Genomic DNA, 52,601 nt, shown 5'->3' on the forward strand with positions numbered 1-52,601 from the left:
CGTTGTCCTCGACGTAGCGGACCACGTCGGTCTTTATCTGCTCGCGTACCTCGTCGGGGACGCCTTTCATGAAGCCGAAGCCGGGCAGGTCGGTCAGCACGAAGTCGGGGCCGGTCCAGTCGTAGTGGTTCGGGCTGCGGGTGACGCCGGGGCGTTGCCCGGTGTCGAAGGTGTGACCGGTCAGCTCCCGCATCAGCGTGGATTTCCCGACGTTGGAGCGGCCGACGAGGACGACTTCGGCGCTCCGGTTCGGGCGAGACTCGAACATAGCCGCGATACAGCGTCGACGGGGAAAAGCGCGTCAGTTTCCGGCTGAGACGGAGTCGCTCGTACCGGCACCGCCACTGGCCGGCAGTGGCGGGACACAGATACAGCGGTTCGTCCGTCCGACCACCCGGGTTTTTATCCACAGACGCCACACCGGTAGCCGTGCGGCTCGTACAGATTTCGGTCCCCGAGGGCAAGGTCGAGACGGTACTGGGCGTCCTCGACGAGGAGAGCATCGACTACGTCGTAAGCGAGGAGTCGAGCGGGCGAGACATCGGGGCCATCGTGACGTTTCCCCTGCCGACGAACGCCGTCGAGCCGGTGCTGGAGTCGCTGCGCGACGTGGGGCTGAACGACGACACGTACACGGTCATCACCGAGGCCAACACCGTCCTCTCCAGTAAGTTCGAGTCGCTTGAGGACCGATACGCCGAGGAGAAAGACGAGGACCGCATCGCCCGGGAGGAGCTGACCTCGAAGGCCGAGGACCTCGCCCCGTCGCTGCAGACGTACGCTCTCATGACCGTCATCAGCGCGGTCATCGCGACGGCGGGACTGCTGCTCAACTCGCCGGCGGTCGTGGTCGGGTCGATGGTTATCGCGCCGCTTATCGGCCCGGCGATGACGGCCAACGTCGGCACCGTCGTCGACGACCACGAGCTGTTCGTCCGGGGCGTCAAGCTCCAGGCCTTTGGCCTCCTGCTTGCCATCGCGAGCGCGACCGTCTTCGCCTTCCTGGTGCGGACGGCAAACGTCGTCCCGCCGATCGCGGACGTGACGAGCGTCCAGCAGGTCCGCGAGCGGGTCGCGCCCGACTTCCTCTCGCTCGTGGTGGCACTGGGTGCCGGTGCGGCCGGCGTGTTGAGCCTCACCTCCGGGGTCTCGACGGCGCTGGTGGGCGTGATGATCGCCGTCGCACTCATCCCGCCGGCGGCGGCGGTCGGTATCGGCATCGCGTGGGGCCAGCCGCTGGTCTCGCTGGGCTCGGGCGTCCTGGTGCTGGTGAACATCCTCTCTATCAACCTCGCCGTGCTTGTCGGGCTGTGGTACCAGGGCTACCGGCCGGAGTACTGGTTCCGCGAGAGCGACGCCCGCGCGGCGACGCTGAAACGCATCGGCGTCCTGGCCGTCTCCATCCTCGTCCTCTCGGCGTTTCTCGGGGGCGTGACCCTGGACACCTACCAGCGAGCGACCACAGAGGAGGCGATACAGGAACGCGTCGAGGGAGCCGTCGAGCCGCCGGGACAGGTCATAAGCGTCGAGGTCCAACACAGCAACGCCGTCATCTTCCAGGAGCCCCGCCACGTCATCGTCACCGTCGGTATCCCGCCGAGGGCCGACCCGCCCGGGCTGGCGAGCCAGCTAGACGACGTGGTCGACGACGCGGCCGGGCAGGACGTCGAAACCTCCGTCCGCTACATCACCGTCGAGCGGGGATAACACGCTCAAACCCGGATTTGACCGTCCGATGCGGTAAATACCTCTGGGTGCGTCCGGCCCGTATGGACACACAACCACTCGCAGTCATCGGCGTCGCGGCGCTCGTGCTGGCCGGCGGGGTCGGCTTCGTTCTCGCGGACACCGGCGGCACAGCGGCGGAGTCACCCGACCGACCGACGGCGACGAACGCCACTGTCAGCGTCAGCGCCGACGCGACGGTCGAGCGGGCACCCGACGAGGCGACGGTGACCGTCGCTGCCGTCGGCCGGGGCGAGACGGCGGCCGCGGCCCGGAACAACCTGAGCGGTGACGCAGACGCCATCAGGGACGCACTCGAAGGCGAAGGCGCGACCGTCACGTCCGCGCGCTTCACCGTCAGCCCGGAGTACGAATACAGTGAGAGCGGCCGCGAACTGGTCGGCTACGTCGCCGTCCACACCGTCGAGGCCGAGACGGGCGCCGTCGACTCGGTGGGGTCGCTCGTCGACACCGCCGTCGACAACGGCGCCGACCGCGTCGAGGGTATCAGCTACAGCCTCAGCGGCGACACGCGGGCCGGGGCTCGCGAGGAAGCCCTGACGACGGCGATGGAACAGGCCCGCGGCGACGCGACCACGCTCGCGGCTTCGGAGGACCGGAGTGTCGGAGACGCAGTGACCATACAGACGAGCGACGGCGGTCAGCCGGTGGTCCGGGCGGAGTCCGCGGCCGCTGACGCCGGCGGCGAGACGGACGTCTCACCGGAACCGGTCACCGTCGAGGTGAGCGTGCAGGTCACCTACGAGTTAGCGTAACGCGGCGGGGAACAAACGGCCGTGTCTTGCTGCATCAACGACGCCGGAGACCGCCCTATTCCTCGTCAAACGGAAGCTCTATCTCCCAGTCGACGGCCTCGATAGCCGCCTGCAACACTTCCTCGACGTTGTCGCCCTCGGTGACGCTCATGAAGTGGTCGGCCTCGACGTCGGTCGAACGGTCGCTCTTGTTGCCGATGGTCAACACCGGCGCGTCGAACAGCGACTCGATGTCGTCGCGGAGTTCGAGTTGCTGTGCCAGCGGGTAGCCACACTCGCCGCTGGGGTCGACAAGTACCAGCACGGCGTCGGCGAGGTGTTCCAGCGCGCTGATGGCCTGTGATTCGATATCGTTGCGCTCCTCCGGCGGCCGGTCGAGCAGTCCGGGGGTGTCGACGAGCTGGTAGCGGATGCGGTCGGCCTCGACGTGGCCGACGCGAATCTGTGTCGTCGTGAAGGGGTAGGAGGCGATCTCGTTGTCGGCGCGGGTCACCGTGTTGACGAACGAGGACTTCCCGACGTTGGGGTAGCCGGCGACGACGATGACGGGCTCGTCCGGGCGGATGTCGGGCAGCCCCTTCAGCGCGTCGCGGGCCTTCGAGACCGCTTCGAGGTCCTCAGCGACCTGCTCGGTGATGTCGGCCATGCGGGCGAAGGCCTGCTTGCGCAGTTTGCGGGACGTGTCGATGTCGCTTCGGACCACGCGGCCCTCGTACTCCTGGCGTATCTCCTTGGCTTTCCGGCCGGCCCAGGAGATGTTCGAGAGGTGCTGTTTCAGCGCGTCGACGCCGGGGTCGTCGTCGGCCGGGGCGGTCTCGCTGATGACGGCACCGGCCAGCTCCACGTAGAATGGGTCCAGCTCGTCGATTGTCGGCCACTGCGTCGCGACGTTTTCGAGGTTGTCGGAGATGATGTTCGAGGCGGTCATCAGCATCGACTGCTGGGCCTCGATGCCGGTCTTGGAACCGGAGGCCCGCGTCGCCCGCGAAAACGCTTTGTCCAGTATCTCCTCGGCCCGGGGCGTGGTCGGGAGATTCTCGAAGGGATGGCTCATTGCCTCGTTGTTGACCGTCACCGGGTAAAAGGTCGTTCAATCGGAATTCGCGGGGCATATTCTCGGAGCGGGTCCCCGGGCCACGCTTTTGCCCGTTGCGTCCCCAGACATCGTATGGCACACATCGACGCCGACGAGATTCTCCCCAACGGCCACGTCCAGCAGATGGCCGCCGAGGGCGAAATTACGCAGATGCACCGGGGCCACGAGTACGCCGACGAGGGCGACACCTTCGACATCGACGGCGAGACCTTCGAGGTGACCGACGTGACCCACCGGACGCTGGGCGACCTCACCGACGAGGACGCAAAGCGGGAAGGGTCCGAAGACCTCGACGCGTACCGCGAGCGACTCGCTGCAGTCCACGACGAGTTCGAGTGGGACGACGATAGCGACGTAGTGCGACACAGATTCCGGCCCGTAAGCGAGTAGGCGACGCTACGGATACTCGTCCGCAGGACCCGTTGCCCTCGGGGCTCTCCACTCCACGTCGAGGTGCGCGCAGGCCTCGGCTCCGGTCTCTCGGACGGTGGCCCCGGCTCGCGGAGCCGTTCGACCGTCGGCGGAGCGGTCGACGGTGGCCGAGTCCAGCGTGTCCGGCGGTCCCCGTCGGGGGCGGCCACTCAGAAGTCAGGCAGTGCCAGCGGAGACAGCCACCAACGGGGAAACAGGTTGTCGGCCCGATGGCTGGCTCGGTTCAGAAGCCGCCGTAGCGGAGGTACACCATATCGGCGATCAGGACGAGCTGGACGAGCCCCTGCAGGCCGCCGAGCTTGGCGTTTTGCTGGCCAATAGCGGAGATGACACCGGCGTCGGGCGCGGCCGAGACCATCTGTTTGTAGATGCGTATCTCGCCGGGCATCAGGAAGCCAAAGCCCTGGACCGACAGCACGGTCACCAGCGCGAGCGCGACGACGAGGGCGGGTTCGGTCATCCGGAATGCGCCAATAGTGGTGGCGACCCAGGCCAGCGAGCCGACGGTGCCGACGGCGAACGGGAGCTGCCAGCGCCAGTCCCCGAAGGCGTCGAGCCGCCAGCCCAGCAGGAGGAGAATGGGGACGACGTTGAAGAAGGTAAACAGCGCGAGCCACGGGCCGGCGTTCGGGAACACGCCCAGCCGCAGGGCCAGCGGGATGCCCGACGCGATGGTCAAAAACGCCATCGACGGCAGGAAGAAGGCGGTCTTGGGGGTGAGACGCTCGAACACCGCGGCGCTTTCGTCCTCGTCTAACCCGCCGATGACCGGCCCCAGGATGGCGCCGATAAAGAGGTCGGTCCCGGTCCAGAGGACGCCTGACATGACGTGGACGTAGGTGTGGTGTCGTATCGACGCCATCGTCGTCGCGTAGGCCAGGGCCGCCAGCGCGACGGCGACGACGCCGACGGCAAAGGCCGGGTTCGCGCGCTGTCCCAGCCCCGCTATCGTACCACGTACCGTTGTCGTGCTCATGAGCGTGGTAACAACTGTCGAAGGTAATAAATCCACACGACGGCACCGCGTGCTCGAAGCGAGTACGGGCGATGAGCGTGGGCGTCCCATCCGTGTCTCGCCCTCTCAGGGAAGGGTTATACGCGGCGGTTACGTCTAGTAACTGGAATGGAGCAGATGACCCGGCAGTCCGAGACGAAATCGAAGGCGGACGACGAGGAGAGAGCGCACCTGCAGGACGTCGAGGACGGCTGTGGCTGTACCGAAATCTGGGAACACATGAGCGAGAGTCGCGACGAGGAGTAAGGTAGCTCTACAGCCGTTTTATCGGCGTTCTTTCAGTTCCGCCCGCAGGTCCCCCAGGTCCATCTCCTTCATCGAGAGCAAGACGAGCAGGTGGTAGACGATGTCGGCGGACTCGTGGGCCAGCTCCTCGCGGTCGTCGTCTTTGGCGGCCAGAATCAGCTCCGTCGTCTCCTCGCCCAGTTTCTCCAGGACGGCGTTCTCGCCTTTCTCGTGGGTGAACAGCGAGGCGGTGTAGGAGTCCTCGGGGAGGGTCTCCTTGCGGTCCTCGATGACCGCGAACACGTCGTCGATAACGTCGTCGGTGTCGTCCATACTCCGAGATCGGCGCCGCCGCCCTTCAGCGCGTCGCTACGCTGGCGGCTACGACTCCACGCTGTCGAAGAAGGCCAGGTCGTGGATGCGTGGGTCCTCGGTCAGTTCGGGGTGGAAGGCGGTGCCGACGACGGGGCCGTCCCGGACTGCGACGGGACGGTCGTCCCAGGTGGCCAGCACCTCGACGTCGGGGCCGACGTAGTCGATGACCGGCGCGCGGATGAACACAGCCGGGAAAGACTCATCGAGGCCAGCGACATCGAGGGGCGCCTCGAAACTGTCCTTCTGGCGGCCGAAGGCGTTGCGCTCGACGGTGGCGTCGACGACGTTCAGCGTGTCGACGCGGTCGTCGTGGGCGTCGCTGGCGGCGACGATGAGCCCGGCACACGTCGCCAGAACGGGGTTGCCGTCGGCGACGTGTGCCTCTATCTCGCCCGCGATGCCCTCCCGCTGGATGAGCCGGGAGATGGTCGTCGACTCGCCGCCGGGCAGTAGCAGTACGTCACAGTCTGGAACGAGGCCCGACTCGCGGATCTCGACGACCTCGGCCGACTCGTCGTGGGCCGCCGCGGCCCGCTCGATTGCCCTCGCGTGTTCGGAGACATCGCCCTGTACGGCGAGGACACCCGCCCGTATACTCATACTTCCGCTACGTCCGTGTCCCCCAAAACACTCTCGCCTCGGCGAAATATTGTCACAGCCGGGCGGGAGTGTGGCCAAACCGTTAGGTGGCGGGGCCCCGACCGTCACGGTATGGCCGAACGACCGCGGGACCCGGTGAAGCGAGACGCCGACCGGTCGGCGGACCTCTACGAGATCGCCGACTGGGAGATCCGGTCGGTGTTCGACCGACTGGTGTATTTCCTGTACTACGCCGGTCAGTGGGCGCTGCGCGGGCTGGTCATCCTGTTGGCCCTCGCCATCCTGGGCGTCCAGATCGCCTTCGGGAGCCTCGGCGCGCTCGGGGCACAGCCGCTGTTTGCCGCGCTCGCGGCGCTATCTGCCCTCCCGGCGCTAGTGCTTGCGGGGTACATCTACTACGCCGACGTGACGACCCAGGAGCCGCTGACGCTGCTGGTCGGAACCTTCATGCTCGGTGTGCTGTTTGCCGGCTTCGCTGCCATCCTGAACACGGTGTTGCGGGGCCCCGTCCAGTTCCTCGGCTCCGGCTTCGGACTGGTGCCGTTCCTGGGGCAGATCGCCTTCTTCTTCCTCATCGTCGGGCCCGTAGAGGAGAGTGTCAAGCTGCTCGCGGTGCGGCTGTACGCGTTCCGCGACGACCGGTTCGACGCCGTCATCGACGGCGCCGTCTACGGTGCGATGGCCGGGCTGGGCTTTGCCACCATCGAGAACGCTCTCTACATCGTCCAGAACACCGAGATGGTCACCGGGACCTTCCAGGCCATCAGCGAGGGGAGCGGCATCGCGGCGGTGCGGGCGCTGGCCGGGCCGGGCCACGTCATCTACTCGGCCTTTGCGGGCTATTACCTCGGGCTGGCGAAGTTCAACCCCGACGACGCCGGCCCCATCGTGTTGAAGGGGCTGCTCATCGCGGCGGTCATCCACGCGGGGTACAACACGCTTTCGGGCCCCGTCACCGGGGTTCTGTCGGCGGTGTACGGCGTCAACCAGTTCGTCGCGTTCATCGGGTTCGTCGTGGTCTACGACGGCGTCTTCATACTGGTCCTGTTGCGGAAACTCGACGCCTACCGCCAGGCGTACAACCAGGCACAGGCCGGTGAGAAGCCAAATAGCGAGCCCGGCGTCCCCGATTTCGAGTCCTAGCAGAGCTGTTCGACGTACTTCGCCACCACGTCGACCTCCAGGTGGACGGGGTCGCCGACCGATTTCTCCGAGAGGGTCGTCTCCTCGTAGGTCGTCGGGATGATGGCCACGTCGAACCGGTCGTCGTGTCGGGCCGCGACGGTGAGGCTGATGCCGTCGACCGTGATGGAGCCTTTCTCGACGAGGTAGTCGCGCTGGCTGTCTGGCAGTGCGAACGTGAACGTCCAGTCGTCCCCTTCTTGCTCGATACCGACCACCTCGGCCGTCGCGTCGACGTGGCCCTGGACGATGTGGCCGTCGAAACGGCTATCGGCGGGCATCGCCCGCTCCAGGTTGACCCGGCCGCCCACGTCGAGGGCGTCGAAGAAGGTCCGGTCGAGCGTCTCCCGGGCCAGGAAGAACTCCATCCACTCGCCGTCCGAGAACTCCTCGACGGTCAGGCAGGCCCCGCTGAGGCTTATCGACTGCCCGTGTTCGAGGTCCGCGAACGGCGCCCCCACGCGGATGCGCCGGCCGCCCTCGTCGTCCGTCACTGCCAGTACCTCGCCCGTCGCCTCGACGATACCGGTGAACATACCCCTCGTTAGGAACTGCCGGCCATAGGGGTTTGGCTCTCCGGCGGTGAGGGAGCTAACTCCGGGCGCCACCAGCGACAGTTCGGACAAACCGGCCCGAGTCAGGCCTCAACGGCGTTCGGTTCGACGGCTGCGTCCGTCCCGAGCGCGAGTCGCACACTCTCCTCGAAGCCGGTCAGGTCGGGCCGGACGTGCTGGTCGATGCTGTCGTCGGTGACGACGACCCGGTTGCTGAGCCCGTCGACCAGGGGCACGGCGACGCTGACTGGCACGTCGGTCACCAGCCCGAGCCAGCGGGCCGACAGTCCCGGCGAGAGGACGGGGACGGGGATGATGAGCGGCCGCCGGCCGACCAGAATCCGGGCCGTCTCCGACAGTATCTCCTGGTAGGTCAACACGTCCGGGCCGCCGACGTCGTAGGTCTCGCCGGCCGTCTCGGGCGTTTCGAGGACGCCCACGAGATACGCCACCACGTCGTCGACGTAGATGGGCTGGCACTCGGTGCGGACCCACGACGGGGTCACCATCACCGGCAGTCGGGCGGCGAGCTGGCGGATGATCTGGAAACTGGCCGACCCCTCGCCGATGACGATAGCGGCCCGCAGGGCGGTCAGGTCGGCCTCGCCATCGCCGAGCAGCCGCTCGACCTCCCGGCGGGACCGGAGATGCTCGGAGAGTCCCTCGTCCTCGCTGCCCAGCCCGCCGAGATAGACGATGCGCTCGATGCCCGCTGCGTCGACCGCCTCGCGGAAGTTCCGGGCTGCCCGTCGGTCCCGCTCCTCGAAGTCCGCGCCGGCCTCCATCGAGTGGACGAGATAGTAGGCCGCGTCGGCCGCGGGAAGCGACAGCTCGGGGTCGAGCACGTCGCCCTCGACCACCTCGACACCGGCGGGTGCGGCGTAGCTCGCCGGCTCGCGCGTCAGCGCGACGACGTCGTGGCCCCGGTCGACGAGCTCGGGGACGAGGTGGCTCCCGACGAACCCGGAGGCACCGGTGACGAGGACTCGCATACCCGTAGATTGGACTCCAGTGGCTTAAAACAGGCCACAGGCAGGGCCGCTACTGGGGACGAGGGACGCCTCGGAGAGCCACAGCGGCCCTCGTCAGTTAATCGTCAGCATCCGTCTGCGCTCGGCGCCGCATCGCCCGCTGGACGAACTCCTCGGGCAGTTCGTCGATTTCGCCGGCCTGGACCGCCCAGAGGTTGGCATAGAGGCCGTCCGCCGAGAGCAGTTCGTCGTGGCTCCCCCGCTCGACGATGCGACCGTCCTCCAGCACGAGGATGGTGTCGGCGTCCCTGACAGTCGAGAGGCGGTGGGCGATGGCGAAGGTCGTCCGGTCGGCGGTCAGCTCGTCGAGCGAGCGCTGGATGAGCATCTCCGTCTCCGTGTCGACATCGCTGGTGGCCTCGTCGAGTACGAGGACCTCGGGGTCTTTCAGCATCGCGCGGGCGATGGCGATGCGCTGGCGCTGCCCGCCCGACAGTTTGACGCCGCGCTCGCCGACCATCGTCTCGTAGCCCTCCGGCAGGTTCCGGATGAACTGGTGGGCCTCCGCGGCCTCGGCGGCGGCGCGGATCTCGTCGTCGGTGGCGTCGAAGGTACCGTAGGCGATGTTCTCACGCACCGTCCCGTAAAACAGGAACGTCTCCTGGCTGACGTAGCCGATAGCACGCCGGACGGAGGGTATCTGTACGTCCCGGAGGTCCTGGTCGTCGATGCGGACCGCGCCCTCGTCGGGGTCGTACATCCGCAGGAGTAGCTTCATCACCGTCGACTTGCCCGCGCCGGTGGGGCCGACCAAGGCGACGGTGTCGCCGCCCTCGACCTCGAAGGAGACGTCGTCCAGCACCGGTTCGTCCTCGCCGTAGCCGAAGGTCACGTCGTCGTACGCGACCGCGCCGTCGGTGACCGACAGGGGCGGGGCCTCGTCGACCTCGTCGAGTCGTCCGGGCGTCTCCATCAGCCCGAACACCCGCTCGGCGGAGGCGTAGGCCCGCTGGTACATGTTGATGACCTGGCCGAACTGCGCCATCGGCCAGACGAACCGCTGGGTGTAGATGATGAACGCGACGAACCCGCCCGTCGTCAGTTCCAGCGTGAAGAAGCCGGGCGCCTGCCCGATGACGATGAGCCCGCCCAGTACGAACGTGACGACGAAGCCGAGCCCGGAGACCAGCCGCAGTCCCGGGAAGAAGGTGATGCGGGTCTCGATTGCGTCCCAGTTGGCGTCGAGGTAGTCCTGTGAGCTGTCCTCGACGCGGTCGGCCTCGTAGGACTCCGTGTTTGCGGTCTTGATTATCTGGATGCCGCTCAGGTTGTTCTCCAGCCGGGAGTTCAGCGAGCCCACGGAGGCCCGAACGTCGGCGTATTTCGGCTGGATAGTCTCGATGAACCACTTCGTGAACACGGCGATAATCGGCACCGGCAACAGCGCCACCAGGGCGAGCTGCCAGTTGATGTAAAAGAGGTAGGCGGCGATACCCAGCACCATGATAATCAGCCGCGAGGAGGAGTTCAACCCGTCGTTGAGGAACTTCTCCAGCCGGTTGACGTCGTTGGACAGCACCGACATCATCTCGCCGGTCTGCTTGTCGGCGAAGAACTCCATGTTCAACCGCTGCATCGTCCCGTAGGTGTCCGTTCGCACCGCGTGCTGGACGTGCTGGGCGAACTTGTTCCACCCCCAGTTTCGCGTGTAGTGAAAGACGGCACCGAAGCCAAAGGAGGCCGCGATGAGCCCCGCCGTCAGCCAGAGCTGGCCGGTCGTCCCGCCGGGAATCCACGCGTCGGGGACGAAAAGGAGGTTGTAACTCGTGTTCCCCTCGATGACGGCGTCGATGGCCAGCGCCAGCAACAGCGGCGGCAGCAGGTCCAGCATCCGGGCGAAAACAGAGCTTATGAGCCCGACGACGAAGGCGAGCCGTTGGCCGCCCCCGTACTCCGTGAACAGTCGCCACATCGGTCGATCGACCCGCTCGCGGGCGTCCTCGAAGGCGTCCTCGTCGGACGCCGCCTCGATATCCATTAACTGAGGTAGCGGGTCGAGACTCAAATACGCGTCGGGGGGCTGCTACTGCAGTCGTCGTCTGGTGTTCAGCGAGTGACGATGTGGACAGCCAGAAAGCCCCCGGACGCTCGGCTACTGCGGCTCGCTGCGCGCGCTACGCGTGCTTGCTTCGCCTCGAACGCCGAGCGTCCGGCCCCTTTCAGTCCCACCCAGCGCTGTTTGACCAGCCGGCATGGGTGGGACCAAAAGGGCGGGCGCGTGGCGGCTTTGCCGCCACGTTTTCCGAGGTCGGCGCAGCCGACCTCGCTTGCTACACGAAGGCAGGCGACGTAAGCACCGCAGGAACGAACGCAGTGAGTGACGAGGGGCGCAACGAGCCTCCCGAGTGTAGCAGGCCGGGGCTTTCTGGCTGTTTGCGGTCCTGTGTTGCGCGCTACCCCCAGCAGTCGTTCAGTCGACCCCAGCAGGCAGCTCCACGGTGTCGCCGACGCTCACGCCGGTCCGGTTGGTCCAGCCGCGGTTCACTTCGAGGACGTACTTGGCGCGTCCGGAGTAGCGCTCGCTGTAGCTCTCGCCCTCGGGCGGCGGGGGCGCGTGGTGGATTGTCGTAATCGTCCTGTTGGCGTCGATGTAGATGATGTCCAGCGCGAAGTCCATATCCCGCATCACGTAGGTCTGTACGGCCTCCTCGCCGTGGACGAACAGCATCCCCTCGTCGGGGCCGAGCGACTCGGTGTCGCTGAGGCCGAGTCTGCGCTGTTCGACGGTATCCGAGATTCGTACGTCTACCGTTCCCAGCGTCCGCGGGCCGTCACACGCCGCGACCGCGGTCCGGTTCGGCGGCGCGGTACACGGCGTCGTGGTGTTGCTGTCGGTGACGGTCACCGTCCCCTGTTCGTACTCGCCGACGCCGACGATATCGACCCACAGCCCGGTCTGGAGGGCGAGGACGGCGACGGCGAGTGCGACGACGACCCCGACGAGCGCGACGACTCCACGACGTGCCATACGTGTCTCGTGGGCCAGGCGATGCCTAAGCGTTCCGCCCCAGAGAGAAAGGGTTATTCCTGCCGGTCGAAAACTCGGTACTGCGGGTCCGTGGTCTAGTCGGTTATGACGTGGCCTTTACAAGGCCGAGGTCGGTGGTTCGAATCCGCCCGGACCCATTCTTCTCCCGCGAACGAAACGTGAGCGGTGAATCTATCCTCTGGGCGGATTCGAATCAGGGAACGAAGCGAAGCGGAGTGACCGTGGTTCGAATCCGCCCGGACCCATTCTTCTCCCGCGAACGGTGACTCCCCTCCCCGAGTGGTTCGACTCCACCGGCCCGCCGAAAGGCACTTACCCGGAGTCGCGGTACCAACACCCATGATAGACGGGTCGACGTGCCCCCGCTGTAACGGACGCGTCTCAACGGAGAACGGGACGGAGTACACCTGTGACGACTGCGGGGCGGCCTTCGACAGTTCGGACCTCTTTCTCCCCTAGGGCAGGCGGGTATCGAAATCCTTTTTTCTACCGTCGTCCTCGCTCGATATGCGCCGCCTTAGCTCAGACTGGGAGAGCACTCGACTGAAGATCGAGCTGTCCCCGGTTCAAATCCGGGAGGCGGCATTTCTCCGAACCACAATCGCCGAGCGAAGCGGGTGTGCCAGTCAGTTGCCGATATCGACACCCCGTCGCGGTGGGGTGTCCGCAGGACGTAGTAATCACTCGTTTCGGAAGACGAGGATGTTCTGGTGGACCATCGAGGGGACAAAAGAGAAGGGGTAGCCGTAGACGTGGAGGTCCTTCGAGGGGTCGTACCAGACGAGATTGGCCTTCAGCGTGTAGCCGGCGGCCTCGATTCGGTCGGCGAGGTCGGCCGAGAGCATGTTGTAGGACTGCTCGCGGTACATATCGCCGATGAAGACCGCGACGTAGCCGCCCTCGCGGACGACGCGGCGAAACTGCGCGAATTTGGCTTCCATCCCGTCGAGCCAGTCGGCTTTCGTCTGGCGGTCGTCGCCGTCGAAGTCGTCGAGTTTGCTGTCCCGTGTCGCGGCTTCGTTGCGGGTCTGTTCGACCTTGTCCATGTCCCAGTAGGGCACGTCGGTCAGCAGGAAATCGACAGCGTCGGTCTCGACGTCCTCGACGAGGTCGGTACAGTCCCCGTGGCGAAGCTCCTGGGCGGCCAGGGGCCCCTCACCGCGGGCCGCGCGCTCGGTGTTCTCCCGTTCGAGGACCGTCTCGTAGATATCTATCCAGCGGTCGTTGCGCTCGAAGCCGATGGCGTCGCGGTGACCGGTCCCCTCGTACGCGGCGAGTGAGGCCCCGAGCAGGGTGCCGCCGACGCCGGCGAAGGGGTCGAGCACGAGGTCGCCGGCCTTGCTGAACCGCTGGACGAGGGCGAGACAGAGCCGGGGTGGCTTCTGACCGCCGTGTTCGCTCCGCAGGTCGTGCTGGAAAGCCGGGGGGAACTGCTCGGGGATGACGGACTTGGTCGCAAACTTCCACTCCCGGCCGGTGAGGTCGTTGACCCGGTTGCGTTCGTCGTAGATACCGCGGTACTCGACGTAGCGCTGGTGGTCCGCCAGCTCGCCGGTGTCGACGACCTCGCCGTCCTCGACGGGGAGGGCATCGTCTTTCGCCCGGGCTTCGTCGAAGTCGCCGTCGTCGGTGGTGAACAGACGGCTTTGCTTATAGTCGGGCGACTCGTCGCTCATACAGTCCCGTTGTGTCCACGCCGGGGTTAAGTGTAGTCACTGGACAGGGGTCGAACGGCGTGTCGGCCCGGGCAGTGGGGAGCTACCGATGGCTGGGTTCGTTTCTGTATCGTTCCGATGGGAAAATTTATTCACTGGAGTTGAGACTGCTACGTCGTAATGAAGCGACGGCAGACACTGAAAGTCGTGGGTGCTGCGGGTGTCAGCGCATCGGTCGCGGGGTGTAGCGGCATACTCGGTGGCGGCTGTGGGCCGGGTGAAGACGAGATCGGGACGCTAGCCGAGGAGGTCGACGCGAGCGAGGCGACCTCGACCGCGGCGGAGGCCTCGACGGAAGACAGAGAGAGCGCGAGCATCACGGGCGAGATCCAGTCTATCGGGGACAGCGAGGTCGTCATCGACGACGGGACCGGGACGGCGAAGCTGACGACGCTGTTTGGCGGGTTCACCGCCGAAAACGTCGGCGAAGGCGACTGCGCACAGGCGACCGGAATCCCCTTCGCGCCCGAGGAGAGCAGCGACAACGACATCCGGCTCCTCGTCGAGGACGTCGGGGTGGCAAACGACTAAGTCGCCGTCAGCGTCCCCGGGGAGGTGTCTCAGGTTCGGGCTTCCGACCGACGATGAACGTCCACCACTTGACACACTGTGTCCGCCGGTACAGCGGGAACAGCGACGCGGCGAGGGGGCTCCGGGCGATGCTTGCGAGCATGAGCGGCGAGCCGAGCGTCCGTTTGGTAACCACGTCGAACGTGTCTCGGACGAGGTCGGTGACCGCCGTCTCCGACAGGTGGCCGTAGCGGTCGTTGTCCGCCTCCAGCAGTCCCAGGCGAAAGGCCGTCCGCTTCGTCAGCCGTCGGTACAGCCCCGGCGTCCCCTCCACGAGGATGACCCGCCCGCCTGGTTTCAGCACCCGGTTGGCCTCCCGCAGAATGTCGGGCCGGTCGGCCTCGGGGACGTGATGGAGGAACCGGCGGCCGATGACGGCCTCGAACACGCCGTCGTCGAAGGGCAACGATCGGGCGTCCCCGAGCACGGCCGGCCGCTCGACGCCGACGGCGTTGGACCGCCACGCCTCCGTTCCGACGTCGGCCTGCGGGTGGAGATGCTGGCCGAAAGCGAGTTCGAGCGTCTCGCCCCCGGGCAGGTGGTCCGTGATGAGCGCGTCATGTCGGTCGTAAATCGCCGCCAGCAGCGGGTGCCGCTGGATATCGCGGGGCTGCTCGACGACGGCGCCGTCCTGTACCGCCCAGTCCGCGTGTGACATCGGCCGATCTACTGCGATCGGCGGTATTGTTATGCGATTCCTACGCCCAGATATCGCTACACGCCACGATGTCTCCCACGCCACGCGACGGCCACCACCCCGGGCCGCCCCGGTTTCTGCAGGTCGGCCAGCGCATCGTCGACCCGGTCTTCGTCGACGCCGACCACGGGTTCGACCGGGACAACCTCGCGCCCACGATAGCGGGCGAACCCGAGCACGACCCGGAGAACTACGCCGGCGACGCGTTCTCGTGGTCGATTGTCGCCCGGCCGGCCGGGAGTGAGGCGACAGTCCAGTACGCGCCGACGCCCCACGACGACCGCGACCGGTACGACCACGGGCTCGACAACACCGTCGAGTTCGAGCCCGACGCGCCCGGAACCTACGTCCTGGAACTCGACGCTCCCGACGGGACCCACGAGCTAACGGTTCGTGCGTTCGGCGGGGACGAGAGCGACACGGCGCCGGCCGACGGCATCGGCGCCGCCGGACAGGCCGACGGCGGGGGGCCGCCCCGTATCGAACTCGACGGGTGGTACGATGGGGCTACCGACGAGTTCGTCGTCGAGTCGAACCCCGAGCTCGCGTCCGACAGCCACGCCGTCGACGCCGACCTGGCCGTGGAGTATCTCCCCCACGACGCAAGCGGCCTCGACGCGGGCGACATCACGGTCGAGGGGACGACAGCCCGGGTGCCCACTGCCGCGCTTGACGGCCCGACGAGCCTCTACGGAGCCCCCTTCGACGGGCGGCGCGTCGGCGTGCGCGACGAGATCGTACTGGACCCCGATTCCGAGACTGTCTCCCTGCCCAACCGGCCACCCGACTGGCTCGACGACGCCGTCGTCTACGAGATATTCACACGCTCGTTCGCGGGCGAGCCCGGCGGGACCACCTTCGAGACACTCATCGACCGCGTCGGCTATCTCGACGACCTGGGCGTCGACGTGGTGTGGTTGACACCCGTCGTGCCTGCCTGGAGCCCCACCGTCGAGACGGCCCCGGGCGGGCCACACGGCTACAGCACGGCGGACTACTTCGACGTGGCCCCGGACCTCGGCACGCTCGCCGACTTCGAGGCGTTCGTCGAGGCGTGTCACGACCGCGACATCCGCGTGTGTTTCGACCTCGTCGCCAACCACTGTGGCTGGACCCACCCGTTCTTCCAGGACACCGTCGCCGAACTCGGACCCGAGCCCGAGGACCCCTATCAGTTCCCGGCCATCGAGTCCTGGGACCTGTCTTCGGAGTACTTCGACTGGTTCGACCGCCAACTCGGTGCGAGCCGCCACGACGCTGCGCCGGCCCAGACGGGCTTTTTCGGCGTGCGGTTCCAGCCGAACCTCAACCACGGCAACGTCGCCCTGCGGGAGCACCTGCTTGCCGCCGTCGAGTTCTGGGCCGAGCGGGTCGACGGCTTCCGCTGTGACATCGCCTGGGGAGTGCCCCACAGCTTCTGGTCGGAGGTCCGCGAGCGCGTGCGGGCCATAGACTCCGAGTTTCTCCTGCTCGACGAGGCCATCCCTCGGACGCCCGCCTTCGCCGCCTCGGAGTTCGACTGCCACTTCGACACGACCGGGTTCACCGAGACGGCCCACGCCGTCGCCCGCGGCGAGCGCCCGCCAAGCGACCTGCTCGACGCCGTCGAGGCCCGCGACCGCGACGGGTTTCCCCGCTACACGCGGCTGCTGAACGCCACGGAGAACCACGACGAGGCGCGTCTGGCCCACGAAGCCGCAGTCGGCCACCGCGAGGAACCGGCGGCGGTCGCGCGGGCGGCGGCCGCGGCCGCGTTTACCCTCCCCGGCGTCCCGATGCTGTACTACGGCCAGGAGCGGCGCATCACCGAGTACGGCGAGCGCCGCGCGTTCCCCTACGCCGACGACCCCGGGAAAGCCGACGATATCGAACGGGACCCCTACAAGCGCGCGTTCGTCAACTGGGACGAGTACCCCGAGGAACACCTCGACTTCTACCGGGCGCTCGTGACCTTGTACCACGACTCGCCCGTCCTCGGGCCGTCGGCCGACCTCGTCCGCGCGGCCCACCGGACCGAACGGCCCGAGGACGTGCTCGTCTTCGGCCGCGACGCCGGCGAGGAAAAGCGGGTCGTCGTCGTCAACTTCGCCGCCGACCCCTGCAGGGTCGACCTCCGCCCGGTCGTCGACACGACCGACCTGTTCACGGGAAACGACGTGGCCGTCGCCCGCAGCGAGGGCGCCGTCACCGTCGAAGTCGACCGGCTGGCGGTTCTCGACACGCCGTCGCTGTTCGACCGGTGAGGACGGCTGCCGGACCGCCGCTTCGGTCCCGCTTGGCATCTCAGCTGCCGCCCTGGACGCGCTCGCCGTCGGTCGCCGTCTCGGCGACGAGCAGGTCAAACCCCGGGGGCTCCCCAGTAGCCGGCGTCCCCGTCGGCGAGCCGTCCGTCGGGGTGCCCGGGGTCGAGCCATCGGTCGGCGTCGCCTCGGCCGCGGCCTCCGGGTCCGCGTAGCCGACCGCGAAGGCGCTGTAGACGGTCCCCGCCTCCAGCGTGACATCCGCACTGAGGGGCGGCGCCTGTGGCTGACTGCCGTTCCGGCCCTGTCCGTCGTCCTGACTGCTGTCCTGTGGCATGGCGACGATGTTCACCGGTCCGATGTCCGGCACCGCGTGGAACACGCTGAGTCGAGCCTCGCCCTCGGGCGGGCTGGCGGGGTCGTCTTCGAGGAGCGTGACCTGGAGCGTGCCGGTGTCCGCGGGCGTGCCCGGTTCTGCCGGCGTCGAACCGCCCTCGGGAGTCGGCGTCGCGCCGTCCTCGGGGGTCGGCGTCATATCGCTCCCGGGCGTCGGCTCCTCGTCCACCGGACGAATCAGGAGGCGGTAGTCGCCCTCGGGAACGGTCGCGGTCGCGCTCTCGCCGAATGCCAGCCCCTGAACGAGCGGGTCGGTCTGATCGGTGCCCATCTGGGGTTGCTGGGGCGTGGCCGTCCCTGCCGGCGTAATCGGCGTCATATTGCCGTCGGGTGTGGCACTGACTTCCGCCGTTGGGGTGCTGTCGGTCGGTGTTTCGCCAGCCCCCTGTCCGACCTCGCCGTAGGCGGCGGCGGTGTATGTCGTCCCCTCCTCGACGGTTATCTCAGCGTCGTAGAGGACCGTCCCGCCGTCCTGGTTCGAATCGAGGACGCCGTCCAGTAGCCCACCGAGGAATCCGCCGCCGCCCTCGGCCGCGACGACTCGGAGCCGGTAGGCGTCCGGCGCCACGGTCTGGTAGTCGGTGACGGTGCCGAATTCGAGGCTCTCGACGATGGTCTCGTCGTCGAGGCGTACGCTCACCGGCGGCGCGTCCGGCGACGCGTGGGCGACCCGCAGCGCCGTCGCGCCTTCCGTGGGAGTCGGTGATTCCTGTGCTGCGCCAGCGCCGCCGACGATACCTGTGATACCGACGATGCCCGCACCCTGAATGACCCGTCTGCGTGTTGTCTCGTCTGTCATCGAGTCGGACCTGTGCGAACATCGACTTTGTTATCGACCTGTCACTGAGAGAAAGGCGACCGTATCCGCACCCGACCCGCCGTCGCGGACTCTCGGGTGTCGGTAACGGTTCCGAAACGACCGGATAGAGGTCGGTTCCTGCCGAAGCCAGAGGTTACCGCCACCGGCACCATGGCGTGGCAGGCCGGCGAGAGCCCGCCTCGCCGGCGCCGGAGCGTGACCGGGCTCAGCGCCACAGCAAACGGTCGGTCCGGGACGGAACCGCCGGTCGGTGGTGAACGAGCACTAAACCCGCCTGCACCTGCAGGCACCACGGGCAGGCATTTCCTCCGCGTTGTGCGAACGCAATGTCATCACTCCAACAGGACGACTCGAACGCGAAAGCGAAGATAGACGAGGTGGCGGATTCGGCTCCGATGTCCGCGGGCGACCCCATCGCGGCCGCCGCCGCCGCCTCGGTGCTATTCTCCTGGTATAACTTCTACATCAGGGGCGAGAAACAGACCGGCATCTTCGTCGGGCTCTGGGCACCGACGATGCTCGCGGCCGCGAGCTACCTCCAGCAGAAAGACATCATCCGGAAGTTCAAGCAGGGCCTGTCCTCGTTCTGAGTCGCGCGGCTAGTAATCGTAGACGGCAGCGACGATACCGGCCGTCTGTCCGACGTTTGTGACAGTCAGTCCAACGAGGACAAGCGCCGAGGTGGGTCCCAACACCCCGCCGACGTAGATGACAGCCCCGACGGCGCTCAGCGCGCCGCCACCCGTGTAAGCCCGCGGGCGGCGGTCGATCCGCCGGCCGGTCGCGACGAGGCCGGCCGCGGGGACGAGCATCCACCCGACGACGGTCGCCGACAGGAGCAGGTCGACCGGCGGTTTGGCCAGCAAGGCGGCGGTTCCGACGAGCGTGATACCGAGTCCGACCACCAGGACGCGCCGCCACACCAGCAGGACGCCGTCGCGCATCTCCCCCCAGGAGAGGACGGTAAAGGCCGCGATGATAGCGTCCATCACCAGGTGAGCGATGAGCACGGTCCGGAGAGCGAGCAGGTCGAGGTGTGCGGCGGTCGCGAAGGTCCACGCCAGCGGGACGAGCACGACTGGACCGTTCTCGCGCAGTCGATGCAACATACGGACAGTGTCACCCCCGAGTCCCAAGAACGGTGGGGATCCGGGAGTGGGCCGTGGGGGTGCGTATCACTCGCCACACGGCTGTAGTCTTGCGGTTATCGTGGTTTCGGGGGGAATACCGTACCGACACTGTTATCCGTTGGCCCGGCCTCTCTTTAGTTGCAATGGCGAAAGGAACGGTTGATTTCTTCAACGACACTGGCGGTTACGGTTTCATCGATACTGAGGACGCGGACGAGGACGTCTTCTTCCACATGGAAGACATCGGCGGCCCGGACCTCGAGGAAGGACAGGAGCTCGAATTCGACATCGAGCAGGCGGACAAGGGTCCGCGCGCCAACAACGTGGAGCGGCTCTAACGATGGCGAAAGGCAAAGTCGATTTCTTCAACGACACCGGCGGCTACGGCTTCATCGACACCGACGAGGAAGACGAGGACGTCTTCTTCCACATGGAGGATGTCGGCGGCCCTGACCTCGAAGAGGGGCAGGAAGTCGAGTTCGACATCGAGCAGGCGGACAAGGGTCCACGAGCGACCAACCTGGAGCGTCTCTAACGATGGCGAAAGGCAAAGTCGATTTCTTCAACGACACCGGCGGCTACGGCTTCATCGACACTGAGGACGCGGACGAAGACGTCTTCTTCCACATGGAAGACGTCGGCGGTCCGGACCTCGAAGAAGGGCAGGAAGTCGAGTTCGACATCGAGCAGGCGGACAAGGGTCCGCGAGCGACCAACCTGGAGCGGCTCTAACGATGGCGAAAGGCAAAGTCGATTTCTTCAACGACACCGGCGGCTACGGCTTCATCGACACCGACGAGGAAGACGAGGACGTCTTCTTCCACATGGAAGATGTCGGCGGCCCTGACCTCGAAGAGGGGCAGGAAGTCGAGTTCGACATCGAGCAGGCGGACAAGGGTCCGCGCGCGACGAACCTCGAGCGACTGTAAGGCTGTCTGCAGTCCCGTACTATTATCACTGACCGCAAGCGGCGGCGTCGTCGCGGCGGTCGTTCACGACTCGACCAGCGGCGCGGCCGCCCGGTAGACCAGTTCCATCGGGAGCCCGCTGCCGTCGGTCGGCACCTGCGCGGGCAGCGTCCGTAGCTCGCCGCCGCCGGGCACAGCCGTATACGCGAGGACCACGGCGTCAAGCACCGCGGCCACGGGCACGCCGTGTCCGGCGGTCGCCTCGGCCACCTTCTGGACGACCGGCGGCGCGTCGCGGTCCCGCCCGGCAAGCGTTCGCATCCGCTCGGCGTAGCCTCCGGCGGTCGTCCCGTCGTGGTCCAGCGGCTCGCCCGCGAAGGCCCGAAAGCAGAGTTCCGGGTGGGCGCTGCGGACGACCGCGGCGGCCTCGGGGACCTCCGTGAGCAGTTCGTCACACATCGCGACGGCGTCGCTTCGCGCGAAGGCCGCCTCCGAGAGCGACGCGCCGGCCTTGCGCTCGTGGACCCGATTGGCGGTCGAGTAGCGCCGCTTGCGGGTGGCTTCCCGGACCGGCGGGTCGACGACGGCCGCGCTGCGTGGACCCAACAGCTCGCGGGCGAGCGCGTCACACCGGCGGACGGGGTCGCCCGACCCGACGAGCCCGATTGGAACGTCGACCAGAATCAGGCGGGCCTCCTCCTCGTATGCCGCCCAGCAGTCCCCGATACCGTCGAAGACGGCTGTCTCCTCGTAGCCGGCCTCGGTGAACGACACCGCCAGCCACGACTCGTCCCGGAACGCCAGGCCAACGTAGCGGTCCTCGACCATCGTCCTGTATGGGTGTCCCGGGCGCAAAAACCTGACCCGGTCGTGCCCGTTTTGAGGGTGGGGACCGACGCCACACCTATGGACGGCGTCGTCCTGGCCGCCGGCGAGGGGACGCGAATGCGCCCGCTGACGGCCGACCAGCCGAAAGCGCTCGTCACGGTCGCCGGCCAGCCGCTGCTTTCCCACGCCTTCGACGCCCTGCTGTCGGTCGGGGCTGACCGCCTCGTGGTCGTCGTCGGCTACCGCGGCGGCGACATCGTCGACCGCTACGGCGACGGCTACCGCGGGGCGCCCATCGAGTACGTCGAGCAGGCCGAGCAACTGGGGACCGGTCACGCGCTCAGGCAGGCGTTACCGCTCGTCGAGGCCCCGTTTGTGGTGGTACACGGCGACAACGTCTGCCGGGCGAACCTGGACAGCGTGGTCGAACGCCACCGCGAAACCGGCGCCGCGGCGACGCTGCTGGTCGAGTCCGTCTCTCGCGAAGAGGCCAGAACGACGGGCGTCGTCAAGACCGACGGCGACGGCCGCGTGACGGGGCTGGTCGAGAAACCCGACGAGCCGCCGTCGACGCTCGTCAGCCGGGGGTTCTACGTGGTCGGCGGCGAAATCGGCCCGGCGCTTTCCCGCATCGACCCCTCGACGCGGGGCGAGTACGAGATCACCGACGCCATCGACGACCTGCTGGGGCGGGGCCACCGTGTCGAGACCGTCGAGCTGGCGGGGTGGTGTCACAACGTCAACGAGCCGGCCGACAGAGAGGGAGTCGCGGAGAAACTGGAGCGGTAAGCGGTGCCGTTACGTGGCCGTCGCCAGCAGGTCCTCGGGACGGTCCCCGGGCAGCTCGTCGCGGTCGTGGGCCGCCTCGAAGTCCGGGTCGGGCCCCGTCGGGACGATGCGCTTCGGGCTCACGTCCGGGTGCGTGGTGTAGTAGTGCTCTTTGATGTGGTCCATGTTCACCGTCTCGGCGACACCGGGCGTCTGGTAGAGGTCACGCAGGTACGGCCAGAGGTTGTCGTACTCGCGGATGAGCTTGTGGTTGCACATGAAGTGCGTGTGGTACACCTCGTCGAACCGAACCAGCGTGGTGAACATGCAGATGTCCGCCTCCGTCAGCCGGTCCCCGGCGAGATAGCGCTGGTCTTCGAGAACCTGGTCCCAGTGGTCCAGCGCGTCAAACAGCTCCGAAACGGCGTTGTCGTACGCCTGCTGCGTGTCGGCAAAGCCCGAGCGGTAGACGCCGTTGTTGATGGGCTCGTAGATGTCCTCGATGATGCGGTCGATCTCCTCACGGTAGCCCTCCGGATAGAGGTCCACGTCGTGGCTGGCCACGTCGTCGAACGCGGTGTCGAGCATCCGGAGAATCTCCTTTGACTCGTTGTTGACGATGGTCTCTTCCTGTTTGTCCCAGAGAACGGGGACCGTCACGCGGCCGGTCATGTCGGGGTCGGCCTCGACGTACAGCTCGCGGAGATACTCCGAGCCGTACAGCGAGTCCTCGGTGCAACCGTCCTTGTCGGACGTAAACTGCCAGCCGCCCTCGTCGCGGAACGGGTCGACCACGTCGACGCTGATGGCGTCTTCGAGCCCTTTCAGCGCCCGAACGAGGAGCGTCCGGTGGGCCCACGGACAGGCCTTCGAGACGTAGAGGTGATAGCGGCCGGCCTCGGGCTGGAACCGGGCGTCGGGGTCGTCCCTGATCCGGTTTCGGAAGCTCGTCTCCTGTCGGTCGAACTCCCCGTCCTCGTTCGTGGTTTTGTAGGCATCTGTCCGCCATTCGCCGTCGACGAGCATGTTCATGGTACCCTTCCTTGGCGCCCGACCGGCATAAACACCCAAGCGAGGTTACACGCGCGTTACCGGCCGATACGCCCGATCGCGGCCCGTGTCACCCCGACACACCCGTGCGACGGCCCTTCGAAGCTCTTATCCCGACGCTCGGCCACGTCTCCACCAAGAGTACCTATGTCCGACAAACCAGCCTCGATGTACCGGGACATCGACAAGCCGTCCTACACCCGGCGCGAGTACATCACGGGCATCCCCGGCTCGAAGATCGCACAGCACGAGATGGGTCGCAAGACCAAAGACAAGGGCGAGTACCCCGTCCAGATCAGCCTCATCGTTGAGGAAGAGGTCCAGCTCCGTCACGGCTCGCTGGAGGCTTCGCGCCTCTCGGCGAACCGCCACCTCATCAAGACCATCGGCGAAGAGGGCGACTACCGCATGACGCTGCGGAAGTTCCCCCACCAGGTTCTCCGGGAGAACAAGCAGGCGACCGGCGCCGGCGCCGACCGTGTCTCCGACGGGATGCGGGCCGCCTTCGGGAAAATCGTCGGCACCGCCGCCCGGATGAACGCCGGCGAGCAGCTGTTTACCGCCTACTGCAACGTCGAGGACGCCGAACACGTCAAGGAGGCGTTCCGGCGCGCGTACAACAAGATCACGCCGTCCTGCCGCATCAAGGTCGAGAAGGGCGAAGAGCTCCTTATCTCCTAGCTCTTTTTGCACGTTCCGGCGGTCGAGCGCGTCCGCGCTCGACACGCCTCCACGGCAAAAACGCGCAGAAAAATCGCGGCGTGCTCCGTTCGCGTGCCTTCGGCACGCTCAGTCCGCGCGCCGCGGCAGAACCGGTGGCGAAGCCGCCGGATGCTTCTTGCTGACTGACGTGTATTCTCTTACAGCAGGCCTACCCTTCCCCGTCGTCGCGCGATGAAACGCGCTCCCGGCCACAGCAACCGCCACCAGTACGCAGGGCACCTGTCGCTCGCGGGCGCGAGCGGGTGAGGGCTTTCGGGCGGGTGTGCGTCGCTCGGAACACACCGAGGCACGTACGGCTACGACAGCTGGCCCGTCCCGGCGAAATGATATTCAACTGCCAGGGCGTAGCGACAGTATGGCACTCAGAATACTGCTGGTGGTCGTCGGCCTCGCGGAACTGCTCGCGCCGCGGAAAGTCGTCGACTTCTGGATGGGGCTGGCGACGACGGACCCGGACGTGGAACTGCGGCCCTGGGTGTACACCGCCGCGCGTCTCGAGGGGGTCGCCATCCTTCTGTGGGTGCTGGCATCGGGACGCGGTAACGGCGAGGAGTAGCGACCCCGCGACCACCGCATTTGATGCGGTAACGGTGCCAAGGGAAAGCGAATGCTACGCCTCGCGGTCGCCACGAACAGCGAGACCTACGAGCGCATGCGCGAGCCCCTGGCCGACCGGGGCATCGAGGTCGGCCACGTCGCCACGAGCGAGCGGGCGATACCCCTCGGGGAGAACCCCTACGACGACTACGACGTGGGCTTTGTCTACCCCTCGCGGATGATGGAGGGCGGCGTCGCGGACGCGTTCCTCGATATCCCGTGGGTCAACGGTCGCGAGGCCGTCCTCCGGTCGCGAAACAAGGCCGACGTGCTGGCTCGCCTGGGCCGGGCGGACGTACCGGTCCCCGAGAGCGTCATGGTGTCGAACCCGACTGACGAGTCCGAACTGGTCGCGGCCTACGAGGCCGTTGACCCGCCGGTCGTAGTCAAGCCCAACTCCACGACCCGCGGCGTCGGCGTGACGACCGCTCACGACCTGGATTCCTTCCTGGGTATCGGCGACTACCTCGATCTGGTCCACGACTACCGTGCGACCGGCGACCGGTCCTTTCTCGTCCAGGAGTACCTCCCCGACGCCCGCGACTACCGGGCGATGGTCGTCGACGGGGCGTACGTCGGCGCGGTCGAGCGGCGCCTGCCCGACGGGGCCCGCGAGCGCGGGCGCTGGAAGCACAACGTCCACCGCGGCGCGGTCGCCGAGGGGGTTGACCTGCCCGCCGACCACCGGCGGCTGGCCGAGCGGACCGCCGACGCCCTCGATATCGACTACCTGGGCGTGGACCTGCTCGTGACCGACGGGCGGGCGGTCGTCAACGAGACCAACGCCCGGCCCACCATCGACGACGCGACGAAGTACGAGGACGGGTTCTGGGCGGATTTGGCGGCGCTGATACGGGAGACTGCGACCGAAAACACGTAACTGCGGCGGGACTACAGCTCGATGTCGGCGGACTCGTCCTCGCGGTCGAAGGTGACTTCCAGGACGCCGTTGTTGTAGGTAGCCGAGGCGGAGTGTTCGTCGACCCGGCTGGGGAGGGTAAGTCGCTCGTGGTACTCGCGGTTGTGCGTGCCGGCGTCGATGGTGAGGACGCTGCCGTCGCATTTCAGGTCGATGCCGTCCTTCTCGACGCCGGGGATGTCGGCGACGACGCGGATCTCCTCGCCGGTCTCGTGTACGTCGACGTGGAGGTCACCGCCGTCGGTGGACCCGTCGCGGTCGATGTGGACGTCCCCCTCCGAGCCCATCATCTCGTCCATCATCCGCTCTATCTCCCGGAAGAACTCGTCGAAAGGGTCGTCGTCGTCCCGTCTCATCAGTAGCGGGTGGTATGTGCGACGGTCTCAAAAGCCTTCTGACGGATACGGTCGATAAACGGGTTAGTCAACGGACGGCGGATCGATAGCGTGAGGCCGTCACAGACGGCTGAAAATACTAATTCGGAGTCGAGTTAACTCCGAAAACACTTTACTCCAAAGCGGCACATCTCTAGAGGAATGAGTGACTCAATTCGTGTCGGCCTGAACGGCTTCGGCCGTATCGGCCGAAACGTGATGCGCGCCTCGCTGGAGAACGACGACATCGAGATCGTCGGGATCAACGACGTGATGGACGACGACGAGATCGACTACTTCGCCAAGTACGACACCGTCATGGGCGAGCTGCCCGGTGCCGGCGTCGAGGACGGCGTCCTGACCGTCGAGGGCACCGACTTCGAGGCGGGCGTCTTCCATGAGACGGACCCGACACAGCTCCCGTGGGACGACCTCGACGTCGATGTCGCCCTGGAGTGTACGGGCATCTTCCGCACGTACGACGACGCCAGCCAGCACCTCGAGGCGGGCGCCGACAAGGTGCTCATCTCCGCACCGCCGAAAGGCGAGAAGGAGGTCAAACAGATTGTCTACGGCGTCAACCACGACGAGTACGACGGCGAGGACGTCGTCTCGAACGCCTCCTGTACCACCAACTCCATCACGCCGGTCGTGAAAGTGCTGGACGACGAGTTCGGCATCGAGACCGGCCAGCTGACGACCGTCCACGCCTACACCGGCTCCCAGAACCTGATGGACGGCCCCAACAGCAAGCCCCGCCGGCGCCGCGCCGCCGCGGAGAACATCATCCCGACCTCGACGGGCGCCGCACAGGCGACCACCGAGGTCCTCCCCCAGCTTGAGGGCAAGCTCGACGGGATGGCCATCCGCGTTCCGGTCCCGAACGGCTCCATCACCGAGCTGGTCGTCGACCTCGACGAGGACGTGACCGAAGACGAGGTCAACGCCGCCTTCGAGGACGCCGCGACCGGCGAGCTGGAGGGTGTCATGGGTGTCACGAACGAGGAGATCGTCTCGACGGACATCCTCGGTGACCCCTACTCCACGCAGGTCGACCTCGGACAGACCAACATCGTCAACGGCCAGACGAAGATCCTCACCTGGTACGACAACGAGTACGGCTTCTCGTGCCGGATGCTTGATGTCGCCCAGTACATCACCGAAGCGTAACTCCGATACCCCTGGTCCCGGTGTTTTTTCGATTGCTGAGTCGCGACTGTCGTGTTTTATCGTGTCACAGGAGTCGACTCGGAAACCGTTTTACCGGCGGCGGGAGAGGTCTCGCGTATGACGTTCCAGACGCTCGACGACCTCGACGACGGACAGCGCGTCCTCGTCCGCTTCGACCTGAACTCGCCGGTCGAGGACGGGGAGGTACAGGACAACCGCCGCTTTGGCCGACACGCGGCGACGCTCAGCGAGCTGATAGACCGCGATTTCGCCGTCGCCGTCATGGCCCATCAGGGCCGCCCCGGTGACGACGACTTCCTCTCACTCGACCAGCACGCCGAGATTCTTTCCGACCACGTCGACTCGGACGTGGACCACGTCGCGGACACCTTCGGCGAGGAGGCGCTGGACGCCATCGACGACCTGACGGGCGGCGACGTGCTCGTCCTGGAGAACACGCGGATGGCCGACGGCGAGCTGCCCGAGGAGGAGCCCGAGGTCAAAGCCGAGACGGAGTTCGTCCAGACGCTCGCACCCGAGTTCGACGCTTACATCAACGACGCCTACTCGGCCGCCCACCGTTCACACGCCTCCCTGGTTGGCTTCCCGGTCGTGATGGACGCCTACGCCGGCCGCGTCATGGAGACCGAGTACGAGGCAAACACCGCCATCGCCGAGAAGGAGTTCGACGGCCAGGTGACGATGGCCATGGGCGGGACGAAAGCCACGGACGTCATCGGCGTCATCGACCACATCGGCGACAAGATAGACGACTTCCTGCTGGGCGGTATCGCCGGCCAGCTGTTCCTCCGGGCGAAGGGCTACCCCATCGGCTACGACGTCGGTGACATGGACCTCTACACCACGCAGTGGGAGGAAAACCACGAGATAATCGAGGAGATTCTCGAAGAGCGGGGCGACCAGATCACCGTCGCCACCGACGTGGCCTACGCCGAGGACGGCGAGCGCGTCGAGGCCGACGTCGAGGACGTCGAGGAGAAGGGGCTGGGCGTCATGGACGTCGGTACCGACACCGCCGAACACTACGCCGACATCGCCCGTGACTCGGACGCCGTTTTCGTGAAGGGGGCGCTTGGCGTCTTCGAGGACGAGAAGTTCTCGACCGGGACCGTCAGCGTCCTGCGAGCCATCGCCGAGACGGACTGCTTCTCCGTCGTCGGCGGCGGTGACACCTCGCGGGCCATCACGATGTACGGGATGAGCGAAGACTCCTTCGACCACGTCTCCATCGCCGGCGGCGCGTATATCCGAGCGCTCACCGGCGACGAGCTCGCCGGCGTCGAAGCGCTGCGAAACTACGCGTAGAGCTGTGACAGAACGGCACAGCGTATTTCCACACGGCGGTCGGTGACGACCGGCTCAGCCGGAGCGGGACCGCCGCGTCTCCGCGTGCCGGCGCGCCCAGTCGTCGTCGAGCTCGTCGACGACGACCGACGGTCGCTCCCCGTCGGAGCGACAGCGGGCGTGGCGGGCTATCCAGTCGTCGCCGTCGTCGGGTACTGTCGGCCGCTGTGACATACCCGTAGTATGGCCACCCGAAGTAAATTTCTTCCGGCAACAATTGCTACATTATTACTCGCCCCCGAGTGATTTTCGGTGATAATTACCGCGACCGTTCACCGTTCCAGATGTTCCGACGGGCGGTGAGCGTGGTTGACTACGCCGAGGCCGGTCTGACGCTATCGGTTCGCACCGGGACCCCCACGTTTGTGTGTCCTCACGCCCACGTCGGCGTATGCACTTACGCGACGCCACGTGGCCCGAAGCCGAGGCCACGGAGACCGACCTCGCCGTACTCCCGGTCGGCAGTACCGAACAGCACGGGCCCCACGCCCCTCTGGGTACCGACTCGCTGACCGCACAGGCGGTCGCCGACGCCGCCGAAGCCGCCTGCGACGACGAGGTCGTCGTCGCCCCGCCGATCGATGTCGGGGTCGCGGAGGAACACCGCGACTTTGCCGGGACCCTGTGGGTCAGCGAGGACACGTTCCGGGACTACGTCCGCGAGACCGTCGACAGCCTCGCCCACCACGGCTGGACCCGCGTGGTGGTCGTCAACGGCCACGGCGGCAACGTCGACCCGCTGCGGGAGGTCTGTGCCCGAATCACCCGCCACGACGAGGCCGACGCCTGGGCCTTTACGTGGTTCGACGCCGTCGACGCGCCAGATATGGGCCACGGCGGGCCCGTCGAGACGAGTCTCCTCCAGGCGACACGTCCCGACCTGGTCCGCGAGGACCGCCTCGACGAGGCCGCCGCCGGGGGAGCCGACGGCTGGGGCGAGTGGGTAAGCGGCGTGAACCTGGCCTACGACAGTAGCGAGTTCAGCGAGAACGGCTGTGTCGGCGACCCGGGCGAGGGGAGCGCCGAGCGGGGCGAGGCGCTGCTGGACGAGGCGACGGCGGCGCTGGTGGCGCTGCTCGACCGCGTGGCCGAGCGGTGACTACGCTTCGGCCTCTTCGGGGTCCGCGTCGGCTTCCGCGTCGGGAGCGTCCTCGAACCCCTCCAGCGTACTGCGCAGCTGCGGGATGGTGGAAGTGAGGTCGCCGACCTGCTCGCGGGCGGCCTCGACGTCCTCGATGAGGTCGGCGATGGTCTCTATCTCCTCGGCGAGGTCCTCGGCGTCCTCGAAGGCGTCGGCCCGTTCGCCCATCGTGTACCACTTCTTCGCGTCCCGGAGGTGGTCCTCGGCGTCGCCCACGTCCAGTGCTGTCTTGAGCGAGTTGAGCACGCCGAGCGTGTTGTCGGCCTCGACGTCCCACACCGCGTCGCCGTCGGGGAGCGCGTCGCGGGCCCCGGCCAGCGACGCCTCGACGTCGCTTCGCATCTCGGTTGCGGCCTCGCCGAACAGCTCGTCGTCGTCCAGACTTGTCTGGCTCATAGGTACCACTTGACGTGGGAAGGGGTTAAAAGCCCGCCTGAAAGTGAAAGTAAAACCGCGTGACGTGACCGGGGGTGTATTCGAGAAACCGAAAACGACCCGAATCAGAGGGACTCGGACACCGGCCCGTCTGACTCGTCCGGGCGGATATCCGCGCGGACCTCGGGAATCGGGTCCAGTGGCTCGTCGATGTCGCCCAGCACGAGCATCGCGTAGTAGCGCAGGAACGCCTGCAGCGGTACCTGAATGAGAGTCGTCGCAAGCAGCAAGACGAGGGCAAACAGCACGACGAGAACGGCGACCAGCGCGAGCGCGATGTGGCCACCGCCCAGCCCGAACCAGGCGACGGCACCCAGCACGACGAACGGAATGGCAAGGAGCAACGTGGCGATGACGCTCGCGATACTGCTGATGATACCGACGCCGATGCCCAGGACGATGGAGAAAGCCAAATAGGCCAGATACTGCTTGACGTTTCGCCGCATCGACCCCAGGAGGCGCTTCCAGCTCCCGACGACGCCCCGGTCGCCCGTGAGCATCATCGGAACGACGAAGACGGTGGTGAAGCCGGTGATGAGCCCCTGGAGGACGCCGAAGACGACGAAGAAGACGATAGCGGCGGGGAGGATATTGAACAGCGCGGTGGTCGTGACGTTGTCGAGATTTCCGCCGAAGGCGGTGACGAAGACGGTGTAGAGGAACCCGACGACGAGCAGGAGCGAGACCAGGGAGACGACCAGCCGGAACCCGAACAGCCGGACGGCGTTGCCGACGTTCTCACGGAGGTACCGGCGGATGTGGACCTCGCGGGAGACGAGCGACTCGATGAAGACGAACTCCATGAAGTTACTCAGGAGCCCGAAAGCCAGCACGAGCAGGAGTGCGATACCGAGGATGACGAGAATCTCGGGACTGATCGCGCTCATCAGTCCGTCGACCGTCGTGGGGGCTCCGCCGTCGAAGACCGGTTGGCCGGCCCCGCCGTCGGTCGGCTGGTCCTGTCCGCCGAAGTTGCCGGCGTTCTGGAGCCCGTTGAACCCGCCGCCACCGCCGCCGATGAAGAAGACGACGACTGCCAGTTTGAGCCAGGTTCGGGCGGCAAAGGGTAACAGGAGCGACTTCGTCGCGTCTATCGCGTCGCCGATATCGTCTATCGCGTGGAGGGACATTACCGGAACTGCACAGCGGGCACGTGTAAAATTTTCGTACTATTGGACCCCAACCGAATCGACCTGCATCAGCGGATAGCCCTCCTCCATGGCCATGCTCGTCTCGACGACACACCCCTCGTAGTCGATAGTCATCGTCACGTCCAGAAAGCGGCCGGTCAACTCGGTGTAGTCGGCGCCCGCCTCCGCGATAGCCGCCCGGAGCGGTTCCTCGCGAATCTCGACGGTCACCGACTCGCAGTGGGGCTGGTTCTCGATTGCCTCCTCTATCGCCCGTGCCAGCGAGTCGGCGCTGTCGGGACTCACCGGCGTCCCGGCGAACTGGTGGTAGAGCGAGCCGAACTTGATACCCGCCTCGAAGCAGGCGACCTGCGGGGCCGTGGGGTCCATACTGGAACTCTGTGCAGTCCCGCGATAAGAAAGCCCGGTTCCCGGAGCCGACCGCCGGCGCGGTCGAACATACCCGAACCGCAAGCTACCTATTGTGTCATAACTATCCACTCAATACGAATGGACGACCCGGTTCTACTCACAGGTGCGGGCGGCGCGGTCGGGGAGGCCATCCTCGAGGGCCTCGAAGAGGAGTACTACTGGAAACTCATGTTCCACAATCCGCCCGCGGAGCAGCCCGACCACGAGTATCTCATCGGCGACGTCGACAACCCGGACGACGTCCGGGAGGCCGTCTCGGGTGTCGGCGCGGTCATCCACCTCGCGGGCGACCCGCGGCCCGAGGCCCCGTGGGACTCGGTGTTGTCGAACAACATCGACGGCACACAGAAGATATACGAGGCCGCCGTCGAGGAGGGCGTCGAGCGGTTCGTCTTCGCCTCCTCGAACCACGCCGTCGGCTCCTTCGAGACCGAGGACCGCAAGCCCGACATGTACCGCCCGGAGGACGACTTCCGCCTCGACGGGACGGAGTTCCCCCGCCCCGGGAACCTCTATGGCGTCTCCAAGGCGACGGGTGAGGTGCTGGGTCGGTACTACCACGACAAGTACGATATCAAGGTGTGTAACATCCGCATCGGCAACCTGACCCGGGGCCACCCGCCCATCGACTACGAGCGCGGCCAGGCGATGTGGCTCTCCTACCCCGACTGCGCCCACATCCACCAGTGCGCCCTGGAGGCAGACTACGAGTACGAGACCGTCTACGGAATTTCGGACAACGACCGCAAGTACTACTCCATCCAGCGCGCCAAGGAGGCCCTGAACTACCGCCCGCAGGACAACTCCGCGCACTTCGAGGGCGACGAGCGGGTCGTCGAACCGGACGTTTGAGGGGTATAAGCGGCCCTTTAGACCTTTTCTCAGTCTGTTACGGAGTTCCCGTTCCCGCCTGTGAGCAGGAGTCTCTGTTGGCCGTCGATTTTGTAGCCATACACAGCATATCGGTGGGTCGTCGCCATCCGTTGGTTCACTCGTAGTAGAGTCTGGGAGGATTCTAGTTCTTGGGGTTAATCTGCCGGATTTCAGTATTTAAACAGACCAGTGACCAATAGAGAGACAGCAGTCCTATCACTACTGAAGGGATTAGCATAATCTCCAAAATTCGATTGAGGAGCCAAATCAGGGTCCCACCAACGCTGATACCTCGAAATATGAGGGAATTGATGATTATTACCTGCAGTTCCACGAAGCCGAAGAAAGATAGAGAGAGGAAAAATACGGCTATACAATGATAATAGTAAGACCTCGGATAGAACCACTGAGAACCCCTTTCATCCAGAATTCGGTCAAGAGAGCGTATCTCGATTATCGGTAGAATCAGCAGAAAGACGCCCAGAATAATCGCACCAATAATTGCGGTTTGACTATCTGTGGCGGTGTCTTTTATAAGTCTGATACCGATTAAAAGGAGAAGAATATTGGCCAGATGAATCGCCGGAAATCTCCCGAGTGGCGGAAGGAATGACAAAAAACCCGGGAAAGAGGCCCGTCTCTGATTCACAGCAGATTCTAAATCAACACTTTCCCTGAGAAAGGAAGATAATCCGGTCACAACAGCCAACAAGAGAGGGATAAATAGGGCTACAGTTTCATTTACCATTCGGTTGCTGTCTTAGTTCCAAGAACAAAAACAGTCAGGGTGCCAGACAACAGATTACAGACTCTTCCCAACGTATGACTTCACACGAACGTCCCACAGTATCGTGCTTCACGCTCGCAGTTCTTTCTCGATGAGTATCGAATCCGACCGGGTGTGAACGACCAGCACGGTCAGCGAGTCGTTCCCGGCCACCCTAAAATCGCACCCGCCGATGGCGACCCGGAACTCGATTGTCTCCCCCGCAGTGAACACGTTGTTCGTCTCACTGCCGATCAGGTCTCCCGCCTGTCCCGGCCCTTTGTCAATGAGCGACGTGTCGCCCTCGATGTGACTGCTGTCGATAGTGTTGTCATCCCCGGAACTGGGTAAGTCAACTAATCTGGCCTCTGTGTCACAGTCCGGCGCTCGGACGACGATTTCGATAGACTCGACGGGAACGTCGTCGCCCGCCACGTGTGATATCCGCACCACCTGGTCGGTTCTGTTGCCACCCGCGACGAACTCTCCGCTCGACTCGGACACCACCGGCCCGGCCTCGTTGGTGTCCTCGGCGACGCCGAGCGCGAACACCGAGACAACCGCGGCGAGTATCACGACGATAGCGACGAGGAGGAGGTTCGAGACGACAGGCGTGACGCCACGTTCCGAGGTGGGGACCTGCATCTAGTTGGACGCTAGTGGAATCACACACTAAGTTGTTCGTTTGTTCTCAGAGACTGAGACGGCTCGGCGACCGACCGCATCGCTACCCCAGTTCGTGAAACGTTAGCTCTCCGCTGTCGGTGTCCAGCGTCGCCACGGAGAACGCGTCCGGCGCCGGCGGAATCGAGATGCCACCGGGGTTGACCCGCACCGTCCCCTCGTGTGTCTCGGTCCCGGCCTCGTGGGTATGGCCGTGGAAGACGTAGTCGTACCTGCCACACTCGACCAGGGCGTCGACGATGGCCCCGCTGGTGCCGTGATAGACGGCGACCTCCTGCCCGTCGAGGGCCAGCTCGCCCATCTCGCCGAGATACGTGCCAAACTCCGTGACAGTGGCCTCGAGGGCCCACTCGCCGTCGTTGTTCCCGCGAACGGCGTAGAACTCCCAGTCGCCGTCGAACGGCGTCACCGAAAAGGGCGCGACGAAGTCGCCACAGTGGACGACCGTCTCGACCCCGAGCGCTTCGAACGTCTCGACCGCTGCCTCGACCTGTTCGCCGTTGTCGTGCGTGTCCGAGACGATACCGACCAGCATGAGTCGATGTTCTGTGTCCGAGAACAAGAACGTACTCCCCGGTCGTGAGTGGGAGACTGGAACTGCCGACAGCCGGCGGGCCCGCCCCGCCGCCGACGGCCGCCACGTGGCGTTCGCGTCGTCGTCCCCCGTTGCCGACGGCTGCTAGCTGCGACCGCGATTCTTTTACTCCGGAGTCACCAGCCCCTACTATGGCACGGGGAATCCTCGAGACAATCGGACTGGCGGCCACCCTCGTACTAGCGATCCCGATAGCGCTGTTTGGCGCCGAACATCTGGTTCGCGGGGAGCTACTCGCCGGGGCGTTGTACGTCGGTATCGCCGTCGGGCTGGTGGTCGTCGAGCAGTACCTCACGACGCCGACGGACGTGCCGGGGATGGTCGCGGAGAAAACTGTCGGAAAAGTCGCCGAGACCGAGGACACGGAGACCGAGACGACAAACGGCGAGTGATCAGTCGGCGGTGATGGCCTCGCCGGCCTCGTCGAGCAGTTCGTCGATGGAGCGGTCGCTTGGCTTGTTTTCGAGCAACACGTCGATGGGGAGCGTTGGCGCGCCGTCGACGAGATTCTCCATGAGGACGAGCCGTTCCCGGGCGCGTGACATCCCGACGTAGAAGACCCGCCGTTCGTTGTCGGTCAGCGTGGGGACGGGGGTAGTGTGTTTGGTAAACTCCTCGACCTCGGGGACCTCGATGCCGTTTTGCTCGACCGTGGCGGCCATCTGCTCGACGACTTTCTCGGTGAGGTCGGTGCCGACGAAGACGTGGTCGGCCTCGCGACCCTTCGCGGAGTGGATGGTGCCCAGGCGGACGCGGTCGGGCTCCATCCCCTGGTACTCGCCGGCGAAGTACGCGCCCACGGAGCGCTCCTGGAAGTTGGTGACCTTCCGGAGCATGTCGCTCGCGGAGGCGGGGTCGGGAGCGAAGGGGACGTGGTCGGTGACGACGTCGGGTTCGATCTCGATTTCGGCGATATCGTCGGCCTCGTGTTCGTCTTCGATGTCTTCCAGCGTATCGAAGAGGTCGTCGCGTTCGCCGGTGCCGAAGGCCGAATCGGCGAGCATGTCGGCCAGCCGGCGGGCCTCCAGCACGGAGAGGGGCTCGTCGTTCTCGACGGCCTCGACGCCGGCGACGTACTGTCGCAGCCGGTCGGTCCACATCCGCTGGTCGGTCAGACAGGAGAAGGGAATCCCCTCGTCGATGAACTCGTCGATGAACTGGAACATCTGGTAGCGCGCCCGGAACAGGACCATCACGGTCTCGTCGGACTGGTCGACGGTGCCGATGACGTTGCGGGCGAGGTCGAACATCGAGGGGTTCCGGACCGCCTCGACGCGGCCGCCCTCCTTTCGGGGGTTGAGGTCTTTCTCCTGGCGCTTCTCGATGTGGCGCACCTCGCGGTTGACGACGTTCAGGATGCGGGAGGGGAGCCGGTAGGAGTTGGGGAGAATCTCGTCCTGTGTCACGTCTTCTTCGAGCAGGAGGTCGGGGTCGGCGCCCTGCCAGGCGTAGACGACCTGGTCGTCGTCCCCGGCGATGAGCACCCGCTCCATGTGGGGTTTCCACTCGTCATAGACGTCGTACTGCAGCGTCGTGATGTCCTGGAACTCGTCGATGACGAGGTAGTCGACGTTCGGGAGCAGGGACCGCTGGGCGACCCGTTCGAGCATGTCGGCGAAGCCGATGACGTCGTTGTCGCCCTTGTAGGTCCGCCAGCCCCGAATGGCCTCGGGCACGTCGATGCGGTCGTCCCCGGTAGGCCACGTCGGCGTGTACTTGTTGCCGGTCTGGGCGTTGTCGTCGATCTCGGGTGGGAGTCGGACCTCCTCGTCGTCCCACTTGAAGGGCACGTCGTACCAGTCGGCCACGTCGCGGCGGGTGCGCTGGAGCCACTGGCTCGTCGCGATAATCTTGTTGCCGAGCGTCGTCGAGCGGGCCGACCGTCGCCGCGAGCCCTCGTACTCGTCCTCGAACTCGATACCGAACTGGTCGCAAAACTCCTCCTTGTCGCTCTCGCCGACCACGTCGCCCCGAGAGAGGTCGAGCAGTTCGTACGCTTTCGCGTGCATCGTACAGACGTTCCCCTGGAGGGCACGCGGAGTCACGTCGAGCCGTTCGGCCAGCCGTTCGCGTATCTCGGCGGCCGCCGCACGCGTGTACGAGACCACCAGTACGTCACGGAAGTCGACGGTCTCGTCTTCGAGCAGCTCCTCGACGCGGTCAAGCAGGGCAGTCGTCTTCCCGCTTCCCGGCCCACCGAACAGGCGGACAACCTCGGTGGTCGAATCAGTCATTGCACACATACTAGGGGGCCGCCCCAATAAACAACGTGTTTTGGAGAAGCACCCGACTATCGGTCGTTCTCGGACGCCCCACACCACTGACGCTCGTCCGAGCGACAGGGTGTGGTTAGATGGCGATGCTACGGCTGCCGTGGCGAACGCGCCTCCCGCACCTCCGCCCCGTCACGAATCATGTCCTCGCAGGCGGGACAGACCCGGGGGCCATCGGTGTCGGACGGCGTGAACACACGGACGTAGTCCTTCGTGACGAAGGACCCACAGTTCTGGCACTCTGGCATCCTCTCTCCGATACTGTCTCGGTGGCGGACAGTATCTACCGGGAGGTTGATGTCAACGAACATATAGCTATGGAATGTCAGAGAGGCTACCGGTACAGTGAGACATACAGCATGGCAAAGCCGATGATGAAAGGAATGGTCTCGGCCATCTGGAAGAACACGCCGGCGAGGGGGCCCGTCCGGCCCGTAGAGAGCTGAGTGATGACGCTGGTGACGGCGACGCCCATACTGATGAAGGCAAAGCCGACGAAGGCATACTGTAGCCGTTCTGAGGGGCGTTTCCGGTAGGCCTGAAAGCTGATGAGCGTGATGCCGAGGGTGAGCCCGAACACGACCATCCGCATCAACACGAGCGCCCCGCGCGCGATGGCGACCCCGCTTTGCATCGGTTAGCTACCCATGGTTACTCGGGGTTTAGCTCGTCCCACAGCTGGCTAAAGCGGTCGGGGAGGTTCTCCTCGCGGTAGATACGCACCTTGTACTCCTCGTCTTCCAGCGAGATGACCGTCGACTCGAAGTTGGACTCATACACCTTGTAGTGGTTGCCGTCCTCCGCGACGAGGGTGTGGTCTTTCACCAGGTCGTACTCGTCTAGGAGTTCGATACGACGGTAGACGGTCGGTAGCGAGAGGTCACACTGCTCGGCGAGTTCTTTCGCAGAGTGGGCCTCCCGGCTGATGGCGGCCAGCACGCGTCGGGCGTGCTGGTCGCCTATTGTATCGAGGACCTCCTCGATGCTCTTGTCCTCTGGCACTATCCATTCGTACTCCCCGTTTCATATAAACGTTTACCAGCGGGGAGGTTATTTCACGCTCCGAAAACGCTGGAGGGTTTATATCATGACGCCGCCGGTACACTCTGGTGCGGATTCCGTCCAGATAAACGATGTCCGGAGACAACCTCCGTCGCGTGACGACGGGCAAGACGATGGGTGACCAACCCGACGAGCGACTGACCCCCCTCGTCGGGGCGACCGACCCAACCACCCATGGTAGCGCCGATCGTGACGCCATCCCGGAGTCGCTGTTGGCTTCGGTCATCGACGACATCGCCGACGGCGACATCGCCGTCGACGACGGGCTCGTAACCCAGAGTCTGGACGAAATCCTGCTCGCGATGATCGCGTTGTCGGAGGATGAGACCCACGGAACAGGGCTCATGGAGGCGCTGTCGCGTCTGTTCGACGCGCAGTTGAGTCCGGGGACGGTGTATCCGCGTCTGCACGACCTCGAAGCGGAGGACACACTCACCGTTCACGAACTGGTGCAGACCAAACAGTACTCGATCGACGACGCCGAAACGGCGGCGTCACGGATCGAGGACGCGGCTTACAGGCACTTCGTCATCGGGATGTTCCTGCACGCGTCGCTCGACGCGGTGTGACATCTCACGTCTCTCTCTATCTCCGGGTCGGCTCCTGACCCCGGCCGGCCCGGGTTTTGCTCCACGGCGTCACGTCGGGACGCGCCGATAGGTATAGGACAGGCCGGTACCCGAAAGCCGTGGCTCAGGGGCCACACGGGCGAAAAAAGCGTTGCGAGGGTTGCGGTTCAGTTTACGGGTGTCCAGCCACACACCGAGCACTCGCTCGCGGCCGAGCCGTGAAGTCCGCCACAGTCGGGACACTGCTTTTTGTTATAGTTTTCTTCCCATCCAACGTCGTCGACCTCGTGACCGCGCTGCGAAAGGAACTCGTCGAACATCTCGTCGGATCTCGGTGCGCTCGCCATACATGCTATGGTATGTCACACCACCATATAGAACTACCGGTGATGAGAAGCGTTACCACACCTTGATCGACAGGGTCCGACCGCGGGGACTACCCGGACGATGGCGCCAGCGCCGCGGTGACAGTGTCGGCCTGTTGAATCAGCACCGACCCGAGAACGCTCATCACGAGGACGTAACCGACGGTAAAGGCCGGGAGTACCGAAGCCAGCCGACCGGTTCCGACGCCGGCCGCCAGCGTGGCGATGACCAGCGAGAACTCCCCGCGGGGAATCAGACCCAGCCCCACGCGCAACGACCGGCGGCGGTCGAGGTCGTAGAACCGCCCCGAGAGCGTGCCGCTGACGAACTTGCCGAGCGTGGTCACGACGACCGCGACCGCAAGCAACGCGGCGACGCCGGCGATGAGGGTCACGTCGGTCGCCAGGCCGATGCTGAAAAAGAACACGGCCGCGAAGATGTCGCGGGCGGGCGCGACGATGTGTTCGATGCGCTCGACGTGGCCGGTCTGACTGATACCGGTCCCGAGGAAGAAAGCGGCGACAGCCTCGCTGACGCCAAGCGCCAGCGCCGCGCCGGCGACCAGCGTCGTCACGCCGACGACGCGCAGGAGGAACAGCTCGTCGGAGCTGGTACGGAAGAAGCGGTCGAGCCAGCCCGACCCGTACCACGCCACCGCGGTGATAGCGCCCAGAAAGAGGAAGGCCGTACCGACTGCGACGGCGGCGGACTCCACGTCGCCGCCACCGGCGACCGCCGCCAGGACGGCGAGATACACCGCGATGAGGATGTCCTCGAAGACGAGCGTCCCGAGGATGGGCCCGCTCTCGGCGTTTGCGATCCACCCCTCCTCGATGAGCGACTTGGTGATGACGGCGCTGGAGGAGATGTAGACGACGCCGGCCAGGAACAGCGTCTCCAGCAGCGTCCAGTCGAAGGCAAAGCCGATGGCCGCGCCGAGGCCGAAGTTGATGACGAAGTCGACGCCGCCGGCGGCGCTGATGCGGCCGCGGTCGCGCAGCAGCTGGTCGACGCTGAACTCCAGCCCGAGGAAAAAGAGCAGGAAGACGATACCCAGCTCCGCGAGCACCTGGATGAACTCGCTGTCGCTGACGAGGTTGAGCGAGACCCCAAGCACCGACGAGGGCGGGTTCGGGCCGACGAGGACGCCGACAGCGATGTACGCGGGAATGACCGACAGCCCCACACGGTTGGCGAGTGTCCCAGCGAGCGCGACGGCAGTCAGCGCGATACCGACTTCGAGCAGCAGCTCCGCCATCTCAGCTGTCGTCCAGTTCGACGAGCGATTCGAACTCGGCCAGCTCTTCGCGGGCCCCAAGCGTGATGAGCGTGTCGCCGGCGGTTATGGTCTCCTCTGGACCGGGGTTGGGAACGGGTTCCGAGCCACGCTGGATAGCGATAATCGAGACCCCCATCCGCTGGCGGAGGTTCGCGTCGCCGAGCGTCTGGCCGACGAGCTCGCTATCCTCAGCCACGTCGAGCCACTCGATGAGCGCGTCGCCGAGGGGCACCTCCACCTCGTCGGTCTCGACGGGCTGGAAGTACGCCCCCTGGAGGATAGCGCCGACTTCGCGTGCCAGCCGGCCGTTAAGCGTGAACAGCCGTTCTGCGTCCGCGTCGGGGTCGGACTTGCGGAATATCTCCCGCTTCCCGTCGTGGTGCAACAGGACGACGAGCCGTTCGTCGCCGCCGATCTCGACCTCGAACTTCTTGCCGACGCCGGGAACGTCGGTCTCGTAGACAGTCATATCGGGACAAGGACAGCGGCCTGAATAAATCCACGTGGCCGGGACGAGCGCACAGACGGCGACGCCGCGGGCACAGCGGCCTAAAACTCCGGTCCGGGCGCGGGCACGCCGCCGTCGTCCTCGCCCCCATCGAGGTCGAACTCCTCGCGCAGCTCCCGGATGCGGTCCCGGATGTCCGCCGCGAGTTCGAACTCCAGATTGCTCGCGGCCTCCTCCATGCGGTCTTCGAGTTGCTGAATCTGGGCGGTGGCTTCGTCCTCGTCGGCCGGCCCCTCGCCCGCGACGCCGCCGGTGTCGGTCTTGCTCCCGGGGAGGTTCGTCTCGCCGACGGCCTTCTCGATGGTGGTGGGCTCGAAGCCGTGCTCCTCGTTGTACTGCTGCTGGATGCGCCGTCGGCGCTGGGTCTCCTCGATGGCGTCGTTCATCGCCGAACTGCGCTCGTCGGCATAGAGGACGACTTCGCCGTTGACGTTCCGGGCCGCCCGCCCCATCGTCTGGACCAGCGTGGTCTCCGAGCGGAGAAAGCCCTCCTGGTCGGCGTCCAGAATCGCGACGAGGCTCACCTCCGGAATGTCGAGCCCCTCCCGCAGGAGGTTGATACCCACGAGCACGTCGATGTCGCCCAGCCGCAGCGAGCGGATGAGCTCGTGGCGTTCCAGCGTGTCGGTCTCGTCGTGCATGTACGCCACGTCGACGCCCGCCTCCTCCAGATACTCCGTGAGGTCCTCTGCCATCCGCTTTGTCAGGGTCGTCACCAGCACCCGCTCGTCGCGCTCGACGCGCTCGTCGATGCGACCCATGAGGTCCTCGACCTGTCCCGTTGCCGGGGCGACCTCGACGGCGGGGTCGACCAGATGCGTGGGGCGGACGATCTGCTCGACCACCTGCTCGCTTTCCTCGCGCTCGTAGTCGCCCGGCGTCGCCGAGACGTACAGCGTCCGGTCGGTCTTCTCCTCGAACTCCTCGAAGGTGAGCGGCCGGTTGTCGAAAGCCGTCGGGAGCCGGAAGCCGTTCTCGACGAGGCTCTCCTTGCGCGATTTGTCGCCCGCGAACTGGCCGCGAATCTGGGGGAGCGTCTGGTGGGACTCGTCGACGACGGTCAGGAAGTCCTCGGGGAAGTAATCCAGCAGCGTGTAGGGGGCCTCGCCGCTCTCGCGGTCCGAGAGGTGGACCGAGTAGTTCTCGATACCCGAACAGTAGCCTGTCTCCTGCATCATCTCGATGTCGAAGGTGGTCCGCTCCTCGATGCGCTGGGCGGCGACGGCGTCGCCCTTGCGGTCGAAGTAGCGAATCCGCTGTTCGAGTAGCTCCTGTATCTCCTCGATGGCCCGTTCGAGCCGTTGCTCCGGGATAGAGTAGTGCTCCGCGGGGTGGATGAGCGCGGCGGGCTCCTCGCTCTGTACCTCGCCCTCCAGCGGGTCGACCTTCAGCATCCGGTCTATCTCGTCGCCCCAGAACTCAACCCGGATGGCGTAGCGGCCGTACATCGGGTAGATTTCGAGCGTATCTCCTCGAACCCGGAAGGTCCCCTGCGTGAAGTCCACGTCGTTGCGCTCGTAATTGAGGTCCACGAGTTGCCCGAGTAGCTCGTCGCGCTCTATCTCCTGGCCCACCTCGATAGAGAGGGACATGTCGATGTAGTTGCGCGGGTCACCGAGCCCGTAGATAGCCGAGACAGAGGCGACGACGATGACGTCGTCACGGGTCAAAAGCGAGCGGGTCGCGGAGTGACGCAGCCGGTCTATCTCGTCGTTGATGGAGGCGTCCTTGTCGATGAACGTGTCCGTCTGCTCGACGTAGGCCTCCGGCTGGTAGTAGTCGTAGTAGCTGACGAAGTACTCGACGGCGTTGTCCGGGAACAGGTTCCGGAACTCCTCGTACAGTTGTGCGGCGAGGGTCTTGTTGTGGGCAATGACCAGCGTCGGCTGCTGTATCTCCTCTACCACCCAGGAGACGGTGTTCGTCTTCCCGGAGCCAGTCACACCGAGTAGCGTCTGTGTGTCCATCCCCTGCCGGTATCCCTCGGCCAGTTGCTCGATGGCCTCGGGCTGGTCGCCGGCGGGGTCGAAGGGCGCGTCGACGCGGAACTCGCTGTCGGCGTCCGGACGGTCGATGGAGAGGGGGCCGCCTGCGTCGCTCATTGACGAACGCAAGGGCTGGAGGAACTTGAGGCGCTCGCTCGCGGTTCCGGACCAAAAAAAAGCGGCGCTCAGCAGACGTCTTTCGGGTTCACGCCCAGCTCCTCCAGCGTCTCGACGTAGTCGTCGTAGGCCGCCGCGACCACGTCGACGGCGGCGCCCTCCGCGGCGTCCCAGTCGTCCTCGCCGTCACAGATATCGTCCAGCAGGTCGGCGGCGTCCTCGCGGAGCGCCTCGATCTCGCTGCCCGCGCTCCGGTAGGTGCTCGCGGTCTGGGGATCGGCCTGCCCGGTGAAGAAGCCGGTGAGCTGCTCTTTGACCTTCTTGTCGACGAGCGTCCAGCCGACGAGCCCGCCCAGTCGTTCGACGGTCGCGTCCAGTCCGTCGAGTTCGTCGTGCATGTGGAACGCGCAGTCGGCGGGGTCGGTGTCGCCCAGCCGCTCGCTGGCCTCGTCCGCGGCGTCGGCAAAGAGGTCAGCGGCGCTGTCGTCGCTCTCGTCGTCGGCCCACGCGCCGAAGGTGTCGACAGCGGCGGCCTCGCGGGCCGCCGCGGCCGCGTGGATGGCGTCGGGCTCCATCTCCCCGCGCGTGTCCGCATACAGCGTCTTCGAGGAGCCCAGCCGCGAGAGCTCGGTCTGCTGGTCGTCCCGGACTGCGTCGATGAGGTCGTCGGCGGTCATACCCGCGAGTGGGCCCGGCCCGGGCTTGTAACCATCGGACCGGACCAGCTACCCGTGCCAGTCGCCGCGCCGCTCGCGGGAGCCGGCCTCGTCCAGCCGGTCGGGGCTGTCGCCGGTGTGGAACGTCTCGACGAGCTGAGAGGCGATATGCCAGCTCGCGACGTCGGCGTCGAGCCCGACGAGCCGTATCTCCGCGGCCGTGTAGGCCTCGATGGCGCCGTCGCGGTCCGGGTCAGTCCCTTCGAGAGACAGACACGACCCCGCCTCGACGGCGCAGCCGTCCGCCGTGGCGGGTCGGACGGTGACATCGGCGCCGTCGGGGTCCGCGACGACGCGAACGGCGACGTCGGCGGGAACAGCCCCGTCGGCCCCCTCGCGAACGTACGCCAGCGCGTAGTCGAGCGCGCTCCGATAGCGGTCGCGTGTCGCGTCGTCGCCGGCCAGTGCGACCGCAAGCGCCGTGTCGTTCCAGGGGTTTGCCCGCTCGGTCGCGTTCGAGCGCGGCCGCGTCGCCAGGTCGCGCTCGTGGGCCATCACGTCGCGTGGCCGGTCGGTGTGTGTGAGCCCCAGCAGGTGGCCGACCTCGTGACGGACGACCAGGCGCGTGGCCTCGTCGGCCAGCCCGCGCCGGACCTCGACGGTCGCTGGCCGGTCGACGCCGGTCGAGGCGTTGAGCCGGGGCGCACAGCCGGCCGGGAACTCGGTATCACCGCAGCCACCGACGGTCTCGACGAAGCGCAGGCGCACGTCCGGTTCGTCCGCCGGCGTCGCGCCGGGGGCCAGCACACGGAAATCGACGGCGAAGTCGGCGAACTCGGTGGCGTTGTCCGTCCAGTAGGCCAGCCCGTCGGCGGCCAGCGCCCGCTCGCGGTCGGTACCCTCGACAGCGACAGTCACCGTCTCGCCGGCGAAGGGGTGTTCGTCGCTCCCGGTCAGCGGGTCGGCCTGCTCGACGAGCGCACTACAGCCGGCCAACCCGCCCAGAAGAAGCAAGACGGCGAGCGCGCCGGCGCGTCGGCTATCCATTGGCTACCCGTGGCACTCGGCGTAATTGTAGGTTGTGGCTGCGGGGAGTAAGCCCCCTTCTGTTCGGGCCGGCATTCGGCTGAGCGGCCGCGTCCAGCGCTCGCGCGCGGTGTCGGACTACCTGTCGACGCGGCCTTGCACCGGTGAGGATTCGCCGTTCCATCGGTCCGTCGCGGGCGTGGAGTCGAAGACGGTCCACGAAGTGCCCTCGGTGGGTTAACGCTCCCTCGCTTCGGTTGCGTGGTGCCCGGAGGGCACGTGCAACCTCGTTTGGGATTCGCACACCTCATCGGTCCCGCGACGACGTGTCGTTGCTGTTCCATAGCCGACGGTCTCCCGCCCCGGGCTTGTGCCCGGTCACCTGTCCGACGGGTGGGGGGACTTTCCTCATGGCTCTCGCCACGGGGGCCGGCCTCCCGCTGCCAGTCGAGCCTAGGCTAGTGGCGCTGATTAAGGTTGCTTCTCCGCGCCCGGTCCGACGGCTGCAGAAAGCACTTTACAGTGGTCTGATGAGTGAGGGCAATGAACTCTCGTCCGAGCCGCAGAACTCTCTTCCTCCTCGGCTGCGGCGTGCTGGCGCTCGTCGGTGGGCTGGTCCTGTACACGGCGGTTCCGGGCGAAGACTATCGGATGCACGTCATGGCGAGCGATGCCGACACCGCCGCGAACGCGAGCGAACGCGACGCCGCGGTGTACGCGTACGACGAACTCGACCCGGCGACACAGAGCGTGTTCCGGGAGGGACAGGCGGCGGCCGGCGAGGAGATAACGGTCCGCGCGGACCGCTGGCCCGAGTCGTTCGAGTACGGCACCGATACAGCCGGCGTCACGGTCGTCAGTGACCGGGGCACGTACTACGTCGTCCGGGCCTGGCAGACCCAGTGTCTGGCGGCGCTCTGTGATGTCCTGCGGGCCGTATTCCTGGGTGTCGCCGGTGTCGGAGTGGTTGCGCTCGGTGTCGGGGTGAAGCGAGTTCGGACACGCCGGTCTAGCCGTCGCTGACGGTAGAGAGCAGAAACGAGAACAGACGGAAAACCGCGCGGCCCTCAGTCGTCGGAGGGGAGCGGCTGTCCGTCCCCGTCGGTCGGGGCCGGCGAGGACTGCATGTCGTCGTCCTCGGCGTAGGGGTACCACGTCATCTTCGTGTTGTGCATGTACGGGTCGTCGTAGTCGGTCTCCTCGGGCTCGACCAACTCGGCGAGCGTCTCCTCGTCGCGGGCCTCGACGAAGTCACGGAACGTCTCGCTGTCGTCGCGGAGTTCTTTGAAGCTGTTCACGAGGTTCCGGATGGCGCCGGGCACCTCGTCGGCGGGGACGCGCATCTCGACCCAGTCGGCAAAGCGGGGATCCTCGCCGAGGCCGCCGCCCAGACCGATGTCCAACGCCTCGACGGGCTCGCCGTCCTTGCGGGTCTTCATCCCCCGCAGGGAGATGTCGGCGATCTGGGGCTGGGCACAGGAGGCCGTACAGCCCGAGAGGTGGATGTGGAAGTCCTCGTGGTCGTCGGGCAGGGAGACGTTGTCCTTGAGCCAGCGGGCGTACCGTACCTGCCGGTTCTTCGTCTCGACGATGGACAGAGAGCAGTACTCCGTGCCCGTACAGGCGATGGAGCCGCGCATGAACGGCGAGGGGTTCGGCGAGTAGTCCTCAAGCAGGGGCTCGCTCTTGAGGTCCTCCAGGTCCTCCTCGGGAACGTCCATGATGATGACGTTCTGTCGCTGGGTGAGTCGGACCTCGCCGGAGCCGTACTCGTCTGCGAGTTCGGCCAGTTCCAGCGTGTCCTCGGCGCCCATCCGGCCGACCAGCACGTTCAGGCCGACGTAGTAGTTGCCGTCGGGCTGTTCGTGGATGCCGACGTGGTCGTTGTGACCGGTCTGGCCGCCGGAGTTGTAGGTGTACTGGTCGCGCATGTCCTCGCCGGCGGTTTCGAGTTCGAAGTCGACGAACTCGTCCTGGAGGACCTGGCGCATCTTCTCGGGGCCCCACTCGTCCATGAGGAACTTGATGCGGGCGTTAAAGCGGTCCTCGCGGTCGCCGTACTCGCGAAACAGCGAGGACATCCCGTGGGCGAGGTCGGCGGCCTTGTCGGCCGGGACCCAGACGTCGATATCGCGGGCGAGGCGGGCCTCCTTCCGGGAGAGGCCGCCGCCGACGCGGACGTTGAAGCCGACTTCGCCGTTCTTCTCGGCCGGCTCGAAGGCGAGGTCGTTGATGTCGCCCTGGCCACAGCCCTCGTCACAGCCGGTGATGGCGACCTTCCACTTGCGCGGGAGGTTCGCGTAGTCGTCGTTGCCCTTGAACGTCTCGTGGAGCTCCTCGGCGACGGGCCAGGCGTCGACGTGCTCGTGTTTGTCCTTGCCGGCGACTGGGCAGCCGACGATGTTGCGCCAGGAGTCACCACAGGCCTGCTGGGTAGAGAGACCGACGGATTCGAGCTTCTCGAAGATGTCCGGAACGTCCTCCAGCTTTATCCAGTGGAGCTGGATGGACTGGCGGGTCGTCCAGTCACAGACGGCCGGTCCGAACTCGGGGTTGTCGGCGGGGCCGCGGGCGTACTCGTCGGCGATCTCCCCGATGACTTCCAGCTGTCCCGGTTTGATGACGCCGTTTGGCGTCCCGATACGCATCATGAAATAGGACTCCTGGCCCGAGCGCTGGTGGTACAGGCCCCACCACTTGAAGCGCTCGAACCACGCGTCGTGTTCGTCTTCGGGGATGGACTCCCATCCCTCCTCCGCGAACTCCATGAGGTGCTCGCGGATCTCGTTGCCGTAGACTTCGTCTTTCCATCCTTCGACTTTTGTGGGCATCGCTAGTTCTGTCACACCCCTAGCGGGCCGGACTTATACGGTACGCCTTCTCGTCAACCGTCTCCCCAACTACCCGAAACAGGACGTATTTGCCACTTAATCCGGGTCGCCGTCGCGGGCGTGTTTGCCCGGGAAGTGAACGCTCTCGTGGACGACACCGTAGAATTCCCCCGAATCGGGGTCGACGACGCGGCCGACGGTCAGCCAGTCCGTGACGCCGCTCTCGCCACAGGCGATACACTGGCCGGCGACGCGAGCCTCGATGTTCGGGTAGTCGACACCGACTTTCACGAACCCCTCGGCGAGGAAATCGGTCAGTTCACACCCACAGAAGTCCGTATTCGCTAACCGCCACAGGTCCGAGACGTTCACCTCCCGGGAGTCGTTGACGGATATCCACGCGCCGTCGTCGAGCTGGTGAACGTCGGTCGTCATTACATCTCATTAGATGTCCGAGACACCTGAGGGCATCGGCGCTGTCAACTTTCGCCGGTGCCGTACCTAACCGGCCGCCCTCTTGCGGTGCGTGTGTCGTAGTATCATCGCCCGCAAGTTGTCAGCAACCGTACAAGGTAGCTGCACGAGTTGCCGGTAAGCCGCAGTGTGGGTCGTTCTTACAGGAGGGTGCGCCCTTAAGGTAAACGGGCCGTTATGCAGGAGTAGCGACACGCGACGACACCCGTCGCCCGATACAGAAACGATGACGAACGCACACCAAACGCACGACGATGCCGACGCTGAACTCGACGAACCAACCACCGACCACCTCGACGACGTCGAGGACGGATGTGGCTGTACCGAAATCTGGGAACACATGTCCGAAGAACGCGAAGGCGCTTCGGACGACTAACTCCCCGTATTCGACCACCGGTACCGCAGTAGCACGGCCGGACGGGATACTTTTGTGCGGGGACCGCTAACGGCGTACTGATGCCAGACGACGCACCGTCGACCGGCCGGGAGTCGCCGGTCGGGAAACCAGTCATCCGTGGTGACCCGACGTTTGCCGGGGAACACGCCGACGAGGCCGTCGAGTTCGACCCCGACGACCCCGACAGCCTCGAACTCGCCGCACAGACTGTGCGGCGCTTCTCCGAGAACACCGCCGGCGCCGACGACAACGTCTACATGCTGCGCGGAGCGGCGGCGTGTGCGGCGCTCGTCCGGGGCGAAGGCTCCTACAAGGCCGCAGCGGAGCGCGCCGGCGGCGACGCGACCGTCTCCTTCATCCGGAAGTGGTCCCGCGTCCACGACCTCCCCCGCTCGATCCGCGTCCACGTCGCCAAAGGGGAGATCGCCCCCACCGCCGCGAAACACATCGCCCGCCTGGCTGGCGAGGCCCGCCTCCTGCTCGCCTGGGCCGCGCTGGACCACGACCTGACGGTCCGCCAGATACGCTCCGTCGCCAGCGGCGTCAACAACGGTGCGACCATCGAGGAAGCGCTCGCGGCCGAGGGATACCGCCTCGGCGAGCTCACTATCGACATCGACACCGACGCCTACTGCAAGCTCCGACGCCGCGCCGCACTCGACGCCACCGACCCCAGCAGCGTCGTCACGGAGTCGCTGGAATCGACGCTCGACGACGGATCGTAAGTACTTAGCCGCCAGTTCCCCCATCCCCTATTGCGGGCCGGTAGCTCAGTTAGGCAGAGCGTCTGGCTTTTAACCAGATGGTCGGGGGTTCAACTCCCTCCCGGCCCGTGAGATATCCGCGAGCGACAGCGAGCGGTATCGAACGAACGAGGGGGGAGTTGAACCCTGCCAGTCGCGCACAGCGTAGTGAGCACGTCTGGCTCCGGTTCAACTCCCTCCCGGCCCGCTTTTGTGACGAACGGACGTGAGGAGCGAGTGAGTGAACCGGCAGGAAGGAGCTGAACCCTGGGAGTCGCAGCGGCCAAACGAAGTGAGGCCGACCGTCTCCCTCCGGTTCAACTCCCTCCCGACCCGTGAGATATCCGCGAGCGACAGCGAGCGGTATCGAACAAAAAAGTCGGTCAAGAACGCCGCGGCGAGAGCATCGCCTTTTCGTGGTGCACCCCGTCCGTCGCACTCGTGAACGCGGTCGGTCACACAGCCCAACCTGGACAGCTCATACGGCCCGAGATGCCAGACCGGATGATTTAGGACCCTCACCACGCAGTGGTCGAACATGAACGCACTCACCGACGGACTCGACGACCCGCTGAAACCACTGGGTGTCGCCGGCGGCATTTTCCTCGTACTGGCTGCAGCGGGCACCATCCTCGGCGCGCCGTGGACGACACAGGCAACTATGAGCAGCGCAGCCCTGCAGGTGGTCGGCTCAGTGCTGATGGGGATACTCGGAGCGGCGCTCGCGTACGTCAGCTGGAACGACGAATAAAGAGCCGCGTTTCCTCGACCCTGTTTTGCAGTCTCGTATCGATATCGCCAGTCGTGGGACGCTTTGCAGTGATAGCGACCCTCAGCCGCGGTTCGGGAGGTACGCCATCCCGAGCATCAGCACCGACGCGATGCCGCTGAGGATTGAGATGCCCCAGAGGCCGTTCTTGCGCTCGTGGAAGTAGTCCTGGTCGGCGAGCGTCTCCTGGTACTGCGAGTACTGGTCGACGCTGACAACCTGAACCGTGCTGTGGTCCGGGAAGTGCGCGAAGTACTGCCCGTCCGCGAGCGTGACGTTGCCACCCTCGCTGAGTTCGACCGTCTGCTGTCGCGGCGCGGTCCACTCGACGGTCGCACCGGCGTCCGTCACCTCGGTGATAGTCGTCATCTGCGTGCCGCTGTCGGCCTGATACGAGTACTGGTCACCGACCGTATACGTCACCGTCTCCGGCTCCGGCAGCCACTCCTCGAGCGGCTGCGTTGAGTTGTCCGCGCGGTAGACGACGAACCGCTCGCCGTCCCGGGTCGCAAGCGAGTTGTACACCTCGCTGTCGTCCTGGAGCAGCGCCGTGACGTTCTGCTGGGCGGTGAGCGTCAACGTACTCGTCGAGTTGTCGACACTGACGTTGTACGTCGTGTTATCGAGTGTGGTCGTAGACCCCGCTTCTATGGTCGCAGTGTACTGCGAGGAGTTGTTCGTCCACGAGAGGTCTGCGACCATGTCCCCGCCACCCCCGTGTCCGCCGCCGCCCGACATGTGGATATTCGAGACGGTGTAGGTCTGGCCCTCGCTAGTGAAGGTGCTGTCGTTTGTCAGCTCCGGTCCGTCGAGTTGCACCTCCGGCCGCTGACTCTCCGCGACGCCAATGTACGAGTACGCTGCGACACTGGCGACGAGGAAGAACAGGAAGTACGCCGCCGCGGCTCGTCGTTGCATATCCAGACGGTCAGTCGCGGCGCGGTTTAATGATTACTTTTCGAGTGCCCCGAACACAGCCCGAGTCCGGCCGTGACTGCACGTGTCGGCGTCGTACGCCACACCCCGCGACCAGCCAGAGCGTCATCGCGATTGCCACCCACCCTGCTCTGTCGCAGTGTATCGGGTTCCGTCCAGCGTATCCACGACAACGACATCGAGCGCCACCGCCGCGTCCGCGTGTCCGAGCCACTGTCCCTCGTTCGACGGGTCGCCCTCGTTCTCGCTTTTGCCGTCGATTATCGTCCGCACTCCGTTGTCGACGAGGTCGGTGTCGCAGTCGACGGGGTCAAAGCCCTCAACTATCGCCTCTTCCACGTTGCTGCCGATGAAGAGCCCGGTGTCGCAGTTGGCCGCAGTGCAGTCGATGAATCGCGGCCTGATAATGGGTGTCCCGGTGTCGTGGTTTTCGTCTTCCCGAGCGTAGAAACCGACGTTACAGTCCCGAGCCGTACACGATACGACAGAACAGTCACGGACTGGGTCCCGTCGGTTCTGTTCGTCGTTGTCCGAGTTGTACTCGATCTCGAAGCCCCCCTCGTTTGTCCCCGTCGTCCCCTCGGCCACGCAGTCGACGAAAGCGCCGCTGAGCGCGGTAGAGGCGGTAAACGGTGTACTTCCCCCATCGATGGCCCGACACCCGGTCACCTCCCAGTTCGTAGTGTAGTCCCCTATGGCGAAAGCGCTGTACTCCGCCCTTCGGGCGGTGACATCACTGATTGTGACGTTCGACGAACTACCCGCGTAAACCGCATGGTTTGCCTCGGTCACGTCACACGAGTCCATCTGGACGCCCGAACAGTTAGTAATCGAGACGGCGTCCTTGCTGATGCTCTCGAATCGTGCGTCGCGTATCTCGATCGACTCCCCGTCGGCGAGCGTGATACCGTGCTCCCCGACGTGCTGGATGTGAATCCCGTCGAGAACCAGCTCCGTATACCCGTCGGCGGAGACAGCCGACCCACCCCGATACTGCATATCGATACTGATCGATTCGAACTGTCCCCCAGTCGTCTCGGCCGGGATTCGGTATATCGGGTCGGATTCACCGGCCGCATCGGTCGGTGTCAGTTCCACTCGCTCGTCGAGACCGACGAGAGTGATTTGGCTGGCCTGCTCGATTGCAACGCCCAGCAGACCGCCAGCGGCCACGAGGATGTGACCCTCTCCGAGTGTCGCCTGCGCTTCGTTGATGACACGTCCAAGGTCGTCGGCCTGAACCAGCGTCTCTTCCGTCTCGTCGATACCGTGAAACTGTTCACCCTGAGCGAGAACGTAAATATCCGCCTCGTATCCGGCGACGAGTTCCTCCGCCGAGACGCTCCGCCCGCTTGAGTCACCCAGCTGTTGTTTGGCGCGGTCGTCCAGGTCGGCCCCGACAGTCGATTGCTCGTTCCGCCCTGCGCTCTCCGGTCTTCCACAGCCCGCAAGCGCGAGTACACCGGCGAGAGCGGCTACTGTCTCTCTGCGTGACAGCTCCATATCCGATAGAGCGAGTAGATATACATTAGAAAGAAGCGTCTAACACGGACACGGTGGATGTGTCCCCGTACCGGCGCGGCCTATCTGGGCGGATCGCAACACCATACGCGGCCGAAGTAGCTCCATACCGTCCTTGCCGCTGGTACCGAACGGCGACTCGACACCGGAATCGGGCTCTATGCCGCACATCTCCCGGATGAAAGCCTATCGCTGTGGCTCACGGGAGTATCTACGACAGCAAGCCAAGGGCCGGATTTGAACCGGCGATGGGCGGCTCTGCAGGCCGCTGCGTTAGGCCGGACTCTGCCACCTTGGCGCAGTTTACAGTAAATGAGTCGGTCGCTTAAGGGTAGCGAATTCCGCTAGCCCTCGCCTTCGGACTGACCGGGTTCGCCGACGCCCTCGACGGGCACAGTGTTGAAGATCGACGACTGGGCCTCCTCCGCGGAGTCGAACCGCTCGTCTTCGAGCCGGCCCAACACCACATCGAGCGGTTCAGAGCCGTCCGCATACTGCAGGCGCACGTCGCCGAACTCCGTTTGTGCCGTCTCAACCGAGAGGGGATACGACGCCGACTCCAGTAATTCAGTCAGTTCGTTGAGTTTGACGGTACGCATCACACAGATAGCTCTCCTCGCAACAGCGTAGTTAGACGTACCGTATAAATACCAAAAGCCCCTCGAAGAGAGATGACTCTCCTCGAGAGGCTGAAAGTGAATGAATGGTGGCGGCGAACCGGGTTTCCCAGAGGGTCGCCCACTCCAGTACTCGCCGGAACGCT

At 65.7% G+C, this 52,601-nt stretch carries 64 protein-coding genes, 4 tRNA genes and 1 other RNA gene (1 of these 69 cut by a window edge); 29 read left to right on the forward strand and 40 right to left on the reverse strand.

Features of this window, described 5'->3' with window-relative positions; translation table 11 throughout:
- Positions 1–268, reverse strand: the 5' end (the start) of a protein-coding gene (gene engB, locus VJ162_RS08325; protein WP_324663644.1) for a GTP-binding protein EngB. It extends 350 nt beyond the left edge of the window; only the first 268 of its 618 coding nucleotides appear in the window; its start codon is at positions 266–268; its stop codon lies off the left edge, out of view.
- A 161-nt stretch (positions 269–429) separates the two neighbouring features.
- Here engB and VJ162_RS08330 point away from each other — a divergent pair, with 161 nt between their 5' ends.
- Positions 430–1,707, forward strand: a complete 1,278-nt coding sequence (locus tag VJ162_RS08330) for a TIGR00341 family protein (RefSeq protein ID WP_324663645.1) — start codon at positions 430–432, stop codon at positions 1,705–1,707.
- 62 nt (positions 1,708–1,769) lie between these two features.
- Positions 1,770–2,501, forward strand: a complete 732-nt coding sequence (locus VJ162_RS08335; protein WP_324663646.1) for an SIMPL domain-containing protein — start codon at positions 1,770–1,772, stop codon at positions 2,499–2,501.
- 55 nt (positions 2,502–2,556) lie between these two features.
- Here VJ162_RS08335 and VJ162_RS08340 read toward each other — a convergent pair whose 3' ends face one another.
- On the reverse strand, positions 2,557–3,555 hold the full coding sequence (locus VJ162_RS08340) for an NOG1 family protein (RefSeq protein WP_324663647.1): 999 nt from the start codon (positions 3,553–3,555) through the stop codon (positions 2,557–2,559).
- Positions 3,556–3,669: 114 nt separating this feature from the next.
- On the opposite strand from VJ162_RS08340, the gene VJ162_RS08345 reads away from it, so the two are divergent.
- Entirely contained in the window at positions 3,670–3,987 is a 318-nt protein-coding gene (locus VJ162_RS08345) for an ASCH domain-containing protein (RefSeq protein ID WP_324663648.1), read from the forward strand.
- A gap of 265 nt (positions 3,988–4,252) precedes the next feature.
- Here the strand turns inward: VJ162_RS08345 and VJ162_RS08350 are convergent, their stop codons facing one another.
- Positions 4,253–4,969 carry a hypothetical protein gene (locus tag VJ162_RS08350; RefSeq protein WP_407066845.1) on the reverse strand — a complete coding sequence of 239 codons (717 nt, stop codon included), beginning with the start codon at positions 4,967–4,969 and terminating at the stop codon, positions 4,253–4,255.
- 183 nt (positions 4,970–5,152) lie between these two features.
- On the opposite strand from VJ162_RS08350, the gene VJ162_RS08355 reads away from it, so the two are divergent.
- Positions 5,153–5,290 carry a hypothetical protein gene (locus VJ162_RS08355; RefSeq protein WP_324663707.1) on the forward strand — a complete coding sequence of 46 codons (138 nt, stop codon included), beginning with the start codon at positions 5,153–5,155 and terminating at the stop codon, positions 5,288–5,290.
- 18 nt (positions 5,291–5,308) lie between these two features.
- On the opposite strand, the gene hisE is transcribed toward VJ162_RS08355, so the two are convergent.
- A complete protein-coding gene (gene hisE, locus VJ162_RS08360; protein ID WP_324663650.1) occupies positions 5,309–5,602 on the reverse strand; it encodes a phosphoribosyl-ATP diphosphatase in 294 nt (97 codons plus the stop codon).
- A gap of 48 nt (positions 5,603–5,650) precedes the next feature.
- Positions 5,651–6,244: a pyridoxal 5'-phosphate synthase glutaminase subunit PdxT gene (pdxT, locus tag VJ162_RS08365; protein WP_324663651.1), complete on the reverse strand. Its 594-nt coding sequence runs from the start codon at positions 6,242–6,244 to the stop codon at positions 5,651–5,653.
- A gap of 111 nt (positions 6,245–6,355) precedes the next feature.
- Between pdxT and VJ162_RS08370 the strand changes: the two genes are divergently transcribed.
- Positions 6,356–7,387: a PrsW family intramembrane metalloprotease gene (locus VJ162_RS08370; RefSeq protein ID WP_324663652.1), complete on the forward strand. Its 1,032-nt coding sequence runs from the start codon at positions 6,356–6,358 to the stop codon at positions 7,385–7,387.
- On the opposite strand, the gene VJ162_RS08375 is transcribed toward VJ162_RS08370, so the two are convergent.
- The 4 genes from VJ162_RS08375 to VJ162_RS08390 all read right to left on the reverse strand — a co-directional run bounded on the left by VJ162_RS08375 (position 7,384) and on the right by VJ162_RS08390 (position 11,979).
- Positions 7,384–7,962 (reverse strand): riboflavin synthase, encoded by a 579-nt coding sequence (locus tag VJ162_RS08375; protein ID WP_324663653.1) that lies wholly within the window; start codon positions 7,960–7,962, stop codon positions 7,384–7,386. The two genes, VJ162_RS08370 and VJ162_RS08375, sit on opposite strands and share 4 nt — an antisense overlap.
- A gap of 101 nt (positions 7,963–8,063) precedes the next feature.
- Positions 8,064–8,972, reverse strand: a complete 909-nt coding sequence (locus VJ162_RS08380) for an NAD(P)H-binding protein (protein WP_324663654.1) — start codon at positions 8,970–8,972, stop codon at positions 8,064–8,066.
- A 97-nt stretch (positions 8,973–9,069) separates the two neighbouring features.
- On the reverse strand, positions 9,070–10,989 hold the full coding sequence (locus VJ162_RS08385) for an ABC transporter ATP-binding protein (protein WP_324663655.1): 1,920 nt from the start codon (positions 10,987–10,989) through the stop codon (positions 9,070–9,072).
- Positions 10,990–11,421: 432 nt separating this feature from the next.
- Entirely contained in the window at positions 11,422–11,979 is a 558-nt protein-coding gene (locus VJ162_RS08390; protein WP_324663656.1) for a DUF192 domain-containing protein, read from the reverse strand.
- Between the two features lie 84 nt (positions 11,980–12,063).
- Between VJ162_RS08390 and VJ162_RS08395 the strand changes: the two genes are divergently transcribed.
- Both VJ162_RS08395 and VJ162_RS08400 read left to right on the forward strand, forming a co-directional pair.
- A tRNA-Val gene (locus VJ162_RS08395) sits at positions 12,064–12,137 on the forward strand.
- A gap of 374 nt (positions 12,138–12,511) precedes the next feature.
- Positions 12,512–12,585, forward strand: a tRNA-Phe gene (locus VJ162_RS08400).
- A 95-nt stretch (positions 12,586–12,680) separates the two neighbouring features.
- Here VJ162_RS08400 and VJ162_RS08405 read toward each other — a convergent pair.
- The gene (locus tag VJ162_RS08405) at positions 12,681–13,676 is read right to left on the reverse strand and encodes a TRM11 family SAM-dependent methyltransferase (RefSeq protein ID WP_324663657.1); all 996 of its coding nucleotides are present in this window, start codon (positions 13,674–13,676) and stop codon (positions 12,681–12,683) included.
- A 159-nt stretch (positions 13,677–13,835) separates the two neighbouring features.
- On the opposite strand from VJ162_RS08405, the gene VJ162_RS08410 reads away from it, so the two are divergent.
- Complete coding sequence (locus VJ162_RS08410) at positions 13,836–14,246, forward strand: hypothetical protein (RefSeq protein WP_324663658.1); 411 nt, start codon at positions 13,836–13,838, stop codon at positions 14,244–14,246.
- 7 nt (positions 14,247–14,253) lie between these two features.
- Here VJ162_RS08410 and VJ162_RS08415 read toward each other — a convergent pair whose 3' ends face one another.
- Complete coding sequence (locus tag VJ162_RS08415; protein ID WP_324663659.1) at positions 14,254–14,943, reverse strand: class I SAM-dependent methyltransferase; 690 nt, start codon at positions 14,941–14,943, stop codon at positions 14,254–14,256.
- Positions 14,944–15,011: 68 nt separating this feature from the next.
- Between VJ162_RS08415 and VJ162_RS08420 the strand changes: the two genes are divergently transcribed.
- Positions 15,012–17,225, forward strand: coding sequence for an alpha-amylase family glycosyl hydrolase (locus tag VJ162_RS08420; protein WP_324663660.1), 2,214 nt, complete (start codon positions 15,012–15,014; stop codon positions 17,223–17,225).
- Positions 17,226–17,265: 40 nt separating this feature from the next.
- Here VJ162_RS08420 and VJ162_RS08425 read toward each other — a convergent pair whose 3' ends face one another.
- Positions 17,266–18,417 (reverse strand): DUF4397 domain-containing protein, encoded by a 1,152-nt coding sequence (locus tag VJ162_RS08425; RefSeq protein WP_324663661.1) that lies wholly within the window; start codon positions 18,415–18,417, stop codon positions 17,266–17,268.
- 347 nt (positions 18,418–18,764) lie between these two features.
- On the opposite strand from VJ162_RS08425, the gene VJ162_RS08430 reads away from it, so the two are divergent.
- Complete coding sequence (locus tag VJ162_RS08430) at positions 18,765–19,028, forward strand: hypothetical protein (protein ID WP_324663662.1); 264 nt, start codon at positions 18,765–18,767, stop codon at positions 19,026–19,028.
- Positions 19,029–19,037: 9 nt separating this feature from the next.
- Here the strand turns inward: VJ162_RS08430 and VJ162_RS08435 are convergent, their stop codons facing one another.
- Positions 19,038–19,547: a hypothetical protein gene (locus VJ162_RS08435; protein ID WP_324663663.1), complete on the reverse strand. Its 510-nt coding sequence runs from the start codon at positions 19,545–19,547 to the stop codon at positions 19,038–19,040.
- Between the two features lie 164 nt (positions 19,548–19,711).
- Here VJ162_RS08435 and VJ162_RS08440 point away from each other — a divergent pair, with 164 nt between their 5' ends.
- The 4 genes from VJ162_RS08440 to VJ162_RS08455 are packed head-to-tail and all read left to right on the forward strand — an operon-like array spanning position 19,712 to position 20,497.
- Entirely contained in the window at positions 19,712–19,906 is a 195-nt protein-coding gene (locus VJ162_RS08440) for a cold-shock protein (RefSeq protein ID WP_137683596.1), read from the forward strand.
- 2 nt (positions 19,907–19,908) lie between these two features.
- Positions 19,909–20,103 (forward strand): cold-shock protein, encoded by a 195-nt coding sequence (locus VJ162_RS08445; RefSeq protein ID WP_220589504.1) that lies wholly within the window; start codon positions 19,909–19,911, stop codon positions 20,101–20,103.
- Positions 20,104–20,105: 2 nt separating this feature from the next.
- Positions 20,106–20,300, forward strand: coding sequence for a cold-shock protein (locus VJ162_RS08450; protein WP_162317206.1), 195 nt, complete (start codon positions 20,106–20,108; stop codon positions 20,298–20,300).
- 2 nt (positions 20,301–20,302) lie between these two features.
- A complete protein-coding gene (locus VJ162_RS08455) occupies positions 20,303–20,497 on the forward strand; it encodes a cold-shock protein (protein WP_220589504.1) in 195 nt (64 codons plus the stop codon).
- A 63-nt stretch (positions 20,498–20,560) separates the two neighbouring features.
- On the opposite strand, the gene VJ162_RS08460 is transcribed toward VJ162_RS08455, so the two are convergent.
- Positions 20,561–21,304, reverse strand: a complete 744-nt coding sequence (locus VJ162_RS08460; RefSeq protein WP_324663664.1) for a DUF429 domain-containing protein — start codon at positions 21,302–21,304, stop codon at positions 20,561–20,563.
- A gap of 78 nt (positions 21,305–21,382) precedes the next feature.
- On the opposite strand from VJ162_RS08460, the gene VJ162_RS08465 reads away from it, so the two are divergent.
- The gene (locus tag VJ162_RS08465) at positions 21,383–22,093 is read left to right on the forward strand and encodes a nucleotidyltransferase family protein (RefSeq protein WP_324663665.1); all 711 of its coding nucleotides are present in this window, start codon (positions 21,383–21,385) and stop codon (positions 22,091–22,093) included.
- Positions 22,094–22,102: 9 nt separating this feature from the next.
- Here VJ162_RS08465 and VJ162_RS08470 read toward each other — a convergent pair whose 3' ends face one another.
- A complete protein-coding gene (locus tag VJ162_RS08470) occupies positions 22,103–23,104 on the reverse strand; it encodes a glutathione S-transferase family protein (RefSeq protein WP_324663666.1) in 1,002 nt (333 codons plus the stop codon).
- 165 nt (positions 23,105–23,269) lie between these two features.
- Between VJ162_RS08470 and VJ162_RS08475 the strand changes: the two genes are divergently transcribed.
- The 3 genes from VJ162_RS08475 to VJ162_RS08485 all read left to right on the forward strand — a co-directional run bounded on the left by VJ162_RS08475 (position 23,270) and on the right by VJ162_RS08485 (position 25,322).
- Positions 23,270–23,803, forward strand: coding sequence for a 50S ribosomal protein L16 (locus VJ162_RS08475; RefSeq protein WP_324663667.1), 534 nt, complete (start codon positions 23,270–23,272; stop codon positions 23,801–23,803).
- A gap of 397 nt (positions 23,804–24,200) precedes the next feature.
- Complete coding sequence (locus VJ162_RS08480) at positions 24,201–24,401, forward strand: hypothetical protein (protein ID WP_324663668.1); 201 nt, start codon at positions 24,201–24,203, stop codon at positions 24,399–24,401.
- Positions 24,402–24,452: 51 nt separating this feature from the next.
- On the forward strand, positions 24,453–25,322 hold the full coding sequence (locus VJ162_RS08485; protein ID WP_324663669.1) for an ATP-grasp domain-containing protein: 870 nt from the start codon (positions 24,453–24,455) through the stop codon (positions 25,320–25,322).
- Positions 25,323–25,333: 11 nt separating this feature from the next.
- On the opposite strand, the gene VJ162_RS08490 is transcribed toward VJ162_RS08485, so the two are convergent.
- Positions 25,334–25,717 (reverse strand): Hsp20/alpha crystallin family protein, encoded by a 384-nt coding sequence (locus VJ162_RS08490; protein ID WP_324663670.1) that lies wholly within the window; start codon positions 25,715–25,717, stop codon positions 25,334–25,336.
- 180 nt (positions 25,718–25,897) lie between these two features.
- Between VJ162_RS08490 and gap the strand changes: the two genes are divergently transcribed.
- Positions 25,898–26,905 (forward strand): type I glyceraldehyde-3-phosphate dehydrogenase, encoded by a 1,008-nt coding sequence (gene gap, locus VJ162_RS08495; protein WP_324663671.1) that lies wholly within the window; start codon positions 25,898–25,900, stop codon positions 26,903–26,905.
- A gap of 117 nt (positions 26,906–27,022) precedes the next feature.
- Positions 27,023–28,231, forward strand: coding sequence for a phosphoglycerate kinase (locus VJ162_RS08500; protein WP_324663672.1), 1,209 nt, complete (start codon positions 27,023–27,025; stop codon positions 28,229–28,231).
- Between the two features lie 54 nt (positions 28,232–28,285).
- On the opposite strand, the gene VJ162_RS08505 is transcribed toward VJ162_RS08500, so the two are convergent.
- Positions 28,286–28,444, reverse strand: a complete 159-nt coding sequence (locus tag VJ162_RS08505; RefSeq protein WP_324663673.1) for a hypothetical protein — start codon at positions 28,442–28,444, stop codon at positions 28,286–28,288.
- Positions 28,445–28,661: 217 nt separating this feature from the next.
- Here VJ162_RS08505 and VJ162_RS08510 point away from each other — a divergent pair, with 217 nt between their 5' ends.
- On the forward strand, positions 28,662–29,369 hold the full coding sequence (locus tag VJ162_RS08510) for a creatininase family protein (RefSeq protein ID WP_324663674.1): 708 nt from the start codon (positions 28,662–28,664) through the stop codon (positions 29,367–29,369).
- Here the strand turns inward: VJ162_RS08510 and VJ162_RS08515 are convergent, their stop codons facing one another.
- The 3 genes from VJ162_RS08515 to VJ162_RS08525 form a co-directional block, all read right to left on the reverse strand.
- Complete coding sequence (locus VJ162_RS08515; RefSeq protein WP_324663675.1) at positions 29,370–29,807, reverse strand: DUF5790 family protein; 438 nt, start codon at positions 29,805–29,807, stop codon at positions 29,370–29,372. It abuts the gene before it with no gap.
- Positions 29,808–29,911: 104 nt separating this feature from the next.
- Positions 29,912–30,976: a DUF7544 domain-containing protein gene (locus VJ162_RS08520; RefSeq protein ID WP_324663676.1), complete on the reverse strand. Its 1,065-nt coding sequence runs from the start codon at positions 30,974–30,976 to the stop codon at positions 29,912–29,914.
- A 39-nt stretch (positions 30,977–31,015) separates the two neighbouring features.
- On the reverse strand, positions 31,016–31,366 hold the full coding sequence (locus VJ162_RS08525) for a dihydroneopterin aldolase family protein (RefSeq protein WP_324663677.1): 351 nt from the start codon (positions 31,364–31,366) through the stop codon (positions 31,016–31,018).
- A 120-nt stretch (positions 31,367–31,486) separates the two neighbouring features.
- On the opposite strand from VJ162_RS08525, the gene azf reads away from it, so the two are divergent.
- Positions 31,487–32,260 carry an NAD-dependent glucose-6-phosphate dehydrogenase Azf gene (gene azf, locus VJ162_RS08530; protein WP_324663678.1) on the forward strand — a complete coding sequence of 258 codons (774 nt, stop codon included), beginning with the start codon at positions 31,487–31,489 and terminating at the stop codon, positions 32,258–32,260.
- A gap of 163 nt (positions 32,261–32,423) precedes the next feature.
- Here azf and VJ162_RS08535 read toward each other — a convergent pair whose 3' ends face one another.
- The 3 genes from VJ162_RS08535 to VJ162_RS08545 form a co-directional block, all read right to left on the reverse strand.
- Positions 32,424–33,029, reverse strand: a complete 606-nt coding sequence (locus VJ162_RS08535) for a hypothetical protein (protein ID WP_324663679.1) — start codon at positions 33,027–33,029, stop codon at positions 32,424–32,426.
- 108 nt (positions 33,030–33,137) lie between these two features.
- Positions 33,138–33,692 carry a type IV pilin N-terminal domain-containing protein gene (locus tag VJ162_RS08540; protein ID WP_324663680.1) on the reverse strand — a complete coding sequence of 185 codons (555 nt, stop codon included), beginning with the start codon at positions 33,690–33,692 and terminating at the stop codon, positions 33,138–33,140.
- Positions 33,693–33,774: 82 nt separating this feature from the next.
- Positions 33,775–34,266, reverse strand: a complete 492-nt coding sequence (locus VJ162_RS08545; protein WP_324663681.1) for a metallophosphoesterase — start codon at positions 34,264–34,266, stop codon at positions 33,775–33,777.
- A gap of 191 nt (positions 34,267–34,457) precedes the next feature.
- Between VJ162_RS08545 and VJ162_RS08550 the strand changes: the two genes are divergently transcribed.
- On the forward strand, positions 34,458–34,718 hold the full coding sequence (locus VJ162_RS08550; RefSeq protein ID WP_324663682.1) for a DUF7533 family protein: 261 nt from the start codon (positions 34,458–34,460) through the stop codon (positions 34,716–34,718).
- Here VJ162_RS08550 and VJ162_RS08555 read toward each other — a convergent pair whose 3' ends face one another.
- The 4 genes from VJ162_RS08555 to VJ162_RS08570 form a co-directional block, all read right to left on the reverse strand.
- A complete protein-coding gene (locus tag VJ162_RS08555; RefSeq protein WP_324663683.1) occupies positions 34,719–36,560 on the reverse strand; it encodes an ATP-dependent helicase in 1,842 nt (613 codons plus the stop codon).
- A gap of 128 nt (positions 36,561–36,688) precedes the next feature.
- Entirely contained in the window at positions 36,689–36,847 is a 159-nt protein-coding gene (locus tag VJ162_RS08560) for a DUF7563 family protein (protein ID WP_324663684.1), read from the reverse strand.
- Between the two features lie 86 nt (positions 36,848–36,933).
- The gene (locus tag VJ162_RS08565) at positions 36,934–37,233 is read right to left on the reverse strand and encodes a DUF7521 family protein (RefSeq protein WP_324663685.1); all 300 of its coding nucleotides are present in this window, start codon (positions 37,231–37,233) and stop codon (positions 36,934–36,936) included.
- Between the two features lie 17 nt (positions 37,234–37,250).
- The gene (locus VJ162_RS08570; RefSeq protein ID WP_324663686.1) at positions 37,251–37,601 is read right to left on the reverse strand and encodes an ArsR/SmtB family transcription factor; all 351 of its coding nucleotides are present in this window, start codon (positions 37,599–37,601) and stop codon (positions 37,251–37,253) included.
- Positions 37,602–37,732: 131 nt separating this feature from the next.
- Here VJ162_RS08570 and VJ162_RS08575 point away from each other — a divergent pair, with 131 nt between their 5' ends.
- Entirely contained in the window at positions 37,733–38,230 is a 498-nt protein-coding gene (locus VJ162_RS08575) for a PadR family transcriptional regulator (RefSeq protein WP_324663687.1), read from the forward strand.
- A gap of 167 nt (positions 38,231–38,397) precedes the next feature.
- Here VJ162_RS08575 and VJ162_RS08580 read toward each other — a convergent pair whose 3' ends face one another.
- From VJ162_RS08580 to rnpB, 7 genes are all read right to left on the reverse strand, one after another.
- Complete coding sequence (locus tag VJ162_RS08580; protein ID WP_220589468.1) at positions 38,398–38,577, reverse strand: HVO_0416 family zinc finger protein; 180 nt, start codon at positions 38,575–38,577, stop codon at positions 38,398–38,400.
- A gap of 89 nt (positions 38,578–38,666) precedes the next feature.
- Positions 38,667–39,854, reverse strand: a complete 1,188-nt coding sequence (locus VJ162_RS08585; protein WP_324663688.1) for a cation:proton antiporter — start codon at positions 39,852–39,854, stop codon at positions 38,667–38,669.
- A 1-nt stretch (position 39,855) separates the two neighbouring features.
- Positions 39,856–40,344, reverse strand: coding sequence for a cation:proton antiporter regulatory subunit (locus VJ162_RS08590; RefSeq protein ID WP_324663689.1), 489 nt, complete (start codon positions 40,342–40,344; stop codon positions 39,856–39,858).
- Positions 40,345–40,424: 80 nt separating this feature from the next.
- Complete coding sequence (gene uvrB / locus VJ162_RS08595; protein ID WP_324663690.1) at positions 40,425–42,485, reverse strand: excinuclease ABC subunit UvrB; 2,061 nt, start codon at positions 42,483–42,485, stop codon at positions 40,425–40,427.
- A gap of 68 nt (positions 42,486–42,553) precedes the next feature.
- Positions 42,554–43,162, reverse strand: coding sequence for a rubrerythrin family protein (locus VJ162_RS08600; RefSeq protein ID WP_324663691.1), 609 nt, complete (start codon positions 43,160–43,162; stop codon positions 42,554–42,556).
- Positions 43,163–43,210: 48 nt separating this feature from the next.
- Complete coding sequence (locus tag VJ162_RS08605) at positions 43,211–44,188, reverse strand: matrixin family metalloprotease (RefSeq protein ID WP_324663692.1); 978 nt, start codon at positions 44,186–44,188, stop codon at positions 43,211–43,213.
- Between the two features lie 36 nt (positions 44,189–44,224).
- Positions 44,225–44,612, reverse strand: an RNA gene (rnpB, locus tag VJ162_RS08610) — RNase P RNA component.
- 98 nt (positions 44,613–44,710) lie between these two features.
- Here rnpB and VJ162_RS08615 point away from each other — a divergent pair.
- The gene (locus tag VJ162_RS08615) at positions 44,711–45,190 is read left to right on the forward strand and encodes a hypothetical protein (protein WP_324663693.1); all 480 of its coding nucleotides are present in this window, start codon (positions 44,711–44,713) and stop codon (positions 45,188–45,190) included.
- 44 nt (positions 45,191–45,234) lie between these two features.
- Here the strand turns inward: VJ162_RS08615 and VJ162_RS08620 are convergent, their stop codons facing one another.
- Positions 45,235–46,998, reverse strand: a complete 1,764-nt coding sequence (locus VJ162_RS08620) for a nitrite/sulfite reductase (protein ID WP_324663694.1) — start codon at positions 46,996–46,998, stop codon at positions 45,235–45,237.
- A gap of 96 nt (positions 46,999–47,094) precedes the next feature.
- Entirely contained in the window at positions 47,095–47,433 is a 339-nt protein-coding gene (locus tag VJ162_RS08625; RefSeq protein ID WP_324663695.1) for a hypothetical protein, read from the reverse strand.
- A 265-nt stretch (positions 47,434–47,698) separates the two neighbouring features.
- On the opposite strand from VJ162_RS08625, the gene VJ162_RS08630 reads away from it, so the two are divergent.
- The 4 genes from VJ162_RS08630 to VJ162_RS08645 all read left to right on the forward strand — a co-directional run bounded on the left by VJ162_RS08630 (position 47,699) and on the right by VJ162_RS08645 (position 49,363).
- The gene (locus VJ162_RS08630; RefSeq protein ID WP_324663696.1) at positions 47,699–47,848 is read left to right on the forward strand and encodes a hypothetical protein; all 150 of its coding nucleotides are present in this window, start codon (positions 47,699–47,701) and stop codon (positions 47,846–47,848) included.
- Positions 47,849–47,928: 80 nt separating this feature from the next.
- On the forward strand, positions 47,929–48,594 hold the full coding sequence (locus VJ162_RS08635) for a DUF7119 family protein (protein ID WP_324663697.1): 666 nt from the start codon (positions 47,929–47,931) through the stop codon (positions 48,592–48,594).
- Between the two features lie 34 nt (positions 48,595–48,628).
- Positions 48,629–48,702, forward strand: a tRNA-Lys gene (locus VJ162_RS08640).
- Between the two features lie 448 nt (positions 48,703–49,150).
- The gene (locus VJ162_RS08645; protein ID WP_324663698.1) at positions 49,151–49,363 is read left to right on the forward strand and encodes a hypothetical protein; all 213 of its coding nucleotides are present in this window, start codon (positions 49,151–49,153) and stop codon (positions 49,361–49,363) included.
- Positions 49,364–49,444: 81 nt separating this feature from the next.
- Here the strand turns inward: VJ162_RS08645 and VJ162_RS08650 are convergent, their stop codons facing one another.
- The 4 genes from VJ162_RS08650 to VJ162_RS08665 all read right to left on the reverse strand — a co-directional run bounded on the left by VJ162_RS08650 (position 49,445) and on the right by VJ162_RS08665 (position 52,437).
- Complete coding sequence (locus VJ162_RS08650) at positions 49,445–50,299, reverse strand: hypothetical protein (protein WP_324663699.1); 855 nt, start codon at positions 50,297–50,299, stop codon at positions 49,445–49,447.
- 123 nt (positions 50,300–50,422) lie between these two features.
- Complete coding sequence (locus VJ162_RS08655; protein WP_324663700.1) at positions 50,423–51,820, reverse strand: right-handed parallel beta-helix repeat-containing protein; 1,398 nt, start codon at positions 51,818–51,820, stop codon at positions 50,423–50,425.
- Positions 51,821–52,060: 240 nt separating this feature from the next.
- Positions 52,061–52,136, reverse strand: a tRNA-Cys gene (locus tag VJ162_RS08660).
- A 46-nt stretch (positions 52,137–52,182) separates the two neighbouring features.
- Positions 52,183–52,437, reverse strand: coding sequence for a DUF5789 family protein (locus tag VJ162_RS08665; RefSeq protein ID WP_324663701.1), 255 nt, complete (start codon positions 52,435–52,437; stop codon positions 52,183–52,185).
- Between the last annotated feature and the right edge of the window lie 164 nt (positions 52,438–52,601).

The organism is Haloarcula sediminis, from assembly GCF_035656455.1.
Classification (GTDB): domain Archaea; phylum Halobacteriota; class Halobacteria; order Halobacteriales; family Haloarculaceae; genus Haloarcula; species Haloarcula sediminis.

Bases quoted from the DNA above. Each gene is read 5' to 3' on its own strand.
- VJ162_RS08335 (WP_324663646.1), top strand. From the start codon at position 1,770: ATGGACACACAACCACTCGCAGTCATCGGCGTCGCGGCGCTCGTGCTG.
- VJ162_RS08340 (WP_324663647.1), bottom strand. From the start codon at position 3,555: ATGAGCCATCCCTTCGAGAATCTCCCGACCACGCCCCGGGCCGAGGAG.
- VJ162_RS08345 (WP_324663648.1), top strand. From the start codon at position 3,670: ATGGCACACATCGACGCCGACGAGATTCTCCCCAACGGCCACGTCCAG.
- VJ162_RS08355 (WP_324663707.1), top strand. From the start codon at position 5,153: ATGGAGCAGATGACCCGGCAGTCCGAGACGAAATCGAAGGCGGACGAC.
- hisE (WP_324663650.1), bottom strand. From the start codon at position 5,602: ATGGACGACACCGACGACGTTATCGACGACGTGTTCGCGGTCATCGAG.
- pdxT (WP_324663651.1), bottom strand. From the start codon at position 6,244: ATGAGTATACGGGCGGGTGTCCTCGCCGTACAGGGCGATGTCTCCGAA.
- VJ162_RS08370 (WP_324663652.1), top strand. From the start codon at position 6,356: ATGGCCGAACGACCGCGGGACCCGGTGAAGCGAGACGCCGACCGGTCG.
- VJ162_RS08375 (WP_324663653.1), bottom strand. From the start codon at position 7,962: ATGTTCACCGGTATCGTCGAGGCGACGGGCGAGGTACTGGCAGTGACG.
- VJ162_RS08380 (WP_324663654.1), bottom strand. From the start codon at position 8,972: ATGCGAGTCCTCGTCACCGGTGCCTCCGGGTTCGTCGGGAGCCACCTC.
- VJ162_RS08385 (WP_324663655.1), bottom strand. From the start codon at position 10,989: ATGGATATCGAGGCGGCGTCCGACGAGGACGCCTTCGAGGACGCCCGC.
- VJ162_RS08390 (WP_324663656.1), bottom strand. From the start codon at position 11,979: ATGGCACGTCGTGGAGTCGTCGCGCTCGTCGGGGTCGTCGTCGCACTC.
- VJ162_RS08405 (WP_324663657.1), bottom strand. From the start codon at position 13,676: ATGAGCGACGAGTCGCCCGACTATAAGCAAAGCCGTCTGTTCACCACC.
- VJ162_RS08410 (WP_324663658.1), top strand. From the start codon at position 13,836: ATGAAGCGACGGCAGACACTGAAAGTCGTGGGTGCTGCGGGTGTCAGC.
- VJ162_RS08415 (WP_324663659.1), bottom strand. From the start codon at position 14,943: ATGTCACACGCGGACTGGGCGGTACAGGACGGCGCCGTCGTCGAGCAG.
- VJ162_RS08420 (WP_324663660.1), top strand. From the start codon at position 15,012: ATGTCTCCCACGCCACGCGACGGCCACCACCCCGGGCCGCCCCGGTTT.
- VJ162_RS08425 (WP_324663661.1), bottom strand. From the start codon at position 18,417: ATGACAGACGAGACAACACGCAGACGGGTCATTCAGGGTGCGGGCATC.
- VJ162_RS08430 (WP_324663662.1), top strand. From the start codon at position 18,765: ATGTCATCACTCCAACAGGACGACTCGAACGCGAAAGCGAAGATAGAC.
- VJ162_RS08435 (WP_324663663.1), bottom strand. From the start codon at position 19,547: ATGTTGCATCGACTGCGCGAGAACGGTCCAGTCGTGCTCGTCCCGCTG.
- VJ162_RS08440 (WP_137683596.1), top strand. From the start codon at position 19,712: ATGGCGAAAGGAACGGTTGATTTCTTCAACGACACTGGCGGTTACGGT.
- VJ162_RS08445 (WP_220589504.1), top strand. From the start codon at position 19,909: ATGGCGAAAGGCAAAGTCGATTTCTTCAACGACACCGGCGGCTACGGC.
- VJ162_RS08450 (WP_162317206.1), top strand. From the start codon at position 20,106: ATGGCGAAAGGCAAAGTCGATTTCTTCAACGACACCGGCGGCTACGGC.
- VJ162_RS08455 (WP_220589504.1), top strand. From the start codon at position 20,303: ATGGCGAAAGGCAAAGTCGATTTCTTCAACGACACCGGCGGCTACGGC.
- VJ162_RS08460 (WP_324663664.1), bottom strand. From the start codon at position 21,304: ATGGTCGAGGACCGCTACGTTGGCCTGGCGTTCCGGGACGAGTCGTGG.
- VJ162_RS08465 (WP_324663665.1), top strand. From the start codon at position 21,383: ATGGACGGCGTCGTCCTGGCCGCCGGCGAGGGGACGCGAATGCGCCCG.
- VJ162_RS08470 (WP_324663666.1), bottom strand. From the start codon at position 23,104: ATGAACATGCTCGTCGACGGCGAATGGCGGACAGATGCCTACAAAACC.
- VJ162_RS08475 (WP_324663667.1), top strand. From the start codon at position 23,270: ATGTCCGACAAACCAGCCTCGATGTACCGGGACATCGACAAGCCGTCC.
- VJ162_RS08480 (WP_324663668.1), top strand. From the start codon at position 24,201: ATGGCACTCAGAATACTGCTGGTGGTCGTCGGCCTCGCGGAACTGCTC.
- VJ162_RS08485 (WP_324663669.1), top strand. From the start codon at position 24,453: ATGCTACGCCTCGCGGTCGCCACGAACAGCGAGACCTACGAGCGCATG.
- VJ162_RS08490 (WP_324663670.1), bottom strand. From the start codon at position 25,717: ATGAGACGGGACGACGACGACCCTTTCGACGAGTTCTTCCGGGAGATA.
- gap (WP_324663671.1), top strand. From the start codon at position 25,898: ATGAGTGACTCAATTCGTGTCGGCCTGAACGGCTTCGGCCGTATCGGC.
- VJ162_RS08500 (WP_324663672.1), top strand. From the start codon at position 27,023: ATGACGTTCCAGACGCTCGACGACCTCGACGACGGACAGCGCGTCCTC.
- VJ162_RS08505 (WP_324663673.1), bottom strand. From the start codon at position 28,444: ATGTCACAGCGGCCGACAGTACCCGACGACGGCGACGACTGGATAGCC.
- VJ162_RS08510 (WP_324663674.1), top strand. From the start codon at position 28,662: ATGCACTTACGCGACGCCACGTGGCCCGAAGCCGAGGCCACGGAGACC.
- VJ162_RS08515 (WP_324663675.1), bottom strand. From the start codon at position 29,807: ATGAGCCAGACAAGTCTGGACGACGACGAGCTGTTCGGCGAGGCCGCA.
- VJ162_RS08520 (WP_324663676.1), bottom strand. From the start codon at position 30,976: ATGTCCCTCCACGCGATAGACGATATCGGCGACGCGATAGACGCGACG.
- VJ162_RS08525 (WP_324663677.1), bottom strand. From the start codon at position 31,366: ATGGACCCCACGGCCCCGCAGGTCGCCTGCTTCGAGGCGGGTATCAAG.
- azf (WP_324663678.1), top strand. From the start codon at position 31,487: ATGGACGACCCGGTTCTACTCACAGGTGCGGGCGGCGCGGTCGGGGAG.
- VJ162_RS08535 (WP_324663679.1), bottom strand. From the start codon at position 33,029: ATGGTAAATGAAACTGTAGCCCTATTTATCCCTCTCTTGTTGGCTGTT.
- VJ162_RS08540 (WP_324663680.1), bottom strand. From the start codon at position 33,692: ATGCAGGTCCCCACCTCGGAACGTGGCGTCACGCCTGTCGTCTCGAAC.
- VJ162_RS08545 (WP_324663681.1), bottom strand. From the start codon at position 34,266: ATGCTGGTCGGTATCGTCTCGGACACGCACGACAACGGCGAACAGGTC.
- VJ162_RS08550 (WP_324663682.1), top strand. From the start codon at position 34,458: ATGGCACGGGGAATCCTCGAGACAATCGGACTGGCGGCCACCCTCGTA.
- VJ162_RS08555 (WP_324663683.1), bottom strand. From the start codon at position 36,560: ATGACTGATTCGACCACCGAGGTTGTCCGCCTGTTCGGTGGGCCGGGA.
- VJ162_RS08560 (WP_324663684.1), bottom strand. From the start codon at position 36,847: ATGCCAGAGTGCCAGAACTGTGGGTCCTTCGTCACGAAGGACTACGTC.
- VJ162_RS08565 (WP_324663685.1), bottom strand. From the start codon at position 37,233: ATGCAAAGCGGGGTCGCCATCGCGCGCGGGGCGCTCGTGTTGATGCGG.
- VJ162_RS08575 (WP_324663687.1), top strand. From the start codon at position 37,733: ATGTCCGGAGACAACCTCCGTCGCGTGACGACGGGCAAGACGATGGGT.
- VJ162_RS08580 (WP_220589468.1), bottom strand. From the start codon at position 38,577: ATGGCGAGCGCACCGAGATCCGACGAGATGTTCGACGAGTTCCTTTCG.
- VJ162_RS08585 (WP_324663688.1), bottom strand. From the start codon at position 39,854: ATGGCGGAGCTGCTGCTCGAAGTCGGTATCGCGCTGACTGCCGTCGCG.
- VJ162_RS08590 (WP_324663689.1), bottom strand. From the start codon at position 40,344: ATGACTGTCTACGAGACCGACGTTCCCGGCGTCGGCAAGAAGTTCGAG.
- uvrB (WP_324663690.1), bottom strand. From the start codon at position 42,485: ATGAGCGACGCAGGCGGCCCCCTCTCCATCGACCGTCCGGACGCCGAC.
- VJ162_RS08600 (WP_324663691.1), bottom strand. From the start codon at position 43,162: ATGACCGCCGACGACCTCATCGACGCAGTCCGGGACGACCAGCAGACC.
- VJ162_RS08605 (WP_324663692.1), bottom strand. From the start codon at position 44,188: ATGGATAGCCGACGCGCCGGCGCGCTCGCCGTCTTGCTTCTTCTGGGC.
- VJ162_RS08615 (WP_324663693.1), top strand. From the start codon at position 44,711: ATGAACTCTCGTCCGAGCCGCAGAACTCTCTTCCTCCTCGGCTGCGGC.
- VJ162_RS08620 (WP_324663694.1), bottom strand. From the start codon at position 46,998: ATGCCCACAAAAGTCGAAGGATGGAAAGACGAAGTCTACGGCAACGAG.
- VJ162_RS08625 (WP_324663695.1), bottom strand. From the start codon at position 47,433: ATGACGACCGACGTTCACCAGCTCGACGACGGCGCGTGGATATCCGTC.
- VJ162_RS08630 (WP_324663696.1), top strand. From the start codon at position 47,699: ATGACGAACGCACACCAAACGCACGACGATGCCGACGCTGAACTCGAC.
- VJ162_RS08635 (WP_324663697.1), top strand. From the start codon at position 47,929: ATGCCAGACGACGCACCGTCGACCGGCCGGGAGTCGCCGGTCGGGAAA.
- VJ162_RS08645 (WP_324663698.1), top strand. From the start codon at position 49,151: ATGAACGCACTCACCGACGGACTCGACGACCCGCTGAAACCACTGGGT.
- VJ162_RS08650 (WP_324663699.1), bottom strand. From the start codon at position 50,299: ATGCAACGACGAGCCGCGGCGGCGTACTTCCTGTTCTTCCTCGTCGCC.
- VJ162_RS08655 (WP_324663700.1), bottom strand. From the start codon at position 51,820: ATGGAGCTGTCACGCAGAGAGACAGTAGCCGCTCTCGCCGGTGTACTC.
- VJ162_RS08665 (WP_324663701.1), bottom strand. From the start codon at position 52,437: ATGCGTACCGTCAAACTCAACGAACTGACTGAATTACTGGAGTCGGCG.